The sequence below is a fragment of the Anaerobacillus sp. genome (assembly GCF_046314235.1).
In the GTDB taxonomy this organism is placed as follows: domain Bacteria; phylum Bacillota; class Bacilli; order Bacillales; family Anaerobacillaceae; genus Anaerobacillus.
Map to the genome: position 1 here is coordinate 230687 of NZ_JBKBWN010000003.1, position 57671 is coordinate 288357.

Genomic DNA, 57671 nt, shown 5'->3' on the forward strand with positions numbered 1-57671 from the left:
TTCAATTGGTAATTTGAAAAACTGGGAGAAGGTTTTTTATCAATATATCCAAATTCATCGAACAAAAAACGGATCACGGATTTATAGTGACAATGAACTGATCGTATTAAGGAAGATTAAATTGATGAAAGATAAGAACTTAAGTGATGAAATGGTTATGTTCATATTAGAAACGAACAATGAAGATGAACGTGAAATCCCTGAGCAAATTCAATCTGAATACGATTTGAAATATGCGGATATTGTTGCTTTACAAACTGAAACAGTCCAAGTCGTTCAAAATATTTCCGACTCGCTAGAGCAGTTTAAAGGTGAGTTTATAAAGGAAGTAAAATCAGAATTGACTAGTGAAGTAAAAAAGGAAATAACGAAAGGGAATTCGATTACAGAAGGAATTGTTCAAACATATTCTCATGAAGTACTTGATACATATAAAATGACATCAGAACAAATCCTTGATTTAAAACAAGAAATTGAAAAAGAACAAGAAGAGAAGCTCTTCTTGCAAAAGAAAGTAGAAGAACGAGAGGAGTTATTTCAAGACTTTGTTCAAAGTTATCGTCAAGCAGCAGCGACAATAGAGCAGAAAAGAGAAAAAAGAAAGCTTTCTTACTGGTTAAACCTACTTTCTAGAACGCCAATGAAGTTTCCAAAAATGTAATCAACAAAGGATCAGAAGCGAAAGAGCTACTGATCCTTTTCGAACTTCCCTTGATGAATTTGTTTATTGATAGTAGCAATTGTTTTTCCACTTGGGAGGGTTTCCATCCTACTCTTTGGATCGTACACCTTTTGTGAAGGCCAAAGTCCATGGTGACCAGAAAAGATGTAACTTATTAAACAAGCGAGGAAAAAATACTCGACAGCCTTACCATCAAACATTTCGACCGCAAGAATGAAACAAGCAATTGGTGTATTAGCGCCACCACAAAAAACTGCAATTAGACCTACCGCTGCTAGAAATGAAGTTGGTAGATCTACGAATGTAGACAGTGTATTTCCTAATGTAGAACCGATAAAGAATAAGGGGATCGCTTCCCCACCAACGAAACCAAAGCCCATGGTTACGGCAGTAAATACAAGTTTGGCGATAAAAGCAAGAGGCGGGACGTTTCCATGAAATGACTGCTCAATCATTTCTAATCCACGGCCATTATAATCATAAGAGCCGACGATGTATACTAAAGCTACTATAAAAATACCACCAACAAAGCCTCTTAACATATGGCTTTTTAAATGTTTTTCAGAAAAACTTTGGATGAAGTGCCTTAGCTGGCAGTAGATAATACTAACGAAACTAAAAATGACACAAACAAGGACAAAGCTGACAAAAGTAGTTGCTGTTAGTTCAGGAACCAATTCAATAATTAAATCTTCGTGTCGATAACGCCAAAATTGTGTTGCAACAAGGTGACCGACGAAGCTCCCTGTAAAACAAGGAACGATTGCCTCATACCTTAACCTCCCTAAGGAAGCCATTTCCATTCCAAAAACAGCACCGGTAACCGGTGCACCGAAAGCGGAACCAAAAGCGCTACTAATACCAGCCATTAGTAAAATATTTGTATCAATTGGATTAATTTTAAATAAGCGATTGACTGTTTCGGCAATACTTCCCCCCATCTGAATCGCGGCACCTTCTCGTCCGGTAGACCCACCAAATAAAACGGTTATAAACGTACCAAGATAAACAATTGGTCCCATTCGACGATGAACCTTTCCATTACTATGAATTTGATCTAAAATAAGATTATTCCCTTTAGCAGATGATTTTCCATATTTTTGATAAATAAAACCAATTAGTACGCCACCAAGAGGGAGTAAGTAGATCAACCCTGGGTGTGCCTTTCTTGTATCACCGAGGAAATCATTTGTATTTAAAAGGATGGCAGATGTTGAACCTACGGCTGCGCCAATGATACTCCCGAATAATACCCATAGCAAAAGGGTGGTAATGAAAGATTGATATCGCACTATTTTGCCTTGCAATTTAAAGCCTCCTAAATAATTTTAATAAATGGTTGCTTAGTCCACAGCTAAACATCGTTTTTATAGTGTCCTTAGCTAGGAAATTTACCCATAAATAGTGTTGTGAATTATAGTTAGTTCATAATTACATTGCTACAATGTAACGATTAAAAGAGGTGACAAGATTGAAGCTTGCGATGAAAATTGTTTCAGCAGTATCGATTTTTTTACTAATCATTTTTTTATTCGCTAATAAAGATGTTATTCAAATTTTCTTAGCAGGAGATATTGAAGAGATTAGTAGTTCGTTAGATGAACATTTCTTACCAATGTTTGTTATCACGTTTTTTTTGATGATGATTCAAAATATCATTACATTTATTCCGCTTATACTAATTCTCTCTGTTAATATTGGATTCTATGGCTTTGTTTATGGACTAATCTGGAGTTGGTTTGCAAGTATGGTTGCGGCTACCCTCATTTTCATTTGTGCTAGGTATTTCTTTAAAGAACGTTTGCAGAAAAGAATCAATGACTCGATCAAGAAAAAAGCTGAAGAGAATGGGTTCATGTATGTATTACTTGCAAGGATTTTCCCTTTTGTACCGACAAATCTAGTGAATATTGTTAGTGGGATTAGCTCGATAAGTTTTAAAGATTTCTTATTAGCCACAAGTCTAGGTAACTTTGTTTACTTTTTCGCTTTATCTTTAGTTCCGTTAGGTCTTTTTTCTCTTGATATTGAACTAATGTTGTTATTAATAGGTATATCAATTGTTATCGTTTACCTTTATAAAAAACGAAAAAGAAAACAACACCAACCTACACTTAAGAAGAGCAGCTAGTTCATTAGTTGCTCTTTTGTCTTGTTCATATTGTGTTCATATTCAAATGTTAAGCTAGTTCATAATAGATAGAGATTAAAGTTTCATACAAAATGGAAAAACTAGAGAGTATATTAAATGGCTCATTAAATGAACTATAGAGAAGCCGTATCTTCTGAGAAAAGAAAAACTAGACCTCCATGACATTCTAGTGAAAGATTGATTACGAAATACATCAAATTACCTGAGAAACATGTCGTCTAGCTAGTATCCCTTCAAAATAAAAAGGAGTTGTGAACATGAAAAAGTTAACGTTATTAGTTATTGATGACGATCCTAATATTTGTGAACTTATCCGCTTATATGGTGAGAAGGCCGGCTATGAGGTCAAACATGCAACCGATGGCTTAGTGGGGATAGAAGCTTACTACGAATTTCATCCTGACCTAGTTGTTTTAGATATTATGCTGCCAGGTTTAAGTGGATGGGAAGTTTGCAAGGAGATCAGAAGAGATTTCCCTGTCCCAATTATTATGCTAACAGGTAAAGGTGAGAGCTACGATAAGATTAAAGGATTAGATTTAGGAGCTGACGATTATGTTGTTAAGCCCTTTGATCCAAAGGAGTTATTAGCACGAATGAAGGCTGTACTAAGAAGATATAACATCCTAAACGGTGATCAGGAGGTTCTATCGTTTCCATCGTTAATTATTGATATGAAGCAATACCAAATTAAATATGACGAAGAAACGATGACATTACCACCGAAAGAAATCGAATTACTTTATTATCTCGCTTCTCACACGAATCGTGTTTTTACGAGACAGGAATTGTTAGACCAGATTTGGGGTTATGAGTTTGAAGGCGACCCGCGAACGGTTGATGTCCATATTAAGAGACTTCGTGAGAAATTGGGTAAGACGAACCCAGATTGGGAACTAAAGACATTGCGTGGGATTGGTTACAAATTCGAGGTGAATACATCTTGAAACTTAAGTCTAGTATTTTTACAAAACTCTTTTCTACGTATGTTTTTAGCTCGATCGCTGCATTTCTCATCTTTAGTGCTGTTTTTTATATACTTTTTCAAAACGATCTAAAACAAAATTTTCTTAATACGTTACATGCTCAACATGAACAAGTAGAGCTCACACTTGAATTAGCGTATAAAGAAGGTCAAAACAAAGATGCAATCATTTCCACATTAGGGCTTATGAATGATAAAGATCATAGGAGTATTTATTTATTTGATGAAACTGGCGAGTTGTTGCATGTTTTTTCTGGTATGGTAGAACCGCTCCACATCGAAAAAGAAGTTATAGAAAAAGCCCTTGCTGGTAATCCAGTAAATGAGTTTGTGAATGAAAAGGGTCAGAGGATATTCCTTATGGTGTCACCACTTGAAGGCGGGCAAGATACGTTTGAAGAAAAGGTGCTAGTTATTGCTTTGCATGGATATGACCCAGTCGCAAAAAGTATCAAAGGAATGTTTATGTTAGCAGGACTTATTACGACAGTTGTTACAACATGTTTTTTATTTATACTATCTAATAAGCTTTCATCACCGCTACGAAGTATGAATTTAGTAGCTATGGAGTATGCAAAAGGAAACTTTGATAAAAAAGTAGAAGTTAAGAGTAATGATGAGATTGGGCAATTAGGAGACACGCTTAATCATATGGCCAAAGAGTTAGCGAGTTTAGATTTGATGAGAAAAGAGTTTGTTGCCAACGTTTCGCACGATATGCGATCGCCGTTAACATCGATAAACGGCTTTATTGGTGCCATGTTAGATGGGACAATTCCAGAACGTGATCAAAGTCGTTATTTACACTTAATGAAAGATGAAACAGAGAGGCTCATTAAACTTGTAAATGATTTGTTAGACATCGCTAGAATTGAAGCTGGTCAAGTTTCGATATACCCACAAAATTACAACGTATCTGAACAAATACGTAGCTTAATTGCAAAGTTAGAGCCGCAATTACTGAAGCAAGAATTGGAAATTGAACTTGAGACTTATGAGGAAAAAGATATTTATGTATTTGCTGATAAGGACCGAATTGATCAAGTTCTCGGAAACTTAATCCAAAACGCAATTAATTTCTCGCCTTCTAAAGGATTAGTAACAATCCGATTGTCAACTATAGCTAAAGATGTAGTTATATCAATTAAAGATCATGGTCCAGGTATTCCTAAAGAAGAACTTAATTATATATGGGATCGCTTTTTTAAAGTCGACAAAGCTCGCAGTCAAAAAGTTGGTACTGGAATTGGTTTATCGATTGTAAAACATATTGTTGATTTACACGGAGGCGCAAAAATTGAAGTGATTAGTGAAGTTGGAAAAGGTACTGTTTTTACCGTTACGCTACCATTAGAACATAAGAAAGTTAGAGAGTAGAAGGGAGATATGGAATATGATTACGATTTATACTAGCCCAAGTTGCTCGTCATCTAGAAAAGCTAAAGCATGGTTAAAAGAGCACAACATTGAGTTCGTTGAAAGAAACATCTTAACCCATAGACCGACAATCGAAGAAATAAAAATGATGGTTGGGAGAACTGAAGACGGTGTTGATGAGATTATTTCGACGAGATCACAAATATTTAAGAAGCTTGGTTTTGATTTAGAAACAATATCTATACAAAAACTTTTTAAATTTATTAGTGACAATCCTTGTTTTTTACGAAGTCCCATCATCATTGATGAGAAACGTCTCTTGGCTGGTTTCAGTGAAATAGAAATTAGACGGTTTTTACCGAGAAAAACGCGTAAATTTAATTTGCAACAAGCACAACTTTCAATTAATTAAGGTGTAATAAAAAGAAGAGGCTGTTCCATAAGTACCAATTCACGTCGTATAGAAGTGTATGTTTGTACACGATCTATTTTTAGTAGACGAGGTGTTGAGTGCTTTTGGAACAGCCTGTTTGTTCTAATATAGAAATGTTTTTTTTATAAATATCCAACCCATATAACTAATGAATAGGACAACGGTTAAGATGGCAGATTTACGAAAACGTGCACTAAAAATGGCTTTTTTGGCGCTAGGGGCCAATAGCAATCTTAATAGTAAGAACGCAGTAATGATGATACTTAAAGTTAAGATACTGCCAAGAATAATATGCGCCAAGATCGTCGGTTCCATATATTTTGGCTCCTTTCATATGACTTTTTGTTAATGTACCATTGTACGATTAAATGGACAAGTCAATTTAGGAATAATTTTAAAATATAGGGATAGTTAATTCACTTTTTTGTAAAGTTTCTTATAAAGCTCTTCGGCAGTGTCGCATTTTACTACTTTGTCATTTACGACTGAGAAAGGGAAATGCTTACATGTTTTACACTCGCCAATACAGCCTTTACGTTTTACTTTTATTTTTAAATCAAGGGATTTTAATTTTTTATACACTTTTTTTGTATTAAAGTCATTTTCTTGACAGAAATATACTTTTTTCATGTATGTATCACCTCGAAATTTTAGATTAATTGAAAATGATTATCACTTGCTATGATTATAGCAGATTTTATTGCGTTGTTACACGCAATCCTTATATTTTTCTTTGTCTTTTTTATGTAAAATTATGTAGTCGCAAGCTATGTTTTTAGTTCACTTAATTGAGCAGGTGAGTGCAGTTTTTTGCGAGAAACTTTAGATTAAGTTATGACAATTTTCATGACTAGGAGAGCATCCCCTTTACCATCTCAATTTCCTGCTCATGAGTATAGCCTTCGTCACTGGGAGTTTCTAAGATAAGAGGGATGTTTTTTATAACAGGTGAATTTAGAAAGCTTTGCCATTGCAGTTCAGTGATATGTCCATTTTCAAGATTTGCATGGCGATCTTTCCGTTTACCTGTTGGGTATTTTGAATTGTTTAGATGGATAGCTTTTAAATATTGAAAGTAGTCAAGTTCGATCCCTTTTTTAACAACTTCGTCCCAATTATCACCATTCCACACCCCACTGGCGTATGCATGACAAGTATCAAAGCAAAACCCGATTTTTTCTGGTGATTTTGTGAGCTTGCGAACTTGGACCATTTCCTCTAAGCTAATACCCATGTCTGTACCAGAACCCGCATTGTTTTCGATTAAAATTAAAGAATTACCATGCCAATTTTCAAGTACTGTATTTAAGATGGCAATCATTTTTTTGTAGCCTTCTAAACGGATCGCACCTTTTGTTGTACCGAAATGGACGACGATGCCAATTGAGCCACAAGTTTCGGCGATTTCTAAATCATTTAGGATCGATTTAACAATTTGAACTTCGATCTCATCATCTTCAGGAATAAGGTTCGTTGGATACGGCGTATGAGCAATGGAAACGATCCCTTCTTTATCACAAAAAGCTGCACAGTTTTGTGCAGAGACTTTATCAAATTGTTTAACGGTAATGCTTCGTGGGTTTTTTGGAAAGTATTGAAAGGCGGTCGCTCCAAGTGCTTTAGCTGTTTTTGCTGCTTGTTCATATCCGTTACGAATGCTTACATGGCTACCTACGTACAATTATTTCACCTACTTTACAAGTTATTGTTGACAATTTGGGCAGTAAAATGTTTTTTTAGAAGAAATCATCTCTAAAAGGATTTTCGAATTACATTTAAAACAGGGCTGACCTTCGCGATCATAGACGAGTGTTTGATAGCATCCTGTTAATTGGTCTCCTTTAAAGAAAGGATCATCCATGTAACCTCCTTGGTTAATCCCACGGTTTAGTGCTGAGATCACCCCGTTGAAAAGGTTAGTGTTCTCAAATTCATTTAGCTCACTCATTTTTCTAGTTGGAAGCAATTTAGCGTCGAAACAGATCTCATCAGAGTAACAGTTTCCAATACCGGCGATGAAGGACTGGTTGACTAACGTCGTTTTTAACATTCCCCTACGAGATTTAATATGCTCTAGAAATGTTGACAACGTAAAATGCTGATCAAGTGGTTCTGGCCCAAGTTTAGCAAACTCTTCTTTTAATTGTTGCTCATCGAACAAATGAAGGTATCCAAGACGAAGTCCGATGAAATACAACTTTCCATTGGGGAATGTGAGGATAATTTGTTTTGTTCGTTCTGGCTGATCTTCGTCATTCCCGAAATACATCCAGCCGCCAAGCATTAAATGAAGAACTAGATTTTTACCGGAGTTTAGTTTAAAAATAAGGTGTTTTGCTCGTCTCTCAACAGCAATTACAGAAGTGTTTTTTACTTCCTGAGTAAATAGATCGGGGGCAACATTAATGGATTTTTCACGGTTAATTTCAACATTAGTTATTAGTTTGCCTTGTATCTTTTCATTTAAGAGTCGTTTGTACGTTTCCATTTCAGGTAATTCTGGCATCAGTTCGAGCTCCTTGAATTTAATGTTGCTTAGTATTTGTTATTTTTAAGAAAATATTTAGAAGTGGGTTGCATGGTTTTCGCCTCCGTAATCGCTGAGTTTTCTTTATACAATTTCTATATTTAGTAATAACTTCTCTGGAAATAATGTATAATCATGATAGTTAGGAAAGAAATTTGCTAATTTTTATAGAAAAACAGAGATTTATGTTTTATTATTGAGTATATAGTAACAGGTAATTAGTAGCACCCTTATAAACTGACTGATAATAATTTTTTACTGGAGGGGAATTATGAATAGTTTAAGAGTGGCAGTATGTGATGATTCGATGTTAGTAAGAAAGAAATTAAGAGCTAGCTTAGAGGAACTAGGGATGAATGTGGTTATTGAGGCTTCCGACGGTTCTGACATAGTTGAAAAATTAAAAGGGACAAATGATATTGATGTTCTTTTCTTAGATATTGTTATGCCAAACAAAACTGGTATTGAAGCTTTAGAGGAATTAAAAAACGATGAACGTACGAAAGATATCAATGTTGTCATGGTAACATCTGTAGGGACTTCCAAACATGTGAAAGAAGCGGTAAAGCTAGGTGTGTTTGACTTCATGCAAAAACCGGTAGACGTTAACGTGTTAAAAACGATTTTACAGAGAGTGAAAGGGGAGTAATCCACATATGTTTAGTAAATATTTTGGTAACTTCTTATTAAACAAAGGAATTATCACGAGCCAGCAATTAAACGAAGTTTTCCAAGAAGAAAAAAATACTCATGTAAAATTAGGGATTCTAGCTTTAAATAAAGGGTTTATGACACTTCAACAAATTGAAGAGGTCAATGAAGCACAAATGTCCTCCGATAAACGATTTGGTGAAATCGCCATAGATAAAGGCTATTTAAGTATAGATAAGCTTGAGGAATTATTAACTGGACAAAAAAGTAGCTACTTACTATTGAGTCAGATACTGTTAGATAAAAATATTTTAACAATGGCGCAAATTAGTAAACATTTGTTTAATTATAAAAATGAAAACGGATTAACGAATGAAGACCTTCAAGAATTAACTAGTGATAATGTTGAAAAAATCATATCAAGCAGTTTACAATTGAAAAACTCGACGTTTGAAGAATATCTTGTTTTATTAGCGAAAAATATTGAAAGACACTTACATGAAAAAACATTTGTAGAAAAAGTCAATGAAGACTTGATTAATGACTATCCATTAATCGCCTTCCAAAAGATCACTGGTGAGTACAATCTTGATACGTATTTGATGTTAAAAGAAAGCGACTTTATAAAAATTGCATCGATTTTTGCAGAGGAAGTAATCACTGAAGTCGATGATTTATGCATTTCAGCCATTTTAGAGTTTTTAAATCTACATAATGGTATTTTCGTTGTCAATGAAGTGGACAAAGGTTTTGATATTGACTTAGAAGTACAATGTATGGCCGAAATTACTACTCTTAGGGATGAAATGAGCTATTTCAAGTTTACATTTGCAGACATGAGCATCGTAGTTGGATTGAAGAAAAATTAAAAAACGTGGCGCACCTATATTTTGGGGTATGCGCCATGTTTTTTTATGAGCTAATCTAAAAGATAATAGCTCAAAACCGAGCGATGATTGAACTAGCGAAAACCCTTCCCAAGATCTTCCAATTAAAGGTTGCTTGATTTACAAATGGTTAAATGTGGTATGCTCAACAATGACGAAGATAGGCATAATAAGCATGTATAACTTTGAAAGGGTGGTATGTTTATATGTCATTAGAATGGTTTGATCGAGTTTGTAGCGAGATGCAAGACAACTTAGAGTCGATTTGTGAGGATTATGATGAAATAGGACATATGCGAATTGATAGAGCGTCTAAACACCCAAAGATCGAATTTTATGTTGAGTTTGAAGAAGATGATCGAGAAACTTTTTGCACATTATTTTTTGATCCGCATAATGAAGAGTTTTACATGGAGGAGTTCGACTTAACAACCGGGGAAACATATCGACAATTGCTACCTGATATTGAGGAAATCCTTGATGCTATTCATGAAGTTTTCCACAACTTTATGGATACAGAAGTTGAAGAAATTGACGAAGATGAAGAAGATGATCTTTATGACGAAGACGATGATGATGTTGAAACTCAAGTGTACACAGACGGTGGCGAATATGATGTTATCGTTGACGTTGAATGGACAACTCCCGAAGTCTTAGCTTATTCATACTTAGACGAGGTAGAGGTTACTTATAAATTTGGAGTTGTGAAAGAAACTGGTGATGGCATCCTTCATCGTATAAATCGTATTTTTACAGAAAATGACGAGACGATTGAAGATGAAACGAACTTTATTTTTAGTAAAGAAGAAGCCGGCGCTATCATTGAGTTAATCGAAAATAACATGGACATGATGGAAGGTTTTGATCCTTCTTAAGCATCGGAATGATAAGTGTTTTTAATTGAGTCTCTTTTATAGAGGCTCTTTTTCCTGTAGTTGTCATTTTTTTGTGAGGGTACAATGTTCTTTTCACTTTGATCGATTGAAGTATGTCCTGATTAGGGATTACGTTCGAAAGGAAACAAGGATGCAAATATTTGAATATTTCCCCCTTTGGACGTAAACTTAAAAAGTATCGTTATACATATTTAAGACCTGTTTATTTGAGAAATCACTGGGGGACTTTATGTTTAAAGTATTGTCGTTTTTAAAGTCTTATAAGAAGCCAATTTATATTGCATTATTTTTAATGCTTGTAGAATTATTTGTTGAGTTATGGCACCCATTGTTAATGGCGAAAATTATCGATGATGGAATTTTAAAAAATGATCTGTCAGTGGTCTTGATTTGGGGAGGCTTTATGATGGGCTTATCTCTCATCGGGTTTGCTGCAGGGATTGTTAATTCGTTTTACTCAGCTCATGTTAGTCAAGGATTTGGTTATGATGTCAGAGCAGCCTTGTTTGATAAAATCCAATCATTTTCGTTTGCGAATTTAGATCGATTTCCAACTTCATCCTTGATTACGAGGCTAACAAATGACGTGAATCAAGTCCAAGGGCTAGTTTTTATGGGGTTACGTATAATGGCGAGAGCGCCGTTACTGATTATTGGTGGAGTAATAATGGCGTTATTTGTCAACTGGAAGCTTGCGTTAATTCTAGTTGTAACGATGCCGTTGTTATTTATATTTATGGTTTGGTTAATGGCACGTGGAGTAGCTTTGTTTAAGTTAGTTCAAGAAAGACTCGATGCTGTAAATAGTGTCATGCGTGAAAATCTAGCAGGAATGCGATTAATTAAAGCTTTTTTGAGGAAGAAGCATGAACAAAATCGTTTTGCTAAAGCGAGTCAAGAATTAAAAGATAATACAATCGGCGCTTTAAGGTTGATCGAATTAACGATGCCAGTGTTGTTATTAGTGATGAATATAAGCATCCTTTTTATCTTATGGTTTGGAAGTTTTCAAGTAACAGCCAATGAAGCTAACATTGGAGAAATTGTAGCCTTAGTTAATTATGCAACAAGAATTATGTTTGCCTTTTCTGTGTTTTCATTTATTCTAATGAACCTTGCTAGAGCTAAAGCATCTTCTAGTCGGATTGCAGAAGTGTTAGAAGTAGAGGTGGATTTAGTCGATGGTCAAGGGTCACCCTTACTTAATGATTTATTTCACGGCAATATTAAGTTTGATAATGTTTCTTTTCAATATCCAGATACGAATGAAGAAGTATTAAGAGATCTGAATTTTGAGGTGAAGAACGGTGAAACAGTAGCGATCCTTGGAGCGACAGGTTCTGGTAAAACATCGCTGTTCCAATTAATTCCGAGGCTTTATGATACAACCGTTGGTGCGGTTACGATTGACGGCCACAATATTAAACAGTTGAAATTAACATCTTTACGTAACCAAATTGGGTTTGTTCCTCAAGAAGCTAGGCTTTTTTCGGGAACGGTAAAAGAGAATATATGTTGGGGCAAAGAGGACGCAACGATGGAGGAAATTGTTGATGCCGCAAAAGCAGCTCAAATCCATGAGACGATAGAAAAGCTACCTAATCAATACAATACAGTTATTGGGCAAAAAGGAGTTAATCTTTCTGGTGGACAAAAACAGCGTCTTTCAATTGCCAGAGCTTTAATTCGAAAACCAAAAATATTACTGCTTGATGATAGTACTAGTGCTTTAGATTTACAAACCGAGGCAAAAATTTTAGAGGCCATTAAGGGACTATCGTGCACCACGATGATCATCACACAAAAAGTCAGTACAGTGAAACTTGCCGACAAAATTTTATTGCTCGAAGATGGGATGATTGTTGACAAAGGCGATCACGAATCGTTGTTACAATCAAGTCACCTTTACCAGAAGATCTATGACTCCCAATATCATGAGGTGGTGGTTAACAATGGCTAAGCATTCGCATTTAATGAAAGAGGGCCCGTCACCGAAAACAAGAGATATTTTGGGTACGATTAAAAGAATATGGATTTATTTATCTGAGAAGAAAGCCTTAATAAGCTTTGTGCTAATGTTAGTAGCTGTAAGTGTTGTTCTATCGTTATTAGGACCTTACTTAATTGGGGTTGCTGTAGACAACTACATTGTGTCAAGAAATAGCGATGGACTTCTATATTTATTAGTTTTGCTAGCCATTATTTATAGTTTTAATTCAATAGCGATATGGCTCTATAATTATTTTATGATTAGTATCGCTCAAAATACAGTTTATCGAATGAGAAGGCACTTATTTCGCCATCTTCATAGACTACCAATTAGTTATTTTGATCAAAAACAGCACGGAGAGTTAATGAGTAGACTTACGAATGATATGGAAAATGTTAGTCGAACATTAAACAGTTCTGTCATTCAAGTTTTTTCAAGTGCTCTTACGCTAATTGGTACGATTGCTTTTATGATTTATCTCAGCCCATTGTTAACGTTGATTACGTTAACGGTAATTCCTTTATTATATTTTGGAATGAAATGGATTACGTCCCGAACTCGAAAGTATTTTCGTGAGCAACAGCGTAATTTAGGAGATATGAATGGTTTTATTGAAGAAACGATATCAGGTCAAAGTGTTGTGAAAACATTTTCTCAAGAAGACAAAGTAACACGGCAATTTTCTCAAAAAAATGAGCAGCTAAAGCAATCTGGTTACTGGGCACAAGCATACTCAGGGTTTATTCCAAAATTGTTAAATGTACTGAACAATTTAAGCTTTGCGATCATCGCACTTGCAGGAGGAATTCTTGCCATAAACGAACTTGTTTCTATCGGAGTCATTGTGACATTTACACAATATTCAAGACAATTTTCACGGCCGCTAAATGACCTTGCCAATCAATACAATACCCTTCTTTCCGCTGTAGCTGGTGCTGAACGGGTGTTTGAAGTTATGGATGAAGAAAAGGAAGAGGATGCCCAAGAATTACTAAATCTTAGGGAAGTAGATGGCGATGTCAAATTTAGCGATGTTTCATTTTCTTACAATCAGGATGGTAAAACCATTTATAACGTCTCTTTTAAAGCGAAAGTTGGTGAAACCGTAGCACTTGTAGGCCCTACCGGAGCCGGGAAAACAACAATTATAAATTTGCTTAGTCGTTTTTATGATCCCAATGAAGGGGCAATAATGATTGATGGCGTAAATATAATGTCTGTTAGTAGAGAAAACCTTAGGCAACATATGGGCTTTGTATTACAAGATCCTTTCTTATTTCAAGGAACGATTAAGGAAAATATTCGCTATGGAAAACTTGAGGCAAGTGATGAAGAAGTGGTTGAAGCAGCGAAACTAGCAAATGCTCATTCTTTTATTACGAAGCTGCCTAAAGGTTATGATACCGTGTTAATTCAAGATGGTGGTGGAATTAGTCAGGGGCAAAAGCAACTACTTTCCATTGCAAGAGCGATCTTAGCGAGACCCAAAATTTTAATTCTTGATGAGGCGACAAGTAGTATTGATACAATTACCGAAATCAAGATACAAGAAGCGCTAGCACGGTTAATGGATGGTCGCACTAGCTTTGTAATCGCCCATCGCCTGAATACAATTCAGCAAGCAGATCAAATTATTGTCCTAAATGAAGGCCGAATAATTGAAAAAGGAACGCACGACTCTTTACTGAAAAACAAAGGCTTTTATTTTGACCTTTATCATGGCCATTTAAAGATTGATGCAATATAAGCAGTCTCCGTTTTGGAGACTGTTTTTACAAAAAGGTAGGGAGAGATTAATTATGTCATGGCAGTTAAAAACATTTGCTGAATTAACAAACGATCAATTATATACCCTTTTGAAGGAACGGATTAATATTTTCGTTGTTGAACAAAATTGTCCTTACCCAGAACTAGATGATTTGGATCAAAATTCTTATCATCTTTTTTTTGAAAAAGAAGGTGAGGTAATGGCGTATTGTCGAATTTTACCTAAAGGGTTAAAGTACGATGAAGTGTCAGTTGGTCGAGTGATTGTCAAAGAAGCCTATCGTCGCAAGGGAATTGCTTCAGAATTAATGAAGCGGGCTATTGAGTTTGTTCAAAGCGAATTAAATGAAACTGAAATAAAAATCCAAGCTCAAGACCACTTACGGCAGTTTTATCGTTCATTTGGATTTAAGCCGATTTCAGAAACTTATTTAGAAGATGGAATTCCCCATGTTGATATGATAAGAAATTCGAGCACCATGAAGGAACTATAAAAAAATTGCTCGTGTCGTGCTATTAGTAAACAGATAATGAATGTCGAGGTGGGTACGCTGAAGCACTATCCTATTAGTCTTAGTTTAGAGAAAAAGTTAGTTGTAATCGTTGGTGGAGGTGTGATCTCCGAACGGAAAGTACGAAAACTATTAGGTACTGGCGCAACTATAACCATTATTAGTCCAGAAATCACTGAAAATATTAAGGTCTTTGTTAATGAAGGTAAAGTAGAATGGAAAAACAAATTATTTTCTGATGAGGATATCTCAGACGCTTTCCTAATCATTGCAGCAACAAATTCAAAACATGTAAACAGACAAGTGTATGAAGCATGTAATGAACTACAATTAATTAGTGTAGTTGATGATCCTCATATGGGGAATTTTATTGTACCGTCAACATTAACAAGAGGAAAGCTAGCAATCTCCGTTTCAACTGGTGGCGCAAGTCCCGGTTTAGCAAAAAAAATCGTCACAGATTTAGCTAAACAATATGACGATGTGTATGAGTCTTACCTTGATTTTTTGGCAGAATGTCGTGGTGAAATTCAAAACGTAATTGCTGATTCGAAAGTGAGACAAAAAATGCTGAAAGTGTTACTTGAACCTGTTTTTTTTGAATATACGAAAAGTAAGTTATATAAAGAGAGACAAGAGCTCTTTTTACGGCTTTTAAACAGTAATGGTGAGATTGAGGGATAGAAAAAAGAGACCAGAAGCAATGGGCTTCTGGTCTTATTCTATCCAGCACCTTTTTTCTTTTATTTTAACAAGTAATAAGCGAAAGTGCATAATATAGCATTTGGAATATATTACATACTGAAAATTCTAACACAGCAATGCTTCGGATCATTTTCCAGTTGTGGCTGTGTTTCGAATGCAACCCGATTAATTTTCAAAAATTTCTACACATAGAAAACGGAGAAGTAGTCAAACTATAATTGGAAGAAAAAACTGTTTCTTTCAATAAAAAGATATGGAGGATTCCAATGATAAAACGTGTAGTATTGGCAGTGTTACTATTTTCTTTTTGTCTTCCGGTAGTTTCTCATGCTCAAAACATTCAATTTTTTAAAGAACCACCGTTTGAGCATTATAAAGTTTCACGTGGTGACTCGTTCTGGTTTATTGCTCAACGGTATGGCCTTGACTATCGAGAGTTAATGAGGTTGAACCCTGAAATTGAACCGAGAAATATGCATGTAGGAGAAGTTATCCGATTAAAGCCATCAGCTGAACACTCAAGTACATTTGAAGATCAAGTTGTGTCATTAGTAAATCAAGAAAGACGTAAGGCTGGATTAAAGCCACTTACACATAGAGCTGATGTAAAAAATGTTGCACATAAAAAAGCTGAGGACATGATTAAATCAAACTATTTTTCACATAATAGCCCTAACTATGGGTCGCCATTTGATATGTTAAAAACATTTGGAATTAGCTATCAAACAGCAGGAGAGAATATCGCTAAAGGACAAAAGACTCCAGAAGCTGTCATGAATTCATGGATGAATTCTTCAGGACACCGCGCTAATATTTTAAATGCCCAATATGATACAATCGGGGTTGGCTTCTATCACGGCGCTTGGGTGCAAATGTTTATTAAAGCTAGGTAATTGTAATAAAAAGCTGAAGCGCTTGCTAATGCAACAAAAATGACCGTCACCAAGTGAGCGGTCATTTTTGTTTTATCGCATTAATGTTGTAAATTTCACAATTGAAAGTGTTAAATAACACCGTGAGCGATCATTGCATCGGCAACTTTCTTAAAACCTGCAATATTTGAACCGACAACTAAATTCCCTGGGTAGCCAAATTCTTCGGCAGCAGTTACACTGCTACGGTAAATATTTTTCATGATTTCATGAAGCTTTGCATCAACTTCTTCGAAAGACCACGCAATTCTCATACTGTTTTGCGCCATTTCTAGAGCTGACACGGCTACGCCACCAGCATTAGCCGCTTTTGCAGGACCAAATAAAACCTTATTATTTATGAATACGTCAATGGCTTCGAGTGTAGATGGCATGTTGGCACCTTCACCTACTGCCTTAACACCGTTAGCAACTAATAGCTTTGCAGATACTTCATCAATTTCATTTTGTGTTGCACAAGGAAGAGCAATGTCACATGAAGTTAACCAAATGTTAGAAGAACCCTCATGATATTCAGCTTCCGGATGATAGTTTACATACTCACTAATTCTTTTTCTTTCAACTTCTTTCAACTGCTTTACTGTTGCAAGGTTAATGCCATTCTTATCGTAAATATAGCCGTTCGAATCACTACATGCAACAACTTTCGCACCAAGCTCACGCGCTTTTTCGATAGCGTAAATAGATACGTTACCAGAGCCAGACACGACAACCGTTTTACCTTCAAAGCTATCGCCTTGATCTTGTAACATTTCTTGTACAAAATAGACAGTTCCATAACCTGTAGCTTCTGTACGACCTAAGCTTCCACCGTAGCCTAAACCTTTACCAGTTAATACACCTGCAGGATAGCCACCACGCATACGCTTATATTGACCAAATAGGTAACCGATCTCACGAGCACCTACACCGATATCTCCGGCTGGAACATCTGTATTAGGATCAATGTACTTAGAAAGCTCAGTCATGAAGCTTTGGCAGAAACGCATAATTTCGTTGTCTGATTTTCCTTTAGGATCGAAGTCAGCCCCACCTTTACCGCCGCCAATTGGTTGGCCAGTAAGAGAGTTTTTGAAAATTTGTTCAAAACCTAAAAACTTTATAATACTAGCGTTTACAGATGGGTGGAACCGTAATCCACCTTTGTAAGGTCCAATTGCACTATTGTATTGGACACGGAAGCCGCGGTTAACTTGTACGTTCCCTTGATCATCAACCCAAGGTACACGAAAAGAAATAACCCTCTCTGGCTCGACAATTCGCTCAAGGATATTTTGTTGAATATACTTTGGTTCGTTAGCAAGAATTGGTACTAATGAGTCAAAAACTTCCTTGACAGCTTGGTGGAACTCAGTTTCACCTGAATTTCGTTGTTTTACTTTTTCATAAACCTCATTAACATATTGTTTTGCAGTTTTAAACTGATCTTGTTTAATTTTTTCAATCGTAGCCATTTTAATTTTCGCTCCCCTTTTTATAAAAAAATTGATATGATAGAATTAGCTTGAATTTTTATTCAAAATTCCGATAATTTTACATAAGTAATGGTAGATTTTCTAACAGTTCCCCTGTGTATAATCATACAATTTTAGATTAATCTTAAACAATATATAATTTAGATGAAATCAATGCCACAATTAGATTGATTGGAGAAGAGGTTTTACGTAAATGGAATTGAGACAAATACAATATTTCATCGAAGTAGCAAAAAGAGAACACGTTACTGATGCTGCTAACATGTTGCACGTTGCTCAATCTGCTGTAAGTCGGCAAATTTTCAATTTAGAACAAGAGCTTGGTGTTGAACTTTTTATCCGTGAAGGACGAAATGTAAAATTAACTCCGATTGGCAGAGTATTTTTAGAGCATATGAAAGAAGCCGTACAAGTAATTGACAATGCAAAACGTGAAGTTGAGGAATTTTTAGATCCTGAGCGTGGAACGATTCGGATCGGGTTTCCTAGTAGTATGGCTAATTACACTCTACCTACAGTGATCTCAGTATTTAGAGAAAAGCATCCATTAGTAAAATTTAAATTAATTCAAGGTACCTATCATTATTTAACTGATGCGGTTGTTAATGGTGAGATCGATATTGCTGTTTTGGGTCCAGTACCTAAGGATGAGAAAAAATTGAAAAGTGTCGTGTTATTTCAAGAAAGGTTTGTCGCTTTATTGCCATCTAACCATCATCTTTCTGGTAACCGCACAATTAGTCTTAGTCAGCTCCGTGAAGATCAATTTGTATTGTTCCCTAATGGTTTTATTTTACGAGAAATCGTCGTAAATGCCTGTAAGCAAAATGGCTTTTTGCCAGATGTGTCTTTTGAAGGTCAGGACATCGATGCAATTAAAGGATTAGTTTCTGCTGGGTTAGGTGTCACGTTAATCCCTGAAATTACACTGATCGATAGTCACCCACGGTCGACGGTAAAAGTTCATATAACGGACCCAGAAGTTACACGTTCTGTAGGGATTATTATTCCTAAAGAACGAGAATTATTGCCAACAGAAAAACTGTTTTACAATTTTTTAAAGAATTTCTTTGCGATGTTAGGTGGGTTTAATAAGTAAAAGGCGATGTTATCGAGGGGGATCGTTATTCAAAGGATCGTTGGATTTCAAAGAAAAAGAGTATGGAAGCTCGGGCTCCATACTCTTTTTTCACCTATAAATCACGGATTATTATTTATTAATGACTTCATTTAAGTAACTAGAAGCCTGATCTTCTTCCATGTTATTAACTAGCACAAGTTCACTAATGAGAATTTGTCTTGCATTATTCAGCATTAACTTATCGCTAGTCCCTAGGGATTTCTTTTTGCTAATTCTGCTTAAGTCTCTGATTACCCGAGCGCCTTCGTAAATATCGCCGGTCTTCATTTTATCCATATTGTTACGGTATCTTTGGTTTGGATGAACCACTGTTTCAGTGTCTGAATCACTAGAAAATAAATTCAGTACATTTTCCATGACACTAGCATTGACGATCTCTCTTACGCCTAGTGTTGTTGTTTTTTGAGTAGGGATCATGACATGCAATTTTCCAAGAGATAGATTCATGATATAGTATTGTCGTTTTTCACCCAAAACTTCTTTCTCTTCAATGGCTTCGATTACACCTGCGCCATGCATCGGATAAAAAATCTTGTCACCTATTGAATACATAAGGCCACCTCCTGAATCAGTTATCTGTTAAGTATAACATGAATTGTTTGAAATGCAAAATATATTATATTATCATGAAAATGATATACGTGTCAATATCCATAAAAAGGTTTAATTGAAAAATTATTTTTCTTTAATTTTTAAGCCATAAGTCAGTGCAGTTGCTGACTTTCTGGATAACATATTAGCGCTTTATGTAAAAGTTAGATTTGATTTTCAGTTTACATTAAAGGGAAAACTAAGAGAGGTTCACAAATTGACAATTGGTTAACCATACTGTAGTATTATCCTTAATTCAAGATAATTAGATTCAAGATAATTTAATATAGAAAGAAGGAATGTTGAAATGAATATTCAAGTTTACAAACCAAGTCAACAAGCGATCGGGCAATTTGACGGGGGGAAAATTACTGAACAAAAACCGATTGGCTTCCCAGGTGAAGGATCTCATGTGAAACGAGTTGGACCGCTATTTTATTGGGCGTGGGCGAAAGCTGAGAAAGCGGGATATATACCACTACATCCACATCAGGCCTTTGAAATTATTACCTATGTAATAGAAGGGAAAGCGGAGCATGGTGACACATTAGGAACTAAAAGTACGGTAGGTCCTGGTGGAATTCAGATAATGCAAACGGGGTCTGGTGTTTCGCATGAGGAAGGTTTTGTCGGTCCTAATATGGAGGGCTTTCAAATCTGGTTTGAGCCGTTTGTAAAGGAAGCAGTTAAACGGAAGCCTTCATACACTCAATTTGCTCATGAAGAACTACCAACAGAGGTTAAAGAGGGATATCGCCTTAAGACGGTGATTGGCGAAGGTTCTCCAGTACAATTAGTTGCTGATGTCCAATTATTTGATTTAGAAATAAACGATGGTGAGAGCTTAGAATTTCCGGTGCCGGATAATTACTGCTTAGCGATGCTCGCGATTCGTGGCAATGGTGCTGTGAATGATACTGATTTTCAGCATAAAGATTTCATCGTTTTGACAGCTTACGGAAAGACTAATGCTCTTATTGAAGCAAAGAAGGGTGAAAAGTTACGGTTAATAGCGATACTCGTACCGACTGAGGTCGATTATCCGTTGTACCGAAAATAAGCGATTTTATAGTGGTCTTAATTGTTAAGATTTTACTAAACAATTGAGGCTACTTTATTTTTAAAATTTATTTCTCACTTCGATAATTTTTTGTCTTTGGGTTACTCAGCAAAACAAGTTCTGTCACAAAAAAGACTGAATGAATGCCGTAAATGGCACTTATTCAGTCTTTTTTAGATAGTTACTTATTTTGCGAAAACGTGATTTCCGATGGTGATTGTGTGCTGTCTTGTTGCATTCCAATGATTAGTAGCGATCGCTGGATTATAGAAGAATAATGATCCACGACCTTGGCCACGAAAGGCAATGGCTTCGTCAACAGCACGAATCGCAGCAGCTGTTGGCGTTTGATTGATTGAACCAGTTCTAACTGGTGTAAATTGACCATTTTGATAAATAACACTGTTGATCGTGTTAGGGAAAAGTGGGCTATCTACGCGGTTTAAAATAACTGTTGCTACGGCAACTTGCCCAGCATATGGTTCACCTTTTGCTTCCGCTGTCACTAATTGAGCCATTAAGCGCTTTTCAGCGGCTGTAACAGAAGAAGGAATAGTTAAACGTTCACCGACGAAAATAGTATCTCCAGTTTTATTGTTTGTTGCTTTAATTGCGTTTACTGAAACACCGTAGTGGTTAGCAAGTAACCATAAAGTGTCGCCACTTTTAACCGAATGCACGGTTGAAGCATCTGCTTGTTGATTTCCTACGAATAATAGAGATGTCGCTAGTGAAAAAGTGATAATTAGTTTACGCATTGTATAGTACCTCCGCTTAAATTCTATTAGTTTTTTTCTAGCACGTTTACTAGACTAACAGATTAGTAGAGTCGTTTCATTAGGAAAACGATGGGTTGATTTCCATTAGCGGAAAGAATGCGTGCCAAAGAGAAGTTAATTTTTGAGCAAGATAGGTAGCGAGGGCAATGACAACCTCAAATTTAAATATAGTTGGAAAGTCTTTTATAGCAATAACTAAAGCGGTTACAAGGAATTATATCGATAAAGTAGTTTGTCAGATTAGTTACCAAGTTTGTTGTAGTGAAAATTCAGAAATATATAATAACACTTAACAACCGATGTTAACGAAAAGTTAACTCGTAAAATTTAAAAAACAAGAGGAGTGTTGGGAATGGATCCTATCTATTTAATGAATAATGTGTGGATAATGATTTGCTTTACGTTGGTTTTATTAATGCAAGGCGGGTTTATCTTACTTGAAGCAGGGTCAACTAGAATGAAAAATGCAGGGCACATTGCCGGTAAAACGATTTTCACAGTCGGAGTCGCTTCTATTGTTTTTTGGGCAGTGGGATATGGATTTATCTATGGTGAAGGAAATAGCTTTATTGGTTTATCTGACTTTTTCTATGGTGACTTTACGAGTGTTGTTGATGGGTTAGCAGGTTCGGTTGATTTCATGTTCCAGCTCGCTTTTGCTGCCATTGCTTTAACAATCGCATTTGGAGGTTTTGCGGAAAGAGGCAAGTTATCAGCCTATGTCGTATTTGCCTTACTTTTCTCGGCACTTGTCTACCCAGTAGTAGCTCATTGGATATGGGGTGGAGGTTGGTTAGCTGGGCACGGTAAGCAAGATTTTGCTGGTTCAACGGTTGTCCACTTAACTGGTGCGATGGCAGCATTAGCAGCAACGATTGTATTAAAACCACGGATTGGTAAATACAACAAAGACGGTTCCGCAAATGACTTAGCTGGTCACAACCAAGTTTATACAGCACTAGGAGTTTTAGTTCTTTGGGTCGGTTGGTTCGGCTTTAACGCTGGTAGTACGCTAGGAGTCGATGATGCATTCTTTGGTTTTGTAGCATTAAACACGCAACTTGCAGCAGCAGCAGGTGCGATGGCGGCAATGTTTATTGTCTGGGCTGTGTCTGGAAAAGCGGACATTCCAACAACATTAAACGGAGCATTAGCAGGTCTTGTAGCAATTACTGCATCATGTGCGTTCGTTGCACCATGGGCTTCAGTCGTCATTGGTTTAATTGCTGGTTTAATTGTTTTCTTCAGTATGAAGTTATTTGATAAAGCTCGCATTGATGATCCGATTTTTGCTCTTTCTGTTCACGGAGTTGCTGGAGTATGGGGCACACTTTCAACTGGGTTTTTCGCAACACCTGAACTAGCGGCAATGAATGGTGGGCTGCCTGGATTGTTTTACGGTGGTGGGATTACACAATTAGGTGTGCAAACGATGGGGGTTGTGGCTTGTGGACTGTATGCATTTATTGTTTCGTATATTATCTTAAAGGTTATGGCAAAGACGATGGGTGGTATTCGTGTTACTGAAGAAGAAGAAATTATTGGTCTTGACTTAAGTGAGCACGGAAGCTACGGTTATCCTGAGAGTATGCCGGATAAAAACAAGCAAGGTGCTTAAAGTTAGTAATCTTGAGGGGATTGATGTCCTTGGAACACTACGAACAATTAAAGGCTTGGCGAAAAACAGAAATGGGCTTAGTGTCTTTAGATCATTTTCAGCTAAATGAATTTCACGATAAATTGATGAAAGAAACTGTACGAATTGCTTTAAAGAAAGTAGCAAGTGAGTGGGGTAAGCCTCCTGCTCACTTTGCTTTCTTTGTAATGGGTAGTGCAGGCAGAATGGAGCAATCCGTTTGGAGTGATCAAGATCATGGGATCGTCTATCATTCAGCAACTGACGATCAAGATTACTTTTTGAAAGTTGGCACAGAAATTTCTAAAGGCTTAGAGGAAGTTGGCTATGCACAATGTGAAGGTAATGTTATGGCTTCAAAAGCGCTGTGGTGCAAATCGAGAGATGAATGGGAAAGACAAATCATAGCGTGGCTCGAGGAAAACGATTGGGAATCACTTCGTTATTTTTCTACTTTCTTTGACTCTCGAGTGTTAGTCGGTGACAACGAATTATTATTTCGATTAAAGGAACTAGCTTTTACAAAGCTGGAGGAGGAACCATTTCTATATCGACGATTATATGAAAATGTTGGTTTTATTAAGAAAGGGATCGGAATTTTTGGTCAGCTACTTCCAGAGGAAAAAGGTCAAGACGCTGGAACGATTAATTTGAAGCAAACGATCTTTTTTCCGTATGTCAACTCCTTACGATTATTAGCTCTTCTAGAAAAAATCACTGATGCATCAACACTCGAACGATTTCAACGTTTACCAGACCATCTAAGTGATATGAAAGCTTATCAGGCTGATTTCTTAAAATTATTAAATTATCGATTGTATTATCAAAAAAATGCTGTAAGTTATCAAAAGGTTCATTTGCTTCAAGTGAATTCATTATCTTCTAGAGAGAGAGAAAGCTTAAAAGCAATGATGAAAAAAGGCCGAAAGCTGTTTAAAGAAACGAAAGAACTGATTGATCAAAGGTGTTCATTATGAATATGAACGAAATGATGCAATTTCTAAGGCAAATTCCAGGGAAATTAGGCGGAAATTCATATTCATCAATAGCAAATCAAAATGCCCCTAGTAATGTTGCATTTTTGAGACAATTACAACGTGAAATGAAAAGACAAGATGTGTTGGAAACGCCTTTTAAAGAGCTGAAGTTAGTTGTTTTTGATATCGAGACAACGGGTTTTCACCCTTATAATGGCGATCAAATATTATCAATTGGCGCAGTGAAAATTCATGGTGAAACGGTATTAGAAGAAGAAACGTTCTATTCATTAGTTTACAATGAAAAGGGGCCATCGCCAGAAATTGAAGCATTAACGGGAATATCAAAAAATGACTTATTAGTAGCACCTCCAATTGATAAAGTATTAACTGATTTTTTTCAATTTGTAAAAAGCGATCCGCTTGTTGCGCATCATGCAAATCACGAACGAAGTTTCATGCAGCATGCGACATGGTCGACATTAAAGACTCGTTTTGAACACCGGGTCATAGATACGTCTTTTTTAACGAAAATTAATGAACCGAACCTAAATTATGTTTCATTGGATGATTGGTGCAATCATTATGAAATTAGCATGAAAAGAAGGCATCACGCTTTTGACGATGCCCTTGCAACAGCGATGCTATGGGTGAAAAGTGTTCGCTTAATTAAAGAGCAAGGTTTTAACCATTTAAAGGATGTTTATTCTTATTTAGCTCGTTAGAAAGCAGTTGTCTTAAAAAAGCGGCATTAAAAAGGGGTGGAGGTGGCTTGGAAAATAATATCCCTCAGCACTTAGCGATATTTCCGATTAGTAACGTTGTCGAAATGACGAATTTAACAGCACGGCAAATTCGCTATTATGAAGATCAAGGCTTAATCACTCCTTTAAGGAACAAAGGGAATCAGAGGATTTTCTCATTAAATGATATTGAACGCCTTCTTGAAATTAAGTCTTATATTGATCAAAAAATCAATATTGCGGGGATTAAAGCAATATTTTCGTCAAAGACACAAGAGGAAAACGTTATCAATCGTGATTACTCGTTTTCCGAACGTGAATTAGACGAGATATTTAGATTTGTGCAGATGAGAATGGTTTTGTTCAATAAGAATAATAGTAAGTAAAGTGGCTCCTCCAAGTGAGTCACTTTTTATTTAGGAAGAAAGTACCAAGTATAGCTGAACAGACTAATATCTACATCAATTCACTATTGAATCTGAAACGCAGATATAACGAATCTTAGCGTAATCTTACCTGTAAACAACCTTTTTATAATAAAATGGTAAACAAAGGAACAGGAATAATGCAATCGCGATGAATTCAAGTGTTACTATATAATATGGATATGGGCCGAGCCAATCAAGGATGCTCGGTGTAGCGGGCTTCCTAGCTAAAAACATATAGTTTGCTCCAGTTACATGGTTTACTGTAAAGGCGACAACGGCAATACAGTTTAAAACAACGAATGATTTGAGCGCAGATTTAAAGGTAATCATGAATTTGCAGACCCATATCATATATAAAATCGCTAAAATAATCGCAAAATGTGCGATGAAATAGTGCAAAAATCTAAAATGTGGGAATGTGTAAAATAATTCTGGCGTAATAATTGCTTGAAAGGCGCCGCCGACTCCAAAAAAATAAATGATTTCAAACACTCTGTATGAACTGGTCACCAGCATATATGAGCTTGATAATAAACTAATTGTGCAAAGGTGTAAAGGTAAATTATAGCGTATATCCCACAAGCCTGTTGAAATACTCCAGACAAGTATACCTATTTCTGAAATAACAAGCGTACCGAAAAGGATCCATCTCGTTTGCTTCATAAATCGATGATTTCGGTAGAGGTAAAGCCAAACGACTAAAGCTCCAAATATGTAAAGTGCCATTAAATGTTCAAATGAAAGAAACAGGTTTCTGTCAATATGTTCACCGGGATTAAATATAAATGGTTTCATCTTGCACCTCCGCTTATAGTGTTCCTTATTTTTTGGCTTAATTCCAAATTTTTTTGGGTATTAATAAAAAGAAATTAAAAAAGAAGAGGTGAATGCTTGTGCAATTACGAGGTAAAAAGGTCATTCAACTTGTAAGTGATGACTTTGAAGATTTAGAGCTTTGGTATCCAGTACTTCGATTAAGAGAAGAAGGGGCGAAGGTTGATATTGTTGGTGAAGAAGCGAATGTAAAGTATGTAGGTAAGTACGGGGTGCCGATCGAGAGTGATTTAGCTTTTAGAGATATTAATCCGGATGATTATGATGCGTTATTAGTTCCAGGTGGTTGGTCTCCTGACAAATTAAGACGTTATGAAGAAGTTTTACAAATGACCAGATCAATGGAACACGAGAAAAAGCCTATCGGCCAAATTTGTCATGCTGGTTGGGTATTAATTTCCGCCGGGATATTAAAAGGGAAGACGGTAACAAGTACACCTGGCATTAAAGATGACATGATGAACGCTGGAGCTACTTGGCTAAACGAAGCGGTTGTTGTTGATGGGCATCTCGTTTCTAGTAGGCGCCCACCTGACTTACCTGATTATATGAGAGAGTTTATTAAAGTTTTAGCTGCAAAATGATCAATGAAGAGGCTGTTCCATAAGTTTCAGCGTACCTCGAAAGGATACTTTTAGAGAAGTGTTTGTTTTGTACACAAGCTCTTAGTAGCCAATGTGGCTGATACTTTGCTTATGGGAGAGCCTCTGTTTTTATGGTAATGTTATATGGTAGATATGATCGCTAGTAAGTCTACAGTAAATGATGTAAATCTTAGATTAGGTGAGAGGGTAGCATAGTTTTTGCTATTGGTGAGGTGTGTTTAATGATGGATAGTATTATTTTTGATTTAGATGGGACGTTATGGGATTCCAGTGATCAAGTACTAAAAATCTGGAACCAGGTTGTGAAAAAATATCCGGGAATTAATGAAATAACTATAGAACAATTAGCTGGATGTATGGGGTTGCAAAGTCAGGAAATCGGGCAAAAGTTATATCCCGAATTGAGTGTACAACAACAACAGAAAATTTTAACTGAATGTGAAGAAGTTGAGTGTCTATATTTAGCGGAAAATGGCGGAGTTCTATATCCAGAGCTAGAAAAAGTGCTAAAGCAATTAGCAAATAAATATAAGTTGTTCATTGTAAGTAATTGTCAAAGTGGGTATATTGAAGCTTTTTTTCAATTTCATCATTTAGAAAAATATTTTGTGGATTTTGAAAACCCAGGAAGAACAGGTCTGTCCAAAGGTGAAAACATCAAGCTAATTATCGAAAGAAACAACTTGCAAAATCCTGTTTATGTAGGAGATACAATGGGAGATTTAAAAGGGGCAAGATTTGCTGGAATTCCATTTGTTTATGCAAAGTACGGATTTGGAGAAGTTGAGGAATTTGATTATGTCATTGATAAAATTTCTGTTCTGCTAGAATTGTTTTAGACAACGTTGCACCAACTGCATCTACACATTAAAAATTCAAGATTTTGTTGAAAATAGCCTAAAATAAACAGAAAAAGTTGAAGATATTTTGCTAAAATTATAATAGGAATAGAAACAACTAAAGGTTAGACGGAAGGGTGTTATGCAGATGAGTTTAAATGAGGTCAGTAATATGAAAGAAACACATAAAACGTTAGTAGCTGTCGGGATCTTATCCTTTATAGGTTTTGCTTTATTAGTAGCTGTTTTAGCTGGTTTTTGGTTATACTCGATTAGCTGATCGAATTTATGAATTACACAATTTATAAAGAGTGATTTTTTCATAATAACGGGTTCCGTTCCTTATCGTAAACAAAGAAAATGTAAGGGGAAATGTCTATCAAATTGTTTCGTATTTTGATAGACATTTTTTGTTGTACATATTTCAGTACAAAATTTATTATTTTCATAGGATGTTTTTTTAGATCAAGTAACGTCAGTTTAAGGGGAGGAAATATACATGAAAAAGGTATTCATGATGGTTATTGTAAATACAACTATCCTAATATTGATAACATTTATTTATCTAAAGTTTAATGGTTATGAAACTTTTGGGGCTGTGGAAAACCCAAGCAAGAAGATTTTAATAAGGCATAATTTCATGGTTATATCTATAATTATTTTACTTTTTTCCGGTTTTGCTTCTTCATTTTTGATTATAACGAAACAGAAAACTAAAAGCTAACGGTGACACTGAATAAGTGATACAAGTTATGGTTCAGTTGATAAAACTGGATCTTTTTTTTTTTTTTTACAAAAATCACCGCATTTTACGGTGCAATTAGTCGTGTACTTTAATATGTAAAATTTATAATGATCGCGCCTATGTTTTAAGAAGCCAAACTTGTTTTTACTTGGTTGCAACAAATTGACTAGGTTATAATGAAGAAACGGTAGTTGAAAGTCTGAGGAGGAAACAAAATGAAGTTAATCGATTTACCAACAAGGGAAGAACGGATCGAGTTGCTAAGGGAAACAGTTAAGTGTTTTTCTGAACGGGCTTGGAAACATGATGAGGAAGCCTCGTTTCCCGTTGAAAATATTGAAGACTTAAAACGAATAGGTTATCACACACTTACAGTACCCGCTGAGTATGGTGGGTTAGAAATATCCCTACAGGAGCTTGTTCAATTGCAGGAAACGGTTGCTCAAGCTGACGGATCAACTGCTTTATCCTTTGGTTGGCATATGGGAATTGTCAAACATCTTGGGGAAACGCGACCGTGGGAAGCAAGTATATTTGAACGCTTTTGTAGTGATGTCGTTGAAAATGGAGCGTTACTAAATAATGCAGCATCTGAAAGTGGAACAGGTAGTCCGACGCGTGGCGGTAGACCGGAGACGACCGCTGTTAAACAAGACGAGCATTGGGTTATTACCGGAAGAAAAACGTTTACAACGATGTCACCAGTGTTAGACTATTTCGTTGTCAGTGCTGCCATTCATGGGACTAATAAAATAGGCAATTTTTTAATTCATAAAAATCGTCCTAGAGTTGCAATTGAAGAAACGTGGGATTCGGTTGCGATGAGAGGGACAGGAAGTCATGATCTAGTTTTAAAAAAAGTAGAAGTGCCGCTCGAGAACCTTGTTGAGTACATTACCCCAGGGAAAAAACAAGCTGCAGGGTGGTTACTTCATATTCCTGCTTGTTACTTAGGGATTGCTAAAGCGGCCCAGGAATACGCAATCCGTTTCGCGAAAACCTACTCACCAAATAGTATTGAAGGGACGATCGCTGAACTTCCCTATGTGAAACAAAAGATTGGCGAGATGGAATTATATATTCAACAAAGCCAACATTTTATGTATTCTGTAGCCAAGGCTTGGGACGAAAGCAATTTTGAAGACCGCCAGATGATGAGGGGAGAACTCGGTGCAGTGAAACACGCAGTTGTTAATCATGCCTTGAACATTGTTGATCTAGCAATGCGTATTGTTGGTGCGCGCAGTCTTTCGAAAAAAAATCCACTGCAACGCTATTACCGTGATGTCCGAGCAGGGCTTCATAATCCGCCAATGGATGATGCGACAATTGGATTGTTAGCCGATGATGCTCTCCGAAAAATCAATGAGTAAACTAGGAACCTGATTGTAGTCTATACTACTGTCAGGTTTTTTTGTGCAAAAAGTCTTTGAGCATTAATTAAATACACGATCCTTAAACAATTAATTCCAGAATGAGAATTGTTCATGAACCAAATAATAAAGTGATAAATTAAATAGGTAAAGGGTGGTCCATTATGAAAGCAGTTACTTACCAAGGTAAGTATGAAGTTGCTGTGAAGGAAGTAGAGGATGCGAAAATTCAAGATCATGAAGATGTCATCGTTAAGATTACTTCAACAGCAATTTGTGGGTCTGATTTACATTTGTACCAAGGGAATTTTCCATTGCCGATTGGTTATGTGATTGGACATGAACCGATGGGGATTGTTGAAGAAGTTGGGTCTAGTGTTACGGCTGTGAAAAAAGGAGATCGAGTTGTCATTCCATTCACAGTTGGTTGTGGAAGATGTTTTTTCTGCGAGCATGAACTAGAGAGTCAATGTGATAACTCTAATCCTCATTACGATTCGGGAGGTTATTTTGGTTATTCCGAAAAATTCGGGAACTATCCAGGTGGTCAAGCGGAATACTTGCGCGTTCCTTTCGGAAATTTCACCCCTTTTAAGATACCTGAAAATTGCGAGCTTGAAGATGAAAAATTACTGTTTTTGTCGGACGTTTTACCAACTGCATATTGGAGTGTCGTCAATGCCGGTGTGAAAAAAGGTGATACCGTGATCGTTTTAGGCTGTGGACCAGTTGGGATCTACGCCCAAAAGTTTGCTTGGCTTAAAGGTGCTAGTCGAGTAATTGCCGTTGACTACATTCCGTTTCGACTTGAGCACGCTAAACGCGTAAATAATGTGGAAGTTTTTGACTTTACTGAGCACAAAGATATGGGAGAAGTTTTAAAGGAAGTGACAAATGGTGGTGCTGAAGTAGTTATTGATTGTGTAGGGATGGATGGGAAAAAATCACCTTTAGAGTTTATTGAACAGAAGTTGAAACTTCAAGGTGGAACATTAGGACCAATCCAAATTGCCACAAAAGCGATAAAAAAATGTGGTACATTACAAATTACTGGTGTTTATGGTGGTTTGTATAATATGTTTCCACTCGGACCCTTTTTCTCAAGAAATATTAATATTAAAATGGGGCAAGCGCCAGCGAGACATTTTATGCCGCATTTATACGATCTTATTGTCAAAGGTGAGATTGATCCAACCTCAATTATTACCCACACATTACCGCTTGAACAAGCAAGTGAGGGATATGAAAAGTTTAATAATCGAACGGATGATTGTCTAAAAGTCGTTCTAAAACCATAAGAGTTGAATTTTCGGATTAAAATAGGCTTTCATTAATTTAAACAAAAACTGCATGGAGGCGAACCTAACGCCACCTACAATGAGTCGCTGGTATTCTTTTGCTGTAGACCTCAATAGAGGTGCCTTCATGAACAACCAGCGACATTCAATCATTCAATAGAAAGTTACTATCTTTACTGTAGGATTATCCTTCTAGCAAGTAGCATCACTATCCTTTAAGGAAAGTCTGCCATTTTCGTAACCAATAAGAAGACGATGCTGCTTGGAGATAACATCTTCAGTCAAGTAAAAGCAAATGTCTTCAATTGTCATGACGGTATCTCCCTGTTTAAACTCATCCAGAGTTAATTTAAATTTAGAAGAACCTCATTTGCTAGCTTCATTATAGCCAATACGCACGCCAGACTTATTTCTTTTTGTCATTAACTCTTTTAAAAAGATGGCTGCCTCACTTGAAATTTTCAATTGGAATACCTCACCCTTCATTTATTCTAGAAAAAATCCCCTTTTTATTAACTTGATTTTACATTTTTATACGTTTTTAATCTAGCGTGATTACTCGTTGAGAGATAAAATATATTTAAGAAAATTATTCGATGGTAAAAGGTAAGAGATAAGAGATAAGAGAGGAAATTCTTTAACGTACTGTGTTCTAATTAGTACTGAGTATTTAGGGGTTACTCTAATGTTGTGATGCAGGGGGGAGTGACGTTTGCAGTTAGACTTAATATCGGTTGGTTTTGCGGTCGCATTAGCTCTTGTTATTTTTTCACCATTGTTCTTTCGGAAAATGGTTCGCTTGGAAAATGGAAAAGAGACAAAAATGTGGGTGCAGTTATTTTCTTCAAAGTGGTTTGGTGCCACGTTTGCATTCATTCTGTTATTTGGAAACTACAGCGAGTTCACGTTGACGTTTGTCGTAAATAAAATTACACTCACCGTCATCATTGCGTTTTTCATTTCTTTACTAGCAAATGTAAAACTTATTTTTACAACGAAAGAAACGCCCTAAAAAGAGCGTTTCCCTTTCAATATATTGCTTGTCGCCGAAATTGAGGTAGGCGACATTTTCGCAGTTGCCCACAGCCAGTTCAAGGCTTTTAGGTGGAATTTATTATTTGTAGTTACCAGCCTTTGTTTTGCTCATTGTGCCGATCTCTACAAATCGTTCTAAAATATTTTTAATACCGAGTGTATTCTTTGCAGTGTCTTGTAGTAGGGGGTTTGATGCTTTTAAACTTTTTGCAGCTTGCTCATACGAGATTGCCTTTTTGGAATCTTTAACAATTTTTAGTAGCTGGATTGCGTACGTTTTTTTAGCCACGTTTCATCACCCTTTCACTTCATCTTTTTATTATAACATAATATCGCATTAAAGCTAATAAGTTTGGTCGGTGAAATGGCTTATTTTTACAGCGTTGGATTTTCCCAATCTGAAAAAGACCCAGTCCCGTTACAACTATAGCATTTGTAGTCAAAGGAAGGCATATAAATGTAGGCGTTTGCTGCGCTAGCGTGATAACCTTTACCGCGACATTCCGGGCAAAGACCTTGTTCCTTCATTTTTGCGATCTTTTTTTCATAAGAAGCTTTTTGCCATTCAAAAAAAGTATCAAGAATTTTCATTTGCACCACTCCAAAATTTATTAATTTTATTATGTGGATTTATTGGTATTTTATTCATTGATTAAAAAATGAGTGTACTAAATAAAGAATATTCCAAAAAATATTAGAATGGCTAATCCAAATGTACCAATAATATGTATAATGGTTATAAATGGTTGTATTTCAACAACCATTTATAACCATTATTTATTTTTTTGGGTATATATCATGACGCAAAGTTTATATTTATTGTACTTTTCTGAAAATTAAAAATTGGCATGATTTTTGCTTATTAAAAAGTGAAAGTTTAATTTTAAAGAAAAGGGGAGATCAAATTGAAATCAATGCGTTTACTTAGCTTAGTCTTCATTTTTGTTTTTTCGATGATGGTTGTTGTCGCTTGTAACAGTGATAAGCCAACAACAACTGAGGAACCAGCAGAAAAGAAAGAACCTGTGACAGAAGAAAAAGAAACGGAGAAAGAAGAACCAACACTAAAGCCACTTGTCGTAGCTATTGAGGCAGAGCCTACTTCTTTGGATCCACATAATGCAACAGACACGAATTCAGCGACAGTTCAAAGTGTTATTTTAGAAGGTTTACTAGCATTTGATGAAAACATGAATTTAGTTAAAACGTTGGCAACCGATTACGAATTTAATGACACAGCAACAGAAATTACTTTTGAACTTAGAGAAGGAGTTTCTTTCCACGATGGGAGCCCTTTTAATGCTGAGGTAGTAAAAGTGAATTTAGATTTTGTTCGCGATCGTGATAATGGCATGGCACGTGCTAGCTTTTTCTCATTTATTGATGAAGTTATCATCAATAATGATTATAGCGTAACGATACGCTCTACAGAGCCAAATGCTGCTATGGCATCTTACCTTGCTCATAGTGCTGCTTCGTTTAAATCCATTGACGAAGTAAATAAAAAAATTGCAGACCCTGAATACAATGCCGACCGTAATCCTGTAGGAACAGGACCATTCAAGTTTGCAGAGTGGAGAGATAGTAGCCACGTTAAAGTAGTACCTTTTGATAATTATTGGAATGAAGAAGGAAAAGCGAAAGTTGAAAGTATTACATTCAAGCCAGTAGTTGAGGCAAGTACTCGTGTTAATATGTTGAAAACTGGAGAAGTAGATATTGTTTTCCCATTACCTACATTAAGTGCTGATGAGCTAGAGGCAGATGCGAATATCGATGTCTTTACTGGATCTTCTACAGACACATTCTATATCGGAATGAATGTAAGCTTAGATAAGTACAAAGATGTTCGGGTTAGAAGAGCAATGAACCATGCTGTAAATAAAGATGCGTTAATCGCTCAAGTACTTGATGGGTATGGTCAAGTATTAAATTCAGCAATTGCTCCTGCTGTTTACGGCTACGATCCGCAAGCGATTTATGAATTTGATCAAGACAAAGCGAAAGAATTGCTTGCAGAGGCAGGGGCTGAAAATGGCTTTGATGCAGTTCTTTGGACGAGAAATTCAACAGAATTCTTAACTGTTGCTGAAAATGTAGCGATTCAATTAGGCGCTGTTGGCATTAATGTCGATGTTCAGGCATATGAAACGGGAACGTTATTCGATATGTTAGATGCTGGTGAGGGTACTGATCTATTTATTGGAAGATGGTCACCGGGAACAGGTGAAGCTGATTGGGGATTACGACCGAACTTTGCTTCAGATCGAATTCCTCCAAACTACAATAATGCTGGATATTATATTAACGAAGACCTAGATAAATTATTCAATGACGCTCTAAGTTCGCCGGATCAAGAAGAAACGTTACGTATCTATGCAGAAGCACAAAAAGTAATTTTTGAGGATGCGCCTTGGGTGTTCTTATATGTACCAGACACAATTATCGCAAAAAGAAGTGAATTAAAAGGAATTACAGTTAGAGCAACTGGTGCAGTTGTTTTAACCGGTGCTTGGAAAGAGTAGAGTAATTACTTAGTAGAGGGTGTTCCAAAAGCGATGGATTAGTCACAATGGTGCTATAGCTAGAATAATAGTCTATATGTAATCACTATCGTGAACTGAGACTTGTGGAACGCCCTCTCTCTAACAAAGAGAGGTGAGTTTCTTGTTTTCATATATAATGAAACGTCTAGTAGGGATGATTCCAATTCTTTTTGCAGTATCAATAATTGCCTTTTTATTCGTCCATTTAACACCAGGTGATCCAATCCGAATTATGTACGGTGCGGAAATTGATCAAGCAACATATGAGCAGTTTCGAGAACGAGAAGGTTTTAATGATCCGTTACCCGTTCAGTATTTTAACTATATGTCCAATATATTGACCAAAGCAGACTTCGGAACCTCTTACAGAACAAGATCAGATGTTTCTACTGAGATTGTCAGGCGGTTCGGTTACACATTAACCCTAACATTGTTAAGTATGTTTTGGGCGATAGTCATTGGGATGTTTATCGGGATCGTCTCCGCGGTCAAACGTAATTCGGTTTGGGATCGACTTGGAATGGTTTCTTCGATTACAGCGCTTAGTGTACCTGAATTTTGGTTTGGGTTAATGTTAATGCAAATTTTCGCCGTGCAATTAGGGTGGCTTCCAACAAGTGGTAGTGGCTCGTTGCAACATTTAATATTGCCGTCACTGACGCTCGGACTTGGAGTTGCAGCAATTATAGCAAGATTCACTAGATCAAGTGTTTTGGAAGTACTTCGAGAAGATTATGTACGAACTGCAAGGGCTAAAGGGCAAAAAGAAATTACGATCCTCTGGCGCCATGTATTGAAGAATGCTTTAATTCCGGTCGTAACAATGACGGGGCTCCAATTCGGTTTCTTAATCGGCGGTGCTGTCGTAGTTGAGCAAGTTTTTTCATGGCCAGGTCTTGGTGCTTATTTAATCGATTCGATCTTGAGCCGTGACTATCCAGTAATTCAAGCACTTATCTTATTGTTTTCTGTACAATTTTTAATTGTTAATCTGCTTGTTGACATTAGCTATGGCTATTTAAATCCGCAAATTAGGTATGACTAGAAAGGAGAGAAATGAATGAATAATCCTCAAAACCAATACTCTCCTTTTCGTTCGTTTTTAAAGAAATTTTTAAAACAACGAGTTGCGGTGATCTCTATGGGCGTTGTCTTATTTATTATTTTACTTGGATTTTTAGGGCCGTACTTTGCACCTTACGATCCAGGACGTCCAGTTACAGAGCAATATGCTGCAAAGGGGATTGAAATTGAAAGCGTTACTAGTAGTAGAGTAGCTTTAAATGGCCTTTTAAGTGACGGTACAATGGTTGAAGGAAGTGGGTTGCCAAGACTTCTTTTTGAGAGTGACAATCAACGAATTGCCGCTGCGAGAATTTCAGATTCAGGAATGATGGTGAGTGCCTATCGAGAAGGTACAACAACAATAACGATCAAGAGTGGTGAGATTAGCACCTTAGTAAGAGCTGATGTTTCATCTACAGAAGACGATCTTCCGTTTATATCTTATCTTTTAGTAGATTCGTTAGCGGAACCTCTGAAGATCGGCGCTGAGTTTCAGTTACTACCTAAAGCAGTTGTAAGTGACGGAGCAATTCTAGAGACTCGTGAACAAATCGAAAGTTTTATAGAGGAATATGGAGATGAACAAGAAAAGAAGGACGATGGTTTTGGCAGACCAAGTACTGAAGCTGATAACAATCTTCATTTTGAAACATTTAATGAAGAGATTGTCGTTGTTAATGAGTTAGGTGTTGCACAAGCGAAAGGGGAAGGGGAAACGTTTATTAAGGTTTCATTAAATAATGTTTCTACTATCGTCCCTATTGCTGTAAACACCCAGTTACCAGAAGCAGTTGTGACGACAATTATCCCAGAAGAAGTTGTCGTTTCACTTACGGACATTTATAAACATCAAAAACCTTCTAGCCTCCATTTCTTTGGAACGGATCATCAAAATCGCGATATTTTCAGCAGAATTATTGTCGGTACGAAACAAACGTTGTTAATTGGATTTGTTTCTGTTGCGATTGGTGCATTTGTTGGGACAATTCTTGGATTACTGGCAGGTTACTATGGTCGTTGGGTAGACTCATTGTTAACTAGATTTACAGATATTTTACTTGCTTTTCCAGGTATCTTATTAGCGATTGCTGTAATTGCACTACTTGGAGCTGGTTTAATTAATATTATTGTAGCGGTAGCGGTGTTTACGATTCCGATTTTTATCCGAATTGTGCGCGCTAGTACTCTAGCATTAAAAGAGAAAACATATGTAGAAGCGGCTAGATCGATCGGTGTTAAAGACCATATTATTATTATGCGTCATATTTTTCCTGGGACATTATCAGTCGTGATGGTTTATTTAACAATGCGTGTAGGGACAGCTATTCTCATTGGCGCAGCACTTAGTTTCTTAGGTCTTGGTGGAGACATTACGGCGCCAGAATGGGGTGCGATGTTGAGTTCCGCAAAAGACAATAGCCGAAACTTATTTCATCCAACGTTTTTCCCTGGCTTAGCCATTGTTATTACTGTTTTAAGTTTTAATTTGCTAGGTGACGGTTTGAGAGATGCGTTAGATCCGAAATTGAAAGAGTAGGAGGTGTATCGATGGAAGAAAAAATCTTAGAAGTCAATAATTTAAAAATTAATTTCAAAACTGATGGGAAAGAGTTCACCGTCGTAAATAACATCTCCTTTTATATAAAAGCAGGTGAAACGTTAGGGGTTGTTGGTGAATCAGGGTGTGGTAAAAGTGTTACGGCCTTATCAATCATGAAGTTGTTAGCAACACCGCCTGGAATTTACGCCGGAGGAAATATAAATTATTTAGGTGAGAATATTCTCAAGAAAAAAGAAAAAGAGATGCGAAAGCTTCGTGGAAACGAAATTTCAATGATTTTTCAGGAGCCAATGACGTCTTTAAATCCTGTTATAACTGTTGGCGATCAAATTGATGAAGTTTTACTTCTTCATAATAAAATGTCAAAAGCACAGGCTCAAGAAGGTTCAATCAACATGCTAAAGCTAGTCGGTATTCCAAGACCTGAGGAAATCTATAAAAGTTATGCTTATGAACTTTCAGGTGGGATGAGACAGCGCGTCATGATTGCGATTGGTCTCGCCTGTCAACCAAAGCTGTTAATTGCAGATGAACCAACTACAGCCTTGGATGTAACGATACAAGCGCAAATCCTTGATTTAATGAGAGATTTAAAAGAAAAGACAAACACGGCAATCATGTTCATTACCCATGATCTAGGTGTTGTTGCCGAGATGTGTGATCGGGTGATGGTGATGTATTCAGGCGAGGTTGTTGAAGAGGCTGATGTTTACAGTCTTTTTAAAGAACCAAAGCATCCTTACACAAAAGGTTTATTGGAATCGATTCCAAAGCTAGGCGATCGTAAAAAACGGTTAAAACCAATTCCAGGTCAAGTTCCCGCTCCTGGATCGATCGAGGTAGGATGTAAGTTTGCTGACCGTTGCCCTTTCGTTATGGACGTTTGTAGGCAAAGTGATCCACCATTATTACAGGTAACTGAAGGTCATACGAGTCGTTGTTGGCTATACGAAGAGGAGGCGAAGGAAATTGAAATCTCCACTACTTGAAGTAAAGGATATTAAAAAGCATTTTCCGATTCGCTCCGGGTTGTTGAAGCGACAAACAAAATATGTGAAAGCTGTTGATGGCATTACCTTTTCAATTGCAGAAGGTGAAACCGTAGGGATCGTCGGTGAATCAGGCTGCGGGAAATCAACAATGGGGCGAACGTTATTACAGCTTATTGAGCCGACTGAAGGTGAGGTTGTTTTCCAAGGACGAAATTTAGTAGGGTTAAGCACGAAGGAGATTAGAGAAGTTCGTAGAGATATGCAAATGGTCTTTCAAGATCCGTATTCTTCATTAAATCCAAGAATGAATGTTTTTGAGATTTTAAGTGAACCATTAACAACCCATGGTATACGCGATAAACAAAAACGGAAGGAAATGATCTCAAAAATTTTAAATGTTGTCGGGTTAAACGAAGCGCAAATGTTTCGCTATCCCCATGAATTTTCTGGAGGTCAACGGCAACGGATTGGAATTGCTAGAGCCTTAATTTTACAACCGAAATTAATTGTGCTTGATGAGCCAGTTTCTGCCCTTGATGTATCGATCCAGTCACAAATCATAAATTTATTACAAGATCTTCAAGAGGAATTTGGCTTAACCTATATTTTTATCTCGCACGATTTAAGTGTCGTTTATCAGCTTTGTAACAAAATTTGTGTGATGTATCTAGGTAAGATTGTAGAGATGGGTGATGTCGACACATTATATGAAAATCCACAGCATCCATATACGAAAAGCTTACTTTCAGCAGTACCTATTCCTGATCCGCTTCAAAAAAGAGACAGAATCATTTTAAAGGGCGATGTACCAAATCCGGCTGCGCCACCACCAGGTTGTGCCTTTGCACCAAGATGCCCTGAGGTCATGGACATTTGCCATAAGGTCGGTCCAACATTACAAGGATGTGGTGGTGCGCAAGTTGCATGTCATTTATATACTGATGAAAGTGTGAGTAAACATGGTTAATCAAAAAAGAGTCGGTGTTGTTACCGGCACAGAAATGACGAGGGTAGCCTTAAGTAATCAGCTAGAAGAAACAATTGGTGATGTTGTTGAGATTGATAGCTATGCCCTTGATGAATGGACAGGTGGAATGATAACAGCTGACGTCATCGTTGTTTCTTCGAAGGTATTGGTAGATGAACCAGGGTTTAAAATTGTCTCCCCTAACGTACCAGTAATCGTTGCGAAACGAATGATTAACTATAATTTTATTGATCGATTGCTAGCAATCCCAGAGGGAACAGATGTATTACTAGTTAATGACGTGAAATCTACTGTTTATGAATCAATTAACTCGCTTGAAAAATTAGGTGTTGACCACTTAAGCTATATCCCTCATATACCGGGGGATATGCAAGTACGGCCGGTTTCAATTGCGATCACTCCAGGAGAAATCGCTTATGTTCCTGAGTGGGTTGATAAGGTTATCGACATTGGACCAAGATTGCTAGATTTGTCAACGATTTTAGAGGTTTTACGATTTTTTAAACTTGAAAACGATAACGAAGTCAATTTATCTGAAAAATATATGAAAAAAATTATTCAGTTATCGAGAGAACTAATTAAAACGAATAATGAAACATTATTTCTAAATTCGCATCTAAAGAAAGTCATTGACGGTGTTCATGATGGAATTTTAGCGATTAATGCCCAAGGAGTTATTACGGCTTTCAATGAGAATTTAGAAACAATCTTATCGATATCTAGAGAGACTGCGCTTGGCAGAAAAATAGAGGACATTATCATTGATACGGATTTGCTTTATTTTGTCATAAATGGTGACGTTGAAGAAAATATGCTTTTTTCAACTAATCATTATGAGGTTGTTGTCAACCGTTTTAAAATCATTACTGATCATTCAATTGTTTGTACTTTTAAGGACGCCAAAAAAACAATTGAGATCGAAAAAAAATTAAAGCAAAAAATGGTTAGTCAAGGCTATGTAGCGAAATATAAGTTGAATGACATTATCGGTGAAAGTGCCGAAATTCAAGAAGCAAAACAAATTGCGCACAAGTTAGCAAAAACAAACTTAACTGTGTTAATTGAAGGCGAATCTGGGACTGGTAAAGAGCTTTTTGCCAGTGCGATCCACTCATTGTCTGAGCGAAGGCTCGGTCCTTATTTAGCGGTTAATTTCAGCGCTCTTCCAGAAGACTTGGTAGAAGCAGAATTGTTTGGTTATGAAGAAGGTTCTTTCACAGGTGCTAAAAAGGGTGGGAAAGTTGGCTTATTTGAGCAAGCGAATGGCGGGACCATTTTTCTAGATGAAATTGGTGATATTTCACCGAAGATACAAGCAAGGTTACTGAGAGTTCTCCAAGAAAAAGAAATTATGCGTGTTGGTGGAAATAAAATTATCCCTGTCGATGTCCGAATTATTGCCGCTACTAATTGTAATTTTGTCGAAATGATCAATAGTGGGAAATTTAGAGTTGATTTATACCATCGTTTAAAGGCACTGTACTTACGGTTACCGCCGTTACGTGAACGCTTAGGAGATTTACCACACCTCATCCGTCATTTTATGATCATGAACGGTAAAGAGTATATTCAAATGGATCAGGATGTATTAAGGCAATTACAGTCCTACTCTTGGAATGGAAATATTCGTGAACTTAAGAATACGATTGATTATATGTTAACCGTTTGTGATGGGACAAAAATACGCAGCACTGATATTCCTAACCATCATTTTTTTGAAGTCACTGTGCCAATTAGCCAAGACAATAGTAAAGAATACGTCCAATCAAAACAACAGAAACTAAAAGAAATTATGTTAGATTGGGAAACAAATGGTGAGCGTGATGAGTACTTATTTTTATTAAATGAAATCTATGAATTAAATCAGCGTAAAGAGCTAGTGGGGAGAAAGAAGTTATCGCAATTAGCGGTTAACCACTTAAGCTACAGTTTAACAGAACAACAAATTCGCTACCGCCTTCAGTATCTTGAGGACCTCGGCTTTATTAGTAAAAGAAAAGGCCGGGCTGGGACAAAGATAACCCCAGATGGTAGAGAACTTCTTATGATGGATGGTGAACGTAATGATTAAGCTTATAAAAAATGGTGAAGTGTACGCTCCTGAGTACTTGGGGAGACAAACGATCCTAGTAATAGATAATAAAATCACTAAAATTGGTGATGTGAATGAAAAAATCCTTGAAGTCGATTTGGACTTAGAGGTGATTGATGCCCAAGGGTGTATCATTATGCCGGGAATTATTGATCCACACGTCCATTTAATTGGTGGTGGCGGAGAAGGTGGCTTTGCGACACGAACTCCAGAGATCCAGCTTTCAGAAATCGTCCGCTCGGGAATTACGACAGTTGTCGGCTGCCTAGGAACTGATGGCACGACTAGACATATGACCTCTCTTTTAGCGAAGGCTAGAGGGTTAGAAGAAGAAGGGATTTCAACATATATTTATACTGGGAACTATCATGTCCCAACTCCGACGATTACATGTTGCGTTAAAGATGATATTATCATCGTCGACAAAGTCATTGGGGCAGGCGAAATCGCACTATCCGATTCTCGCTCAGCACAACCATCCGTTCATGAGATCGCTAAACTCGTGGCTGAAGCAAGAATTGGTGGTTTGTTAAGTGGTAAAGCGGGTGTCACTCATTTCCATATAGGGCCGGGGAAGCAGAGGCTGCAATTTTTGCATGAGATTATGGAAGACTATGAAATTCCAGCTTCGAAAATTTACTGCACACATATTACCCGTAGTAAAGAACTAATGGACGATGCTATTTCACTGGCGAAGAAAGGCTCATTTGTTGATATGACAGCTGATGAGGAAACCGGTGAGTGGTTTACGTACTATAAAGAAAATGGTGGCGATTTAAACCAATTGACGTTTTCCTCTGACGGAAACGGAAGCCTGCCAATCTTTGCTGAAGACGGAAAGTTAATGGGAATTGGCGTTGCTAGTCCATTTACATTGTATGAACAATTCGTTGCCACAGTTCGTGAGCACGGCGCATCATTAGAGGAGATCATTCCAATTGTTACTGCTAACCCAGCAACGGCTTTGCATTTGAAACATAAGGGGCGGTTAGTAGAAGGAAACGATGGTGATTTGCTTCTGCTAGATAAAGAGGATTTATCAATCAAACATGTTTTTGCTAAAGGAAAACAAATGGTTAAAAATGGCGAAGTGATTGTAAAAGGGACGTTCGAATAGAAAATGTGTAAAGTAAGTGCCTATCAAATTGTTAGTTAATTTGGTAGGCAATTTTTATTAATATAAAGGGATCTCTAATTTTTTGTTTTTGTTATGAGATTTGCACGCTTATTTGCGTATGTATTCTAATATCAAACTTAAATGCTTTATAAAAATGCACACAAGGACATTGGTATTTTATGTTAAAATAGTAAAGGGATGCATACTGAGTCTGTGAAGAAATCTTCTTAAAGTAACGAGCATATTGTTTAATAAGATATATAAAAATTATGGTAATAAGGGGTGGGTAATCATTTTAAACCGAGAGAAACAAATGATTAAATGGGAAAAGAAAAGAAAGTTAGGGGCATGGAAATATATATTCATATACGGATTATTATATTATGGAGGCATTAGTTTTCTCCCGATTTTAATACAGATGTATCAAGGGTATGGTGTATTTCTATCAATCATTTTTTACTTATTTTTAATTTTTCCAATTGTTTTAACGTGTGGGATAATCAGTTGGCTTGTAAACGAGGCGAGGTATGAAAGTTATATGGAAAATAAATAATACTCTTCAACTTTTTTACTGTCTCAGGTCTATCAGTTATATTATCACTTGTAAAAGTAATTGTTGGATAGAACATAAAACATCTTCAAGTAAAGGGTAACAATAATTGAGGAGTTGTCTCATTAGAAATTTGAATATTTTTTGGTTCTTTACCTTTATAATCTTGAGTAAACGGTTGCGATCGTACAATTTTTAGATAAAGTCGTAATCAGGTTTGTTGCAATTGTGAAAAGGAAAAACGTTGACTAAAAGAATTACTAGAAGCTAATTAAACAGCCTTGTTGTTTCTGAAAAAGGAAATCAACAAGACTGTTTTTTGTCTTCAGTAAACTACATAGGTTACGATAAAGAAAGATAAATAAAATTAACGGGTCAAAGTCATCACTACATTCGTCTAATTAATGGAAGGGAGGTTGAGTGGTGTTTATTCAAGAAAGTAATGATGGAGAAAAAAATAAGGATGTCCTCTTGTATCAGTTAATGCAGAAGTATGGATCAGAATTAAAAAGGATCGCCTATTTGTATGTAAACGATAAAGTTGAATGTGAAGATATTATTCAGGAAGTTTTTATTTCTTGTTATCAAAACTTGGATCAGTTTCGGAATGGAGCTAGTTATAAGACTTGGCTTATTCGAATTACGATTAACAAATGTAAAGATAATCGGAAGCGATGGAGCATTAAGAATTTAATTTTTAAACCAGAAATTGCTCCATTGAATACAAGTCAATCATCCGAAAATGAGTATATTCAGCAACACAATTCCGATGAGATAATTGAGCAAATTGCTAGTCTTTCAGGAAAATACAAAGAAGTTCTCATTCTATATTACTATCAGGAAATGAATATGAAGGAAATAAGTGATGTCCTCAATATTAGTATAAATACAGTTAAATCGAGACTGTTACGCGGAAAAGATGCTCTAAAAAGAAACCTTGAAAGGGGCAGTAAACTTGAATAACTTTGATAAGATTATATCAGAAAAAGTGAAAAGTTATTTAGATAAGAATGTTGAATTTACGACTGAAGAAAGCGAAAAAATTCAAATAAAAATTCAACAAGGTATTCAAAAATCAAGAAAGTCTAATCGGTTCTATTGGACAGCATTGGCTTCTGTTGCTGCTATTTTTCTTATATTAAGTTTATCTTTTCTAAATGGTCCTCTTTTAGATCCGGAAAACGAGCAGGCTGTACAGAGTTCTGATAGTAAAGGTGAAGAATTATCCGTAGACCTGTCTGACATTCCACATATGAATATAGGTGCTGAAATGCCTAGACTTTTATATGCTGATGATAAAATAGCTGTGATCCATGGGACATTTGGAGTCATTGTATATAATATGCATGATTCAATGGTTACGAATCGAATTTCATATGAACATTTGAAGCCATATGACATCTCCATGATGGCAGCAGCTGTTTCTCAAGATGGTACGACAATCTTTATTGGAAATGATAATATGTCTTTTACTGACGATATTCCATTTACCCATCAATACAATATTAGTACTAGAATCATCAAGGAAAACTCGGAACAGCCTTCAGAGTTTTTTATGCCAATTAATATTAAACCACCTGGTATTAATGAGGAGTACGATAAGTATTTCGAATTACAATATCTTATGGATAATAAAATTGTAGAAGTGGATAATTCTTTTATTTATTTACGTTCCATAGATTGGAATATGAAAAACTTACAAATTGTTTTTTGTCAGTATGAAGATGGAGAAAGTATAGTTTTTGATGTGTTTAAATTGCGAGAAAGCGATGCGGAAGTAAGTACCAAAGAGCACGCACTTGTAAAAGCTATTGAGTACCATAATAACTCAACAGAAGTTAAGTCAGACTTTGACTTTCCAACAACAATCAAATCAGAAGAAACAGTTTCAATAGATATTGAAGTAGGTGGACCTAAAGGTAATACCACTCAGCTTTATATGACAGTTAACGTGGAAAATAAAGATGGTTCATATATTGTGACATTAACAGAGGACTACAATGTCACAGTAAGCGGGACTAATGTAATTAGTTATTGGCGATACGAAGTTGCGAACGACAAAGTAAAGCTATTAGATAAAAAGGAAAAAGGTAATTTAGTTAAAATTATTAAGTAGATTATTCTTTGCAAGAATAAAGGGAATTGGTCAATTACCAATATCAGAAGTTGGTGAAGTAAAACTATTCGATAACCTCCCCAAAAACCTAACTTATTTTGAGATTCAACCGAAATTATTTGAATAGACAAATCTTTTATTCAGAATGTGAGGATTTACATTTAATGATCTATCTTAATAATAGATGAAACAAAAGATAAAGGAGAGCATAAGTCCAGGAGTATTGATATTCATATTGAGGAGAAAATTGAATTTTGTCACTGTGACACCTCAAACCATAATCAATGTTTACAAGGACTGGTATGGAACTCCTATAACAGATGATAGTTATCAAATGGTTTATGTTTGCAGAAAAGTAAGGGATTAATTAAGATTGTAGTTGAAATGCTCTAAAAGAATTTATAGGGAGGAAGAAAATTTGAATAAAGCATTAAATCAATATGAAAAAACGATTGATCGTATACTGGAACTAAAAGAAGTTTCTGAAGAAAAGCTGTGCGAACCTATTAAAGAAGGAAAATGGTCAATCATACAAATTGTGGGGCATCTATACTATTGGGATAAATTCAATCTTGAGAAGATGATCCCGTATATGGCTGAGGGTTCAAATTTACCACCGTTCCCAGACCATGACCAACATAATGAAGAAGCTATGTCCTTTATTAAAGATACTTCAGTTGAGTCGTTGATTAATAGTTTTGTACATACCCGAAAGGAACTTTGTGAAACAATTTCAAGAATTGGAAATGATGTTAGGTTTACGATTGGTGGTGGAAAAAGGCAATTCTCAGGAGAGAGTTTTATTAAAATTTTTATTAAGCACGATGGACACCATCTAAAACAAATCGATGAAAAATTACAAAAAAAATAACTTTGTTGTTTTAAAATTTTATTGAGTCTTTATAAATATTCTCTTATAACAAATTTTTAACGACATCAAAACAACTGTTTATTAGATATCGCTCAATTCCTTGGATTACCTGTAGAATTCGTTAGAGTTTTACAGCGAAGAGAAAGGAATCGAGCGCTTTTTAATTGAAGATGGGAAAGTGGAAGTAAAGAAATTGTAATGGTACTATACTTAAAGAGGTGAGATGATGGCATTTGGAATTAAACGGGAGGAATTAATGGTCTGGAAAGAAAAAGTGAAACAAGGGGAGATTGCTTTTCTAACTCACTATTGGTATGACCCCCGCTTTCCAGATAATAAATCAGTAACAAAGGTAGGCTGTGCGGACCTTAAGCGCTTAATTGCGTGGGGGAAGAAGCATAATATACCAGCAAAGTATATTGATCATCGATCAGACTATCCACATTTTGATCTTTTTGGCGTACGCCAAGTTGAAATCTTAACGAATGAAAATATGCTTGAGCAATTACATAGATTTAAAAGGTGAGGTGGAATTATTTTATGGGACTAGCAGGAAAAAAGGTTGTCCTAGCGGCATCAAGAAAGTTAGATGAAATGAGTGCATTAGTTGAAAAGCAAGGTGGTATCCCGATTATCCGTTCGTTACAAGGAACTGTTTTTTTAGCGGAAAAAGAAGTGGAACCGTCACTAAGAAAGTTAGTTACTGAAGGCACAGATATGATCATTTTTACGACCGGGATCGGGCTTGAAAAACTAATTGAAATAACGGATAATATCGGCATCAAAGAGGAATTTCAGAATATTATAGAAAAAACCGATGTAGCATCAAGAGGCTATAAAACGCTAGCAGCCTTAAAGAAACTGCAAATACAACCAATGGCTGTTGATGAAGATGGAACAACTGCTGGGTTAATAAGAGCCCTAGAAGCGTATCAGTTCAATGGGAAAAAAGTAGCTGTTCAACTCCATGGTGATACGGCACCGCGATTAACCAAGTATCTCAAAGATAATGGAGCTTCTGTGTTACCAATTCTTCCGTATCAACATATTGCTCCTAATCCAGATACCGTTGAATTGCTGTGCAAAGAATTGAGCGAAGCAAAGGTTGATGCGGTTTGTTTTACGACAGCCATCCAAGTTCGGTCTTTATTTGATTATGCTAGAGAGCATCAGTATTTAGAGAAAGTATTAGACGCTTTTAACAACCGAGTTTTAGCGGTAGCTGTTGGTAAGGTCACCGCTGAAGCATTGCGAGAAGAAGGGGTTACTAATTATATTGCGCCAGAACGAGAACGAATGGGTGCCATGATTGTCGAGTTATCACAGCATTATAAGGAGGAAGAGAATGAACGGGCAAACACGTAGTCAAATTCAACCAGGTGTTGAAGTTGAAATTGTCTTGAAACAAGATCAACGAACAGGAAAAACAACGAAAGGAATTGTCAAAGATATTTTAACGAAATCGGCTAATCATCCCCATGGAATAAAAGTTCGTCTACAAGACGGTCAAGTTGGTAGAGTAAAGGTCATTATAAGTAAGTAAATATAGGCAATATATACCAGGTTAAACGGTGTGAAGCTGTGGTATAGATAAACTAGAATAGAAATTTTAGGAGGTTTCCATAATGAAAATGTATCGAATTTTCTTTGTGATCGTTACTTTTTTCTTACTTACCGCTTGTATGAACGGTACAGAAACGAATGGTGGACAAGAAGGTGAGGATACAGGTTCAGAGCCAGTTGCAGAAGAGCCAAGCGAAACAGAAACAGAGAAGGCTGATGAAGTAGCTGAAAAAGAAGAAACCGAAAAAGAGGAAGCAAAGAAACCTGATAATCCTTCTGATGCAGCCGAAGAAATTGTGTTAGCTATGGAACAGAAGGACATGGCGACAATAGCGAGTTATGTACATCCGTCTAAAGGGGTTCGTTTTACACCATACGCCCATGTTAATGTAGACGAAGATAAAGTATTTACGGCTGAAGAAGTAGAAGGCTTAATGGCTGACGAGACGATCTACACATGGGGTGTCTTTGACGGCAAAGGAAATCCAATTGAAATGACCTTTGCAGAATACTTTGATCGCTTTGTATACGATGAGGATTACGTAAATGCTGAAGAAAAAGCAGTAGATGAAAGACTAGGACAAGGAAATACCCTTGATAATAGTGCGGATGTCTACCCAGAGGGTACGATTGTAGAATACCATTTTTCAGGTATTGACCCGCAGTATGAAGGGATGGATTGGCGCAGTCTCCGCCTTGTTCTTGAAAAAGAAGATGGGGAATGGTACTTAGTAGGGGTAATCCATGACGAATGGACAATCTAAATAAGTAAAAGTGATTTTTGCTAGACATTATTTTTAAATGGATATGTTTTTTAATTTATCAGTAAGACACTTGGTGACAAGTGTCTTTTTGATTGTTAAGGAAATTTAAAGGGTTATTGGTAGGAGTGAAACAAGAATGTAACACGCTATTAACAAGGTTTGCTAATGCATTTCTTATTTCATTTTTACAAATAATAGTTACTACATTTGATGAAAGTGGGAGAATTCGTTGTCAATTTGTCAAGAAGTTGATGTTGTTATTATTGGAGCAGGTCTTGCTGGATTATCAGCTGCTTTAGAGTTGAAGAAACAGAATATCTCTTTTACTGTACTTGAGTCGAAAGAATGTGTGGGTGGTAGAGTTCTTAGCTTTAAAACAGAAGAAAATGTGACGATTGATATGGGAGCGCAGTGGATTGATCGTCATCATCATCATATCCAAGAGCTACTGTCTCAGTTCGAGTTAGAAGTTGTACCAACATACAAAAAGGGGAAATCAGTCTTTTTCATCGACGGTAAACGAACAGTCGGTAAGTTGCCACCTTTATCAATTGCAGGTTTTGTAGATGTCTTCCAATTTACAAGGAAATTAAATAAGCTAAGCAGCAAAATCATTGCAGATTCACCTTGGAATAGTTTAGATGCGAAGGAATATGACAAGCTGACAATGGCGCAATTTCTTAAAGAGAATATGTATACAGTAAGTGGGTATCATTATTATAAATATTTACTAGAAGAGATGCTGTGTACCTATTTACACGAAGTTTCAACATTAGATGTCCTATGGTGTGTTAAGACTGCCGGTACTGTCCAAAACTTTCGAAATGCTGAAGCGTTGTGGCTGAAGGAAGGGGTTGGCGTACTAGTGGAAAAGATGGCAGAACAGATTGCCGAGCGTATACAATTTAAAAGTCCTGTGACAGTAGTAACTTATGACAAAAACTATGCCATTGTTGAAAGTGCTGAGAAGTGTTGGAAAGCACAACGCGTCATTATCACAATACCGCCTAATTTACAGAGGGAAATACAATTTAAGCCTCCATTACCTTCATTAAGGGCCCAACTGCTTGAACATTGTGAAATGCCTTCTGTCACGAAAATAGTGCTCGTCTATAGTAAACCGTTTTGGCGGGAATTGGGGCTAAGTGGGATGGTTAAGTCAGATATTGGACCAATTAATGAAGCAGTTGATAGCTCACCTCGGGATGGGAAACGAGGAGTCTTAACAGTATTAGTAACAGGCGAATCTGCTAGAGGTCTAAAAAAACCTAGTGAAGAAGTTCCGTTAGCGTTAGTGCCGTTTTTTGGAGAACAAGCTGCAAATCCGTTACAAATATTCGTTGAAAATTGGTCAGAACAACCGTGGACACGTGGCGGTTATGGAGTCCATTTTGGACCAGGTGTCATTACGAACTATGAGAAAGTATTATTGGAACCGATTGCCTGTCTACATTTTGCAGGGACAGAGACGGCGACAAAATGGCGACTGTTTATGGAAGGTGCTGTTCACTCAGGAGAGCAAGCGGCAATCGAGGTGACAAAATATTTATAGAGGAAATAATGTTGTTTGCCTGTTCTTTTCATTATAATGAAAAAGGGAGTGAGGGGAAAAGATGAAGAATTCAATATTAGAAGTGATTGAGAAGCGAAAATCAATTCGAACATATGAAACAAAGGAACTAACTAGTGATCATCTAAATCAGATTGATGAATATTTAAAAGACGAAGACAATTTAGTTGGTCCATTAGGAAGAAAAGCAAAATTTGAAGTCATTCAAATTAAAAACAATGTCTCAGATAAAGGGATAAAGCTAGGTACTTATGGATTTATTAAAAACCATCAAGGTTATATTGTTGGTATCATGGAAAACACAAAAATGGGTTTAGTTGAATTTGGCTATATTTTTGAAAAATTAATTTTATTCGTAACGGATCTAGGTATCGGTACTTGCTGGATTGGTGGTACGTTTAGCCGCAATTCATTTGCAAAAGAAATAAACTTGAGTAAAGATGATTTTATTCCGTGCATTACACCACTTGGGTATGCTAAGGAAAAGCAGCGTCTATTTGATAAAACGCTCAGGTATGTAACGAAAGCGGATAATAAGAAAGCGTGGTCTGAATTATTTTTTAAAGGAAATTTTGGAACTGAACTAACGAAGGAGGAAGCAGGCGATTATGCGGTCGCAATCGAGATGGTTCGACTTGGTCCTTCAGCTTCAAACAAGCAACCATGGCGAATTGTATTTTGTGAGGACAAGAATGTATACCACTTTTATTTAGCACATACGCCAAATTACAATAAGATTGGGTTTGACATGCAGCTCATTGATATCGGCATTGCGATGAGTCATTTTGAACTTACTTGTAAAGAAATGGCGTTGTCTGGAATCTGGATTATTACTGATCCGAAACTGGAACTTCCAAATGAACATACAGAGTATATCATTAGCTGGCAAGTAAACTAGGAGAGAAAGGGACATCCTCCTATATTCACTAGTCTTGTAGACAAGTGTTACTAATGAAATAGCTAGTTTTTATAATGGGTTTCAAAACTAATAGATTTAACCATACCTCATAGTGTTTGTTACATAAGCTATAACAAATACTAAGGAGGTGACATTCAAAATGTCAGAAAAAAAGAATGAAAGTAAAAGCCATGAGCCAGCGCCACCATACTTTAACTATAAACCTATGAAAACGAAAAACGCACTTTCACCAAAAGTAGGGAATCGTCGCGTTGAGCCAGATGTTATTGAAGGCAAATCTACTGTTAAAATTCCAGTTGTGTTAGCAGAAACAGTTGTTCAACTAGATTTAAATCCAACCATTCAATTTCCAGAACCAGTACTAGAAATTAAAAATATTAAGAAAAACTTAAAGATCACGCAATGTCGTCTATTATTACCGACAAACAAACTATTTTTAGCTGGGTTTATTCGTAAAAATATTCAATATGCGACTCCGAAATATGGAACAAAAGACTCTGTTGTTTCTAGTATTCGTTCTTTAACAATCGACGTACCTTTTAAAGCAGTGACGGATGTAGACTATATTAGAAAACCACAGTTTGCTTATGGACCACAAAGTCAGGAATTTACGTTCTTTACGAAATCAGATCTACCTGATGGTTTCTCTTCAAAAGAGCATTTACTATCAGCTGACCTGTCGCAATTTGACCAATATAGTGGAGAAGAGTTCAATGAACTACCATACTGTGAATTGTTATCTAGCCGTTTCATTCAGTACGACGAAGCGTTAGATCGCAAAATGGGTCGAGTTCAAAACTATAAGGGCGACTTTATTGATGCACCATTTGAAGAAGGAACATTTAATTCAATCGAAGAAAAAATGGTCGTTGAAATTAAGTTGAAAGTTTTACAGAAGCAGCAGTTAAATGTAGACTCAAAAAAGTAAAATAAAAAAAGGCTTTTGCTCAAGGACAGCAAAAGCCTTTTTCATTTGCACTAATGATTGCTTTTTTTCCAAAGATATATTATTATCATTATTGATAATGATAATAATAAAAATATATCTTAAGTCGTTGGAGGTTTTTTTGATGAATATAAAAGAAGAACAAGTTCAAATAAAAGGGAATGTTACTTTAGGTGCAACGATGTCTATTCCAAAAACAGCGGCAAACCAAGTACCAGCAGTATTAATTATTGCTGGCACTGGCCCGGCCAATCGCGATGGAAACATGAAAAAGTTTAAGCTTAACATTTATAAATTAATTGCCGATGGGCTAGCAGAAGCAGGGTTTATCTCACTTCGTTATGATAAACGTGGTGTTGGAGAAAGTGAGGGTAATCTTACCAAGGCAGGTATGTGGGAATTAGTAGATGATGCAGAAAGTGCCTTACAATACTTAAGGAATCATCCAAGTGTAGATAAAGAACGTGTTCTTGTTTTAGGACATAGTGAGGGGACGATGCTGGCTACAGCGTTAAATGAAAGAAATCCAGTTTCGGGGCTCATTTTACTAGCAGGTGCAGCCGATACACTAGAAAATGCCACTAAATATCAAAGGGAATTAGTTTATGAAGAATTACTAAAGGAAACTGGTTTTAAAGGTTGGTTAATAAAGAAGTTGAATGTGATCGAAAAGGCAGAAGCAAAGGCTCAAAAGATATTTTCCAAAATGTACGATAGTGATAAAGATGTGATGCGTGTTCAGTTAGTAGCGAAGATGCCTGCGAAGTGGTTCAGGGAACATCAGCGTTTTGACTTATATGGTGCAATGGAAAAAATTGAATGCCCGGTTCTTGCTATTAATGGCGAAAAAGATGTTCAAACAAGACTAGAAAATGTATTTGAAGTACCAAAATTAGTGGCTGGTCCTGCAGAAGTTCACGTTATTGAGGGCATGAATCATATATTACGAAACCAGGAAGGTGATTTTCCGATACAAAAAATTAAAAAAGCTTATCAATCACAAAGTGAAACAACTCTACATCCAGAACTTATGGTTATAGTTACTAACTGGTTAAAAAAAGTGTACAATAAGGAATAATTCTTTATGGAGTGAGCTAAATGGCAATGTCAAAAGCGGATGTTATTTTACATCCTGTAAGAATGAAAATTATCCAATGTTTAGTTAAAAGACCATTAACAGTCCAAGAGCTTATGGAATGGATTCCGGATGTTCCGCAGGCTACATTATACCGTCAATTAAAGGTGCTAACCGAAAGCAAGGTTATTTTTGTTTCCGATGAAAGGAAAGTAAGAGGAACAATAGAGCGGACATACTCATTAAATAATGAAGCAGCGAATATTACGGCATCTGAAGCCGAAAAGCTTTGTAAAGATGATCATCTGAAATACTTCATTACGTTTTTTGCAAACTTAATCCAAGGAGCAGAACAGTATTTAGATAGTGGTGACAATTTGAATATGTTGAAAGATGGATTTGGTTATCGGCAAATTGATTTATTTTTAGATGATGAGGAATTGCTTCTATTTCGCAAAGATCTGGAAACAGTTATAAAAAACTATGCTGCTAATGAGCCGAGTGAAAATCGGCGTAGAAGAAGTTTAGCGACAGTATTTATTCCTGAAGCAAAGAAAGATTAAGAGAAAAAGAAGGCGACTCAAAAGCCTGTGTCAGTCACCTCAAGTACGATATATAGGAAGGGAATCTTTCTGACTTTATAAAGTTTAACTTGAGGTGAGTCGCCTTTTTACAATAATTAGCGTTTTGTAGCTTCGAATTCAAGCTTAATTTTTGTTAATAAATCTGGATTCGTAATAACGTCGTAGGCTGTGTTTGCCATACATTTTGCACCAAGCATAAGTCCCTCAAAGCCTTGGTCACTCATGGCAGCTTCTTGAAACTCTTTCGTATGACAGACATAAGGTTGGTCACAAATTTTTATATAAGGGTGGATCGATGGCACAACATGGCTCACATTTCCCATGTCAAGAGAACCGCCACTGCCTTTTTCGTGGATTTCCTCGGCTTTAATACCTAACTCAATTAAATTATCAGTAAAGGTAGTAGAGAGAGTTTCGTTCGTTTTCAAATCGTCATACGACAATTCATAAAACGATGTTTCAAGTCTTGCTCCAGTAGCAAGAGCCGCTCCCTGAGCGCAATTTTTAACTTTTTCTAGTAATTCATTTAAGTAGCTGCGCTGCTGGGCACGAACATAGAATTGCGCAACAGCATTGTCTGGAACGACATTCGCAGCGTTTCCACCTTCAGGGATGATCCCGTGAATTCTTGCATCAGGGGTAATATGCTGTCTTAAAGCATTAATTCCGTTAAAGGTTTGAATGACCGCATCTAAGGCATTAATACCTTCATGAGGCGACGACGCAGCATGAGCGGATTTTCCGAAAAATTCAAACTGAATCGCATCCATGGCTAATGACGAACCACTTTTTTCATGACGATAAAGGGGATGAACCATCATCGCAACGTCTAGGTGGTCAAAAACGCCTTCTTCTGCCATCGTTACTTTTCCACCACGAGTTTCCTCTGCAGGTGTGCCATAAACGTACACTTTTCCACCACAGTTTTTCATTACTTTACTTAAACCAATTCCTGCAGCGACTGCCATTGTCCCAATTAAATTGTGGCCACAAGCATGGCCAAGTTCAGGAAGGGCATCATATTCAGCCATAAAACCAATCGAGGGTCCCGCAATACCACTATCATAAACCGCATCAAATGCAGTAGGTAGTCCAGATGTGCCTAAGTTAACCTCAAAACCATGGTTGGAAAGTTCGTCAGATAGTATTTTTGAAGCTTTCCATTCTTCATGTCCTAGTTCGGGATTTTCGCCAATGTATTGGCTAATTTTATAAAAGCTTGCTCGTAATTGTTCAATTTGTTCATTGATTGTATCTTTCATGATAATTCCTCCAAAACCTGTTATTTGCTCATTTTACCTTAAAAATTAGAGGGGCGAAATAATTTTTTTCTTGTCACTAGTTTGTTATACTATTAATGTAACTGATGAGTAAAGGAGTGTTTTCATTTGAAAAATTTACAAAGTACTACGACATTACATAATGGGGTAAAAATGCCTTGGTTTGGCCTTGGGGTTTTTAAAATGGAAGAGGGAGTAGAAGCTGTAAGTTCTGTGAAAACAGCCATTGAATTAGGCTACCGTTCAATTGATACTGCAGCTATTTATCGAAACGAGGAAGGTGTAGGTCAAGCCATAAGGGAAGTTAATGTACCTCGCGAGGAATTGTTTATTACAACGAAAGTTTGGAATTCAAATCAAGGTTATGAAAAGACATTAGCGGCATTTGAAGAAAGTATGACGAAACTAGGGTTAGAATACTTAGATCTTTACTTAATTCACTGGCCACTGCCTAAGATAGGGAAATATAAAGAGACATGGAAAGCACTTGAAGAGCTTTATAAAGCAGGGAAGGTCCGCGCCATTGGAGTAAGTAACTTTCAAGTTTCACATTTGAAAGACTTAATGGAGGATTGTGAAGTGGTGCCAATGGTCAATCAAGTGGAGTATCACCCACGCTTAACACAAACAGAACTTCATGAGTTTTGTAAGCAACATAACATTCAGCTAGAAGCTTGGTCGCCATTAATGCAAGGGGCGTTACTTAACGACCCAACGTTAGGCGAAATTGGTCAAAAGTATGGGAAATCGGTTGCCCAAGTCATTTTACGCTGGGATCTTCAAAATGAAGTTGTAACGATTCCTAAGTCAGTAAAACCTGAACGTATGAAAGAAAATGCTGATATTTTCGATTTTGAATTGACTGAAGAAGAAATGGCATTAATTAACGGGCTAAACGAAGATCGCCGTGTAGGTCCGAACCCAGATGAATTTAACCGAGTTTAATTCTTAAAAATAGAAACGCACATTCATGTGAGTGCATCAAAATTGTTAGCATTGTCTAATGATTTTCGATGCATGTCATGGTGTGCGTTTTTTTGAATTGTTGAGAACGTCCGCGTGACTGAACAGGAGGTAAGAATTGAAAACGGTAAGTGAGAGTGGTTCATCGGTTTAAGTGTTGTCATCCATAGTTGATGTTCTAAAATTTGCCACATATACTCTGCCAAACCTTTTTTTAGACCAAGAACTTATCGTCATATTAGGTATTTACTGGTAAAATTGTAGTGTCAGATTATTAAAAGAAGGTGACCTATGGAGCAAAAATTACAACGTTATTTATCTTCTATTAAAAACTTCAGTGGATCTGTTTTGGTGGCCAAAGATGGTGAGATCCTTTTCAAAGAAGGCTTTGGGCTAGCCCGTGAAGGTGAGTCAAACACTACCAAAACGAATTTTGGCATAGGCTCGATTTCAAAATCGTTCACAGCTTTGAGTATTATGAAATTAGTGGAGAAAAATGAACTGACCTTAGAAGATAGAGTAGTAGACTTTTTTCCGCAGGTTTTTCCAGATGCGAAAATAACAGTTCATCATTTGTTAAATCAAACTTCAGGTATTCCTAACTATATTTATGAGAAAAGATTACAGACTGGGAAGGATATTTCCCCTGAGAATATTGTTGAACTAGTCTTGGAGAAACCAATCAAGTTTCAACCTGGCACTAAGTGGCAATATAGCAATACGAATTACGTTTTATTAGCTCTTATTGTTGAAATTATAACGGAACAACGATTTCGAAATTATGTTCAAGAACAAATTTTTACACCGGCAGGGATGGCTAATACATACTTTGATGGCCAAAAGGAAGATAACAAAGCTCATTATTGGGAAAGTGTTTTTGATTGTAAACCTTCATTACTATTTGGTGCAGGAGATATTGTATCAAGCGTGGAAGACTTGTTTTTATATGATAAAGCGCTACATACAGAACAACTAGCAACAATTGAAACTATTAACCAAATGCAGACTATTTCCTATAATGGAACACTTATTAAATACGGCTATGGCTGGTTTATTAAGAATAACTATGGCAGACGAAGCATTTCCCATGGTGGCTTTCATCCAATTGGTTACACCTCACATTTTGAAAAATTCCTAGAGGATAACTTAACAATTATTGTCTTATCAAACAAGCTCCAAAAGTACTCACCTTTTGGGGTGAAATATTTTAATAGTACTGATTTAGGTCGTGAAATTGGGGCAAGAGCTTATGGGAAAAGGGCATTTCCATGGCAAAAATTTAATTAACAAAGGAGCAATGCTAATGATGACAGACAAACAGTTACAAGAAGCATTAACCGTTGAGCAGTTTCCACACTCAGCGAAATATGATCCAAAATGGATGATCGAAAATGAAATGGGACCAAATTCGGTCTGGTTAACTGAATTCGCAGTAGAAAAAATGGACTTGAAACCAGGAATGAAAGTGCTCGATATGGGCTGTGGGAAAGCGATGAGCTCAATTTTTTTAGCGAAAGAGTTTGGTGTCCAAGTATGGGCGAATGATCTTTGGATTAGTGCAACAGATAATTTGAAACGGATTAAAGAAGCAGGTGTAGAAGATCTTGTTTTCCCAATTCGAGCAGAAGCACACGCGTTACCATATGCTAATGAATTTTTTGATGCGATTATTAGTATTGATTCGTATCACTATTTTGGAACCGATGATATATACTTACTTAAATTTTCGGAATTATTAAAACCGAATGGGCAAATTGGTATTGTCGTACCAGGCTTAACAAAGGAATTCGAAAACGATATTCCTGAGAAGATGAAGCCATACTGGGATAATGAATGGTATTCATTTCATTCTCCGGCGTGGTGGTCAAAGCTTTGGCAAAGGTCTGGTGTTGTTGATATTGAAGTCGCAGATATACTACCAAACGGTTGGGATTTGTGGATGAAGTGGGAAACAACGGCCAAAGCATCAGGGTTATGGCAACGTAACGGAGATATTGACTTACTAGTTGCTGATGGAGGCGAATATTTTACCTTTACGAGAATGATTGCCCGCA

Annotated in this window: 61 protein-coding genes (2 of these 61 running past the window's edge); 49 read left to right on the forward strand and 12 right to left on the reverse strand. The window is 36.6% G+C overall.

Going from position 1 to position 57671, the window contains the following annotated elements; translation table 11 throughout:
* Window positions 1-661, forward strand: partial view of a MerR family transcriptional regulator gene (locus tag ACK4M9_RS05220; protein ID WP_409848537.1) — the 3' portion only. 38 nt of this gene lie to the left of the window's left edge; 661 of the gene's 699 nt are visible here — the last part of the coding sequence; the start codon falls outside the window, past its left edge; the stop codon is at window positions 659-661.
* A gap of 26 nt (window positions 662-687) precedes the next feature.
* Here the strand turns inward: ACK4M9_RS05220 and ACK4M9_RS05225 are convergent, their stop codons facing one another.
* Window positions 688-1989 (reverse strand): voltage-gated chloride channel family protein, encoded by a 1302-nt coding sequence (locus ACK4M9_RS05225; RefSeq protein WP_409848538.1) that lies wholly within the window; start codon window positions 1987-1989, stop codon window positions 688-690.
* Between the two features lie 164 nt (window positions 1990-2153).
* Between ACK4M9_RS05225 and ACK4M9_RS05230 the strand changes: the two genes are divergently transcribed.
* The 4 genes from ACK4M9_RS05230 (at window position 2154) to spx (ending at window position 5608) form a co-directional block, all read left to right on the forward strand.
* The gene (locus tag ACK4M9_RS05230) at window positions 2154-2813 is read left to right on the forward strand and encodes a TVP38/TMEM64 family protein (protein WP_409848539.1); all 660 of its coding nucleotides are present in this window, start codon (window positions 2154-2156) and stop codon (window positions 2811-2813) included.
* Between the two features lie 278 nt (window positions 2814-3091).
* Window positions 3092-3781 carry a response regulator transcription factor gene (locus ACK4M9_RS05235; protein WP_409848540.1) on the forward strand — a complete coding sequence of 230 codons (690 nt, stop codon included), beginning with the start codon at window positions 3092-3094 and terminating at the stop codon, window positions 3779-3781.
* Window positions 3778-5196 (forward strand): HAMP domain-containing sensor histidine kinase, encoded by a 1419-nt coding sequence (locus ACK4M9_RS05240; RefSeq protein WP_409848541.1) that lies wholly within the window; start codon window positions 3778-3780, stop codon window positions 5194-5196. The genes ACK4M9_RS05235 and ACK4M9_RS05240 overlap by 4 nt, the downstream gene beginning before the upstream one ends.
* 16 nt (window positions 5197-5212) lie before the next feature.
* Window positions 5213-5608, forward strand: a complete 396-nt coding sequence (gene spx, locus ACK4M9_RS05245; RefSeq protein ID WP_409848542.1) for a transcriptional regulator Spx — start codon at window positions 5213-5215, stop codon at window positions 5606-5608.
* A 123-nt stretch (window positions 5609-5731) separates the two neighbouring features.
* Here spx and ACK4M9_RS05250 read toward each other — a convergent pair whose 3' ends face one another.
* From ACK4M9_RS05250 to ACK4M9_RS05265, 4 genes are all read right to left on the reverse strand, one after another.
* A complete protein-coding gene (locus tag ACK4M9_RS05250) occupies window positions 5732-5944 on the reverse strand; it encodes a hypothetical protein (RefSeq protein ID WP_409848543.1) in 213 nt (70 codons plus the stop codon).
* A gap of 96 nt (window positions 5945-6040) precedes the next feature.
* Window positions 6041-6259: a DUF1450 domain-containing protein gene (locus ACK4M9_RS05255; RefSeq protein ID WP_409848544.1), complete on the reverse strand. Its 219-nt coding sequence runs from the start codon at window positions 6257-6259 to the stop codon at window positions 6041-6043.
* A gap of 220 nt (window positions 6260-6479) precedes the next feature.
* Window positions 6480-7310, reverse strand: coding sequence for a deoxyribonuclease IV (locus ACK4M9_RS05260; protein WP_409848545.1), 831 nt, complete (start codon window positions 7308-7310; stop codon window positions 6480-6482).
* Window positions 7311-7331: 21 nt separating this feature from the next.
* Window positions 7332-8135, reverse strand: a complete 804-nt coding sequence (locus tag ACK4M9_RS05265; RefSeq protein WP_409848546.1) for an Fpg/Nei family DNA glycosylase — start codon at window positions 8133-8135, stop codon at window positions 7332-7334.
* A gap of 292 nt (window positions 8136-8427) precedes the next feature.
* Here ACK4M9_RS05265 and ACK4M9_RS05270 point away from each other — a divergent pair, with 292 nt between their 5' ends.
* From ACK4M9_RS05270 to ACK4M9_RS05305, 8 genes are all read left to right on the forward strand, one after another.
* Window positions 8428-8805: a response regulator gene (locus tag ACK4M9_RS05270; RefSeq protein WP_409848547.1), complete on the forward strand. Its 378-nt coding sequence runs from the start codon at window positions 8428-8430 to the stop codon at window positions 8803-8805.
* Window positions 8806-8812: 7 nt separating this feature from the next.
* A complete protein-coding gene (locus ACK4M9_RS05275; RefSeq protein WP_409848548.1) occupies window positions 8813-9676 on the forward strand; it encodes a cyclic di-GMP-binding domain-containing protein, MshE-related in 864 nt (287 codons plus the stop codon).
* A gap of 224 nt (window positions 9677-9900) precedes the next feature.
* Window positions 9901-10569, forward strand: coding sequence for a hypothetical protein (locus ACK4M9_RS05280; protein WP_409848549.1), 669 nt, complete (start codon window positions 9901-9903; stop codon window positions 10567-10569).
* A 250-nt stretch (window positions 10570-10819) separates the two neighbouring features.
* Window positions 10820-12550, forward strand: coding sequence for an ABC transporter ATP-binding protein (locus tag ACK4M9_RS05285; RefSeq protein ID WP_409848550.1), 1731 nt, complete (start codon window positions 10820-10822; stop codon window positions 12548-12550).
* Complete coding sequence (locus ACK4M9_RS05290) at window positions 12543-14327, forward strand: ABC transporter ATP-binding protein (protein WP_409848551.1); 1785 nt, start codon at window positions 12543-12545, stop codon at window positions 14325-14327. Before ACK4M9_RS05285 ends, ACK4M9_RS05290 begins: the two co-directional genes overlap by 8 nt.
* A gap of 52 nt (window positions 14328-14379) precedes the next feature.
* A complete protein-coding gene (locus ACK4M9_RS05295) occupies window positions 14380-14841 on the forward strand; it encodes a GNAT family N-acetyltransferase (protein ID WP_409848552.1) in 462 nt (153 codons plus the stop codon).
* A 36-nt stretch (window positions 14842-14877) separates the two neighbouring features.
* Entirely contained in the window at window positions 14878-15543 is a 666-nt protein-coding gene (locus ACK4M9_RS05300) for an NAD(P)-binding protein (protein ID WP_409848553.1), read from the forward strand.
* 287 nt (window positions 15544-15830) lie between these two features.
* Window positions 15831-16457, forward strand: coding sequence for a CAP domain-containing protein (locus tag ACK4M9_RS05305; protein WP_409848554.1), 627 nt, complete (start codon window positions 15831-15833; stop codon window positions 16455-16457).
* A 110-nt stretch (window positions 16458-16567) separates the two neighbouring features.
* On the opposite strand, the gene gdhA is transcribed toward ACK4M9_RS05305, so the two are convergent.
* Window positions 16568-17950, reverse strand: a complete 1383-nt coding sequence (gene gdhA, locus ACK4M9_RS05310) for an NADP-specific glutamate dehydrogenase (RefSeq protein ID WP_409848555.1) — start codon at window positions 17948-17950, stop codon at window positions 16568-16570.
* A 214-nt stretch (window positions 17951-18164) separates the two neighbouring features.
* On the opposite strand from gdhA, the gene gltC reads away from it, so the two are divergent.
* Entirely contained in the window at window positions 18165-19070 is a 906-nt protein-coding gene (gene gltC / locus ACK4M9_RS05315) for a glutamate biosynthesis transcriptional regulator GltC (RefSeq protein ID WP_409848556.1), read from the forward strand.
* A gap of 111 nt (window positions 19071-19181) precedes the next feature.
* Here the strand turns inward: gltC and ACK4M9_RS05320 are convergent, their stop codons facing one another.
* The gene (locus ACK4M9_RS05320; protein ID WP_409848557.1) at window positions 19182-19664 is read right to left on the reverse strand and encodes a CarD family transcriptional regulator; all 483 of its coding nucleotides are present in this window, start codon (window positions 19662-19664) and stop codon (window positions 19182-19184) included.
* 346 nt (window positions 19665-20010) lie between these two features.
* Here ACK4M9_RS05320 and ACK4M9_RS05325 point away from each other — a divergent pair, with 346 nt between their 5' ends.
* On the forward strand, window positions 20011-20763 hold the full coding sequence (locus ACK4M9_RS05325; protein ID WP_409848558.1) for a pirin family protein: 753 nt from the start codon (window positions 20011-20013) through the stop codon (window positions 20761-20763).
* Window positions 20764-20948: 185 nt separating this feature from the next.
* Here the strand turns inward: ACK4M9_RS05325 and ACK4M9_RS05330 are convergent, their stop codons facing one another.
* Window positions 20949-21521, reverse strand: a complete 573-nt coding sequence (locus ACK4M9_RS05330) for a cell wall hydrolase (protein WP_409848559.1) — start codon at window positions 21519-21521, stop codon at window positions 20949-20951.
* 373 nt (window positions 21522-21894) lie between these two features.
* On the opposite strand from ACK4M9_RS05330, the gene ACK4M9_RS05335 reads away from it, so the two are divergent.
* Genes ACK4M9_RS05335 through ACK4M9_RS05350 form a run of 4 tightly spaced genes read left to right on the forward strand, consistent with a single transcriptional unit; the run spans window position 21895 to window position 25284 of the window.
* Complete coding sequence (locus tag ACK4M9_RS05335) at window positions 21895-23160, forward strand: ammonium transporter (protein WP_409848560.1); 1266 nt, start codon at window positions 21895-21897, stop codon at window positions 23158-23160.
* 29 nt (window positions 23161-23189) lie between these two features.
* Window positions 23190-24155: a DUF294 nucleotidyltransferase-like domain-containing protein gene (locus ACK4M9_RS05340; RefSeq protein WP_409848561.1), complete on the forward strand. Its 966-nt coding sequence runs from the start codon at window positions 23190-23192 to the stop codon at window positions 24153-24155.
* Window positions 24152-24880: an exonuclease domain-containing protein gene (locus tag ACK4M9_RS05345; RefSeq protein ID WP_409848562.1), complete on the forward strand. Its 729-nt coding sequence runs from the start codon at window positions 24152-24154 to the stop codon at window positions 24878-24880. Before ACK4M9_RS05340 ends, ACK4M9_RS05345 begins: the two co-directional genes overlap by 4 nt.
* Before the next feature lie 47 nt (window positions 24881-24927).
* The gene (locus ACK4M9_RS05350; RefSeq protein WP_409848563.1) at window positions 24928-25284 is read left to right on the forward strand and encodes a MerR family transcriptional regulator; all 357 of its coding nucleotides are present in this window, start codon (window positions 24928-24930) and stop codon (window positions 25282-25284) included.
* A gap of 126 nt (window positions 25285-25410) precedes the next feature.
* On the opposite strand, the gene ACK4M9_RS05355 is transcribed toward ACK4M9_RS05350, so the two are convergent.
* Entirely contained in the window at window positions 25411-26121 is a 711-nt protein-coding gene (locus ACK4M9_RS05355) for a YwaF family protein (RefSeq protein ID WP_409848564.1), read from the reverse strand.
* 98 nt (window positions 26122-26219) lie between these two features.
* Between ACK4M9_RS05355 and ACK4M9_RS05360 the strand changes: the two genes are divergently transcribed.
* The 7 genes from ACK4M9_RS05360 to ACK4M9_RS05390 all read left to right on the forward strand — a co-directional run bounded on the left by ACK4M9_RS05360 (window position 26220) and on the right by ACK4M9_RS05390 (window position 32032).
* Complete coding sequence (locus ACK4M9_RS05360; protein ID WP_409848565.1) at window positions 26220-26744, forward strand: type 1 glutamine amidotransferase domain-containing protein; 525 nt, start codon at window positions 26220-26222, stop codon at window positions 26742-26744.
* Between the two features lie 242 nt (window positions 26745-26986).
* Window positions 26987-27604, forward strand: coding sequence for an HAD family hydrolase (locus ACK4M9_RS05365; protein WP_409848566.1), 618 nt, complete (start codon window positions 26987-26989; stop codon window positions 27602-27604).
* A gap of 148 nt (window positions 27605-27752) precedes the next feature.
* Complete coding sequence (locus ACK4M9_RS05370; RefSeq protein WP_409848567.1) at window positions 27753-27884, forward strand: hypothetical protein; 132 nt, start codon at window positions 27753-27755, stop codon at window positions 27882-27884.
* Between the two features lie 219 nt (window positions 27885-28103).
* Window positions 28104-28328 (forward strand): hypothetical protein, encoded by a 225-nt coding sequence (locus tag ACK4M9_RS05375; RefSeq protein WP_409848568.1) that lies wholly within the window; start codon window positions 28104-28106, stop codon window positions 28326-28328.
* A gap of 236 nt (window positions 28329-28564) precedes the next feature.
* Window positions 28565-29722, forward strand: coding sequence for an acyl-CoA dehydrogenase family protein (locus ACK4M9_RS05380; protein ID WP_409848569.1), 1158 nt, complete (start codon window positions 28565-28567; stop codon window positions 29720-29722).
* A 164-nt stretch (window positions 29723-29886) separates the two neighbouring features.
* On the forward strand, window positions 29887-31020 hold the full coding sequence (locus ACK4M9_RS05385; RefSeq protein ID WP_409848570.1) for a zinc-dependent alcohol dehydrogenase: 1134 nt from the start codon (window positions 29887-29889) through the stop codon (window positions 31018-31020).
* Between the two features lie 712 nt (window positions 31021-31732).
* Window positions 31733-32032, forward strand: coding sequence for a hypothetical protein (locus tag ACK4M9_RS05390; protein ID WP_409848571.1), 300 nt, complete (start codon window positions 31733-31735; stop codon window positions 32030-32032).
* Between the two features lie 102 nt (window positions 32033-32134).
* Here ACK4M9_RS05390 and ACK4M9_RS05395 read toward each other — a convergent pair whose 3' ends face one another.
* Together ACK4M9_RS05395 and ACK4M9_RS05400 are read right to left on the reverse strand one after the other, a co-directional pair.
* A complete protein-coding gene (locus ACK4M9_RS05395) occupies window positions 32135-32344 on the reverse strand; it encodes a hypothetical protein (protein ID WP_409848572.1) in 210 nt (69 codons plus the stop codon).
* A gap of 86 nt (window positions 32345-32430) precedes the next feature.
* Complete coding sequence (locus ACK4M9_RS05400) at window positions 32431-32646, reverse strand: methionine aminopeptidase (protein WP_409848573.1); 216 nt, start codon at window positions 32644-32646, stop codon at window positions 32431-32433.
* Window positions 32647-32969: 323 nt separating this feature from the next.
* Here ACK4M9_RS05400 and ACK4M9_RS05405 point away from each other — a divergent pair, with 323 nt between their 5' ends.
* The 20 genes from ACK4M9_RS05405 (at window position 32970) to ACK4M9_RS05500 (ending at window position 53353) form a co-directional block, all read left to right on the forward strand.
* The gene (locus tag ACK4M9_RS05405; protein WP_409848722.1) at window positions 32970-34580 is read left to right on the forward strand and encodes a glutathione ABC transporter substrate-binding protein; all 1611 of its coding nucleotides are present in this window, start codon (window positions 32970-32972) and stop codon (window positions 34578-34580) included.
* Between the two features lie 142 nt (window positions 34581-34722).
* On the forward strand, window positions 34723-35646 hold the full coding sequence (gene nikB / locus ACK4M9_RS05410; protein ID WP_409848574.1) for a nickel ABC transporter permease: 924 nt from the start codon (window positions 34723-34725) through the stop codon (window positions 35644-35646).
* A gap of 15 nt (window positions 35647-35661) precedes the next feature.
* Window positions 35662-37203: an ABC transporter permease subunit gene (locus tag ACK4M9_RS05415; protein WP_409848575.1), complete on the forward strand. Its 1542-nt coding sequence runs from the start codon at window positions 35662-35664 to the stop codon at window positions 37201-37203.
* An 11-nt stretch (window positions 37204-37214) separates the two neighbouring features.
* Window positions 37215-38216: an ABC transporter ATP-binding protein gene (locus ACK4M9_RS05420; RefSeq protein WP_409848576.1), complete on the forward strand. Its 1002-nt coding sequence runs from the start codon at window positions 37215-37217 to the stop codon at window positions 38214-38216.
* Complete coding sequence (locus ACK4M9_RS05425) at window positions 38197-39186, forward strand: ABC transporter ATP-binding protein (RefSeq protein WP_409848577.1); 990 nt, start codon at window positions 38197-38199, stop codon at window positions 39184-39186. The genes ACK4M9_RS05420 and ACK4M9_RS05425 overlap by 20 nt, the downstream gene beginning before the upstream one ends.
* Window positions 39179-41278, forward strand: coding sequence for a sigma 54-interacting transcriptional regulator (locus ACK4M9_RS05430; protein ID WP_409848578.1), 2100 nt, complete (start codon window positions 39179-39181; stop codon window positions 41276-41278). Before ACK4M9_RS05425 ends, ACK4M9_RS05430 begins: the two co-directional genes overlap by 8 nt.
* The gene (iadA, locus tag ACK4M9_RS05435; protein WP_409848579.1) at window positions 41271-42416 is read left to right on the forward strand and encodes a beta-aspartyl-peptidase; all 1146 of its coding nucleotides are present in this window, start codon (window positions 41271-41273) and stop codon (window positions 42414-42416) included. Before ACK4M9_RS05430 ends, iadA begins: the two co-directional genes overlap by 8 nt.
* A gap of 313 nt (window positions 42417-42729) precedes the next feature.
* Window positions 42730-42969 carry a hypothetical protein gene (locus ACK4M9_RS05440; RefSeq protein ID WP_409848580.1) on the forward strand — a complete coding sequence of 80 codons (240 nt, stop codon included), beginning with the start codon at window positions 42730-42732 and terminating at the stop codon, window positions 42967-42969.
* A gap of 420 nt (window positions 42970-43389) precedes the next feature.
* Entirely contained in the window at window positions 43390-43929 is a 540-nt protein-coding gene (locus ACK4M9_RS05445) for a sigma-70 family RNA polymerase sigma factor (protein WP_409848581.1), read from the forward strand.
* Window positions 43922-45082, forward strand: a complete 1161-nt coding sequence (locus tag ACK4M9_RS05450; RefSeq protein ID WP_409848582.1) for a hypothetical protein — start codon at window positions 43922-43924, stop codon at window positions 45080-45082. The genes ACK4M9_RS05445 and ACK4M9_RS05450 overlap by 8 nt, the downstream gene beginning before the upstream one ends.
* A 418-nt stretch (window positions 45083-45500) precedes the next feature.
* A complete protein-coding gene (locus tag ACK4M9_RS05455; protein WP_409848583.1) occupies window positions 45501-45953 on the forward strand; it encodes a DinB family protein in 453 nt (150 codons plus the stop codon).
* 226 nt (window positions 45954-46179) lie between these two features.
* Entirely contained in the window at window positions 46180-46479 is a 300-nt protein-coding gene (locus ACK4M9_RS05460) for a hypothetical protein (protein ID WP_409848723.1), read from the forward strand.
* A 14-nt stretch (window positions 46480-46493) separates the two neighbouring features.
* Complete coding sequence (locus ACK4M9_RS05465; RefSeq protein WP_409848584.1) at window positions 46494-47318, forward strand: uroporphyrinogen-III synthase; 825 nt, start codon at window positions 46494-46496, stop codon at window positions 47316-47318.
* Window positions 47299-47496: a YwbE family protein gene (locus ACK4M9_RS05470; RefSeq protein ID WP_409848585.1), complete on the forward strand. Its 198-nt coding sequence runs from the start codon at window positions 47299-47301 to the stop codon at window positions 47494-47496. Before ACK4M9_RS05465 ends, ACK4M9_RS05470 begins: the two co-directional genes overlap by 20 nt.
* A gap of 82 nt (window positions 47497-47578) precedes the next feature.
* Complete coding sequence (locus tag ACK4M9_RS05475) at window positions 47579-48280, forward strand: hypothetical protein (RefSeq protein ID WP_409848586.1); 702 nt, start codon at window positions 47579-47581, stop codon at window positions 48278-48280.
* A gap of 229 nt (window positions 48281-48509) precedes the next feature.
* A complete protein-coding gene (locus ACK4M9_RS05480; RefSeq protein WP_409848587.1) occupies window positions 48510-49832 on the forward strand; it encodes a flavin monoamine oxidase family protein in 1323 nt (440 codons plus the stop codon).
* A gap of 61 nt (window positions 49833-49893) precedes the next feature.
* Window positions 49894-50748 carry a nitroreductase family protein gene (locus ACK4M9_RS05485; protein ID WP_409848588.1) on the forward strand — a complete coding sequence of 285 codons (855 nt, stop codon included), beginning with the start codon at window positions 49894-49896 and terminating at the stop codon, window positions 50746-50748.
* A gap of 160 nt (window positions 50749-50908) precedes the next feature.
* A complete protein-coding gene (locus tag ACK4M9_RS05490) occupies window positions 50909-51697 on the forward strand; it encodes a CsxC family protein (protein ID WP_409848589.1) in 789 nt (262 codons plus the stop codon).
* 142 nt (window positions 51698-51839) lie between these two features.
* Window positions 51840-52793: an alpha/beta hydrolase family protein gene (locus ACK4M9_RS05495; protein WP_409848590.1), complete on the forward strand. Its 954-nt coding sequence runs from the start codon at window positions 51840-51842 to the stop codon at window positions 52791-52793.
* 20 nt (window positions 52794-52813) lie between these two features.
* Window positions 52814-53353, forward strand: coding sequence for a helix-turn-helix domain-containing protein (locus tag ACK4M9_RS05500; protein WP_409848591.1), 540 nt, complete (start codon window positions 52814-52816; stop codon window positions 53351-53353).
* Between the two features lie 116 nt (window positions 53354-53469).
* Here the strand turns inward: ACK4M9_RS05500 and ACK4M9_RS05505 are convergent, their stop codons facing one another.
* On the reverse strand, window positions 53470-54636 hold the full coding sequence (locus tag ACK4M9_RS05505) for a M20 family metallopeptidase (protein WP_409848592.1): 1167 nt from the start codon (window positions 54634-54636) through the stop codon (window positions 53470-53472).
* 171 nt (window positions 54637-54807) lie between these two features.
* Between ACK4M9_RS05505 and ACK4M9_RS05510 the strand changes: the two genes are divergently transcribed.
* The 3 genes from ACK4M9_RS05510 to ACK4M9_RS05520 all read left to right on the forward strand — a co-directional run.
* Window positions 54808-55599 (forward strand): aldo/keto reductase, encoded by a 792-nt coding sequence (locus ACK4M9_RS05510; protein ID WP_409848724.1) that lies wholly within the window; start codon window positions 54808-54810, stop codon window positions 55597-55599.
* Window positions 55600-55908: 309 nt separating this feature from the next.
* Complete coding sequence (locus tag ACK4M9_RS05515; RefSeq protein WP_409848593.1) at window positions 55909-56904, forward strand: serine hydrolase domain-containing protein; 996 nt, start codon at window positions 55909-55911, stop codon at window positions 56902-56904.
* Window positions 56867-57671, forward strand: partial view of an SAM-dependent methyltransferase gene (locus tag ACK4M9_RS05520; protein WP_409848594.1) — the 5' portion only. The gene runs 47 nt beyond the window's last position; the window shows 805 of its 852 coding nt (coding positions 1-805); its start codon is at window positions 56867-56869; the stop codon falls past the right edge of the window. Before ACK4M9_RS05515 ends, ACK4M9_RS05520 begins: the two co-directional genes overlap by 38 nt.

Bases quoted from the DNA above. Each gene is read 5' to 3' on its own strand.
- ACK4M9_RS05420 (WP_409848576.1), top strand. From the start codon at position 37,215: ATGGAAGAAAAAATCTTAGAAGTCAATAATTTAAAAATTAATTTCAAA.
- ACK4M9_RS05460 (WP_409848723.1), top strand. From the start codon at position 46,180: ATGGCATTTGGAATTAAACGGGAGGAATTAATGGTCTGGAAAGAAAAA.
- ACK4M9_RS05385 (WP_409848570.1), top strand. From the start codon at position 29,887: ATGAAAGCAGTTACTTACCAAGGTAAGTATGAAGTTGCTGTGAAGGAA.
- ACK4M9_RS05235 (WP_409848540.1), top strand. From the start codon at position 3,092: ATGAAAAAGTTAACGTTATTAGTTATTGATGACGATCCTAATATTTGT.
- ACK4M9_RS05430 (WP_409848578.1), top strand. From the start codon at position 39,179: ATGGTTAATCAAAAAAGAGTCGGTGTTGTTACCGGCACAGAAATGACG.
- ACK4M9_RS05365 (WP_409848566.1), top strand. From the start codon at position 26,987: ATGATGGATAGTATTATTTTTGATTTAGATGGGACGTTATGGGATTCC.
- ACK4M9_RS05375 (WP_409848568.1), top strand. From the start codon at position 28,104: ATGAAAAAGGTATTCATGATGGTTATTGTAAATACAACTATCCTAATA.
- ACK4M9_RS05355 (WP_409848564.1), bottom strand. From the start codon at position 26,121: ATGAAACCATTTATATTTAATCCCGGTGAACATATTGACAGAAACCTG.
- ACK4M9_RS05285 (WP_409848550.1), top strand. From the start codon at position 10,820: ATGTTTAAAGTATTGTCGTTTTTAAAGTCTTATAAGAAGCCAATTTAT.
- iadA (WP_409848579.1), top strand. From the start codon at position 41,271: ATGATTAAGCTTATAAAAAATGGTGAAGTGTACGCTCCTGAGTACTTG.
- ACK4M9_RS05465 (WP_409848584.1), top strand. From the start codon at position 46,494: ATGGGACTAGCAGGAAAAAAGGTTGTCCTAGCGGCATCAAGAAAGTTA.
- ACK4M9_RS05400 (WP_409848573.1), bottom strand. From the start codon at position 32,646: ATGAAAATTCTTGATACTTTTTTTGAATGGCAAAAAGCTTCTTATGAA.
- ACK4M9_RS05320 (WP_409848557.1), bottom strand. From the start codon at position 19,664: ATGTATTCAATAGGTGACAAGATTTTTTATCCGATGCATGGCGCAGGT.
- ACK4M9_RS05500 (WP_409848591.1), top strand. From the start codon at position 52,814: ATGGCAATGTCAAAAGCGGATGTTATTTTACATCCTGTAAGAATGAAA.
- gdhA (WP_409848555.1), bottom strand. From the start codon at position 17,950: ATGGCTACGATTGAAAAAATTAAACAAGATCAGTTTAAAACTGCAAAA.
- ACK4M9_RS05280 (WP_409848549.1), top strand. From the start codon at position 9,901: ATGTCATTAGAATGGTTTGATCGAGTTTGTAGCGAGATGCAAGACAAC.
- ACK4M9_RS05495 (WP_409848590.1), top strand. From the start codon at position 51,840: ATGAATATAAAAGAAGAACAAGTTCAAATAAAAGGGAATGTTACTTTA.
- ACK4M9_RS05345 (WP_409848562.1), top strand. From the start codon at position 24,152: ATGAATATGAACGAAATGATGCAATTTCTAAGGCAAATTCCAGGGAAA.
- ACK4M9_RS05415 (WP_409848575.1), top strand. From the start codon at position 35,662: ATGAATAATCCTCAAAACCAATACTCTCCTTTTCGTTCGTTTTTAAAG.
- ACK4M9_RS05250 (WP_409848543.1), bottom strand. From the start codon at position 5,944: ATGGAACCGACGATCTTGGCGCATATTATTCTTGGCAGTATCTTAACT.
- ACK4M9_RS05475 (WP_409848586.1), top strand. From the start codon at position 47,579: ATGAAAATGTATCGAATTTTCTTTGTGATCGTTACTTTTTTCTTACTT.
- ACK4M9_RS05505 (WP_409848592.1), bottom strand. From the start codon at position 54,636: ATGAAAGATACAATCAATGAACAAATTGAACAATTACGAGCAAGCTTT.
- ACK4M9_RS05490 (WP_409848589.1), top strand. From the start codon at position 50,909: ATGTCAGAAAAAAAGAATGAAAGTAAAAGCCATGAGCCAGCGCCACCA.
- ACK4M9_RS05330 (WP_409848559.1), bottom strand. From the start codon at position 21,521: ATGCGTAAACTAATTATCACTTTTTCACTAGCGACATCTCTATTATTC.
- spx (WP_409848542.1), top strand. From the start codon at position 5,213: ATGATTACGATTTATACTAGCCCAAGTTGCTCGTCATCTAGAAAAGCT.
- ACK4M9_RS05290 (WP_409848551.1), top strand. From the start codon at position 12,543: ATGGCTAAGCATTCGCATTTAATGAAAGAGGGCCCGTCACCGAAAACA.
- ACK4M9_RS05370 (WP_409848567.1), top strand. From the start codon at position 27,753: ATGAGTTTAAATGAGGTCAGTAATATGAAAGAAACACATAAAACGTTA.
- ACK4M9_RS05265 (WP_409848546.1), bottom strand. From the start codon at position 8,135: ATGCCAGAATTACCTGAAATGGAAACGTACAAACGACTCTTAAATGAA.
- ACK4M9_RS05275 (WP_409848548.1), top strand. From the start codon at position 8,813: ATGTTTAGTAAATATTTTGGTAACTTCTTATTAAACAAAGGAATTATC.
- ACK4M9_RS05405 (WP_409848722.1), top strand. From the start codon at position 32,970: ATGCGTTTACTTAGCTTAGTCTTCATTTTTGTTTTTTCGATGATGGTT.
- ACK4M9_RS05295 (WP_409848552.1), top strand. From the start codon at position 14,380: ATGTCATGGCAGTTAAAAACATTTGCTGAATTAACAAACGATCAATTA.
- ACK4M9_RS05305 (WP_409848554.1), top strand. From the start codon at position 15,831: ATGATAAAACGTGTAGTATTGGCAGTGTTACTATTTTCTTTTTGTCTT.
- ACK4M9_RS05380 (WP_409848569.1), top strand. From the start codon at position 28,565: ATGAAGTTAATCGATTTACCAACAAGGGAAGAACGGATCGAGTTGCTA.
- ACK4M9_RS05470 (WP_409848585.1), top strand. From the start codon at position 47,299: ATGAACGGGCAAACACGTAGTCAAATTCAACCAGGTGTTGAAGTTGAA.
- ACK4M9_RS05440 (WP_409848580.1), top strand. From the start codon at position 42,730: ATGATTAAATGGGAAAAGAAAAGAAAGTTAGGGGCATGGAAATATATA.
- ACK4M9_RS05515 (WP_409848593.1), top strand. From the start codon at position 55,909: ATGGAGCAAAAATTACAACGTTATTTATCTTCTATTAAAAACTTCAGT.
- ACK4M9_RS05485 (WP_409848588.1), top strand. From the start codon at position 49,894: ATGAAGAATTCAATATTAGAAGTGATTGAGAAGCGAAAATCAATTCGA.
- ACK4M9_RS05270 (WP_409848547.1), top strand. From the start codon at position 8,428: ATGAATAGTTTAAGAGTGGCAGTATGTGATGATTCGATGTTAGTAAGA.
- ACK4M9_RS05300 (WP_409848553.1), top strand. From the start codon at position 14,878: ATGAATGTCGAGGTGGGTACGCTGAAGCACTATCCTATTAGTCTTAGT.
- ACK4M9_RS05255 (WP_409848544.1), bottom strand. From the start codon at position 6,259: ATGAAAAAAGTATATTTCTGTCAAGAAAATGACTTTAATACAAAAAAA.
- ACK4M9_RS05335 (WP_409848560.1), top strand. From the start codon at position 21,895: ATGGATCCTATCTATTTAATGAATAATGTGTGGATAATGATTTGCTTT.
- ACK4M9_RS05325 (WP_409848558.1), top strand. From the start codon at position 20,011: ATGAATATTCAAGTTTACAAACCAAGTCAACAAGCGATCGGGCAATTT.
- gltC (WP_409848556.1), top strand. From the start codon at position 18,165: ATGGAATTGAGACAAATACAATATTTCATCGAAGTAGCAAAAAGAGAA.
- ACK4M9_RS05510 (WP_409848724.1), top strand. From the start codon at position 54,808: ATGCCTTGGTTTGGCCTTGGGGTTTTTAAAATGGAAGAGGGAGTAGAA.